The organism is Actinotalea caeni (assembly GCF_009733795.1).
Lineage (GTDB): Bacteria > Actinomycetota > Actinomycetes > Actinomycetales > Beutenbergiaceae > Pseudactinotalea > Pseudactinotalea caeni.
Window position 1 is genome coordinate 112738 of the sequence record NZ_WNXX01000009.1, and the last position, 53337, is coordinate 166074.

The 53337-nt window shown below is 73.1% G+C and carries 41 protein-coding genes (1 of these 41 only partly in view); 22 read left to right on the forward strand and 19 right to left on the reverse strand.

What is annotated here, in order from left to right:
* The 5 genes from GPA02_RS09925 to GPA02_RS09945 form a co-directional block, all read right to left on the reverse strand.
* A protein-coding gene (locus GPA02_RS09925) for an amino acid ABC transporter ATP-binding protein (protein WP_204986566.1) crosses the window boundary here: on the reverse strand, positions 1 to 618 show its 5' portion. 156 nt of this gene lie to the left of the window's left edge; 618 of the gene's 774 nt are visible here — the first part of the coding sequence; the start codon lies at positions 616 to 618; its stop codon lies off the left edge, out of view.
* 11 nt (positions 619 to 629) lie between these two features.
* Positions 630 to 1415, reverse strand: a complete 786-nt coding sequence (locus GPA02_RS09930; protein WP_193567857.1) for an amino acid ABC transporter permease — start codon at positions 1413 to 1415, stop codon at positions 630 to 632.
* 46 nt (positions 1416 to 1461) lie between these two features.
* Positions 1462 to 2307, reverse strand: a complete 846-nt coding sequence (locus tag GPA02_RS09935) for a transporter substrate-binding domain-containing protein (RefSeq protein WP_156199764.1) — start codon at positions 2305 to 2307, stop codon at positions 1462 to 1464.
* 163 nt (positions 2308 to 2470) lie between these two features.
* Positions 2471 to 3049 (reverse strand): glycosyltransferase, encoded by a 579-nt coding sequence (locus GPA02_RS09940; RefSeq protein WP_156199765.1) that lies wholly within the window; start codon positions 3047 to 3049, stop codon positions 2471 to 2473.
* Positions 3050 to 3749: 700 nt separating this feature from the next.
* Positions 3750 to 4424: a TetR/AcrR family transcriptional regulator gene (locus tag GPA02_RS09945; protein WP_162457743.1), complete on the reverse strand. Its 675-nt coding sequence runs from the start codon at positions 4422 to 4424 to the stop codon at positions 3750 to 3752.
* Between the two features lie 171 nt (positions 4425 to 4595).
* Here GPA02_RS09945 and GPA02_RS09950 point away from each other — a divergent pair, with 171 nt between their 5' ends.
* Positions 4596 to 6290 (forward strand): cation:proton antiporter, encoded by a 1695-nt coding sequence (locus GPA02_RS09950; protein ID WP_156199767.1) that lies wholly within the window; start codon positions 4596 to 4598, stop codon positions 6288 to 6290.
* 71 nt (positions 6291 to 6361) lie between these two features.
* Here GPA02_RS09950 and GPA02_RS09955 read toward each other — a convergent pair whose 3' ends face one another.
* From GPA02_RS09955 to GPA02_RS09970, 4 genes are read right to left on the reverse strand one after another with little or no spacing between them, the layout of a single operon-like run.
* Complete coding sequence (locus GPA02_RS09955; protein ID WP_156199768.1) at positions 6362 to 6685, reverse strand: L-rhamnose mutarotase; 324 nt, start codon at positions 6683 to 6685, stop codon at positions 6362 to 6364.
* Positions 6682 to 7440, reverse strand: coding sequence for an SDR family NAD(P)-dependent oxidoreductase (locus tag GPA02_RS09960; RefSeq protein ID WP_156199769.1), 759 nt, complete (start codon positions 7438 to 7440; stop codon positions 6682 to 6684). The genes GPA02_RS09955 and GPA02_RS09960 overlap by 4 nt, the downstream gene beginning before the upstream one ends.
* Positions 7437 to 8759 (reverse strand): enolase C-terminal domain-like protein, encoded by a 1323-nt coding sequence (locus GPA02_RS09965; protein WP_156199770.1) that lies wholly within the window; start codon positions 8757 to 8759, stop codon positions 7437 to 7439. The genes GPA02_RS09960 and GPA02_RS09965 overlap by 4 nt, the downstream gene beginning before the upstream one ends.
* Positions 8756 to 9478, reverse strand: a complete 723-nt coding sequence (locus GPA02_RS09970; RefSeq protein ID WP_156199771.1) for a GntR family transcriptional regulator — start codon at positions 9476 to 9478, stop codon at positions 8756 to 8758. Before GPA02_RS09970 ends, GPA02_RS09965 begins: the two co-directional genes overlap by 4 nt.
* Before the next feature lie 50 nt (positions 9479 to 9528).
* Here GPA02_RS09970 and GPA02_RS09975 point away from each other — a divergent pair, with 50 nt between their 5' ends.
* The 5 genes from GPA02_RS09975 to GPA02_RS09995 all read left to right on the forward strand — a co-directional run bounded on the left by GPA02_RS09975 (position 9529) and on the right by GPA02_RS09995 (position 14786).
* Complete coding sequence (locus GPA02_RS09975; protein WP_156199772.1) at positions 9529 to 10302, forward strand: SDR family NAD(P)-dependent oxidoreductase; 774 nt, start codon at positions 9529 to 9531, stop codon at positions 10300 to 10302.
* A gap of 197 nt (positions 10303 to 10499) precedes the next feature.
* A complete protein-coding gene (locus GPA02_RS09980; RefSeq protein WP_156199773.1) occupies positions 10500 to 11939 on the forward strand; it encodes a protealysin inhibitor emfourin in 1440 nt (479 codons plus the stop codon).
* Positions 11940 to 12085: 146 nt separating this feature from the next.
* Entirely contained in the window at positions 12086 to 13576 is a 1491-nt protein-coding gene (locus tag GPA02_RS09985; protein ID WP_162457744.1) for an MFS transporter, read from the forward strand.
* A gap of 108 nt (positions 13577 to 13684) precedes the next feature.
* The gene (locus GPA02_RS09990; RefSeq protein WP_240133978.1) at positions 13685 to 14347 is read left to right on the forward strand and encodes an endonuclease III domain-containing protein; all 663 of its coding nucleotides are present in this window, start codon (positions 13685 to 13687) and stop codon (positions 14345 to 14347) included.
* Positions 14348 to 14423: 76 nt separating this feature from the next.
* A complete protein-coding gene (locus GPA02_RS09995) occupies positions 14424 to 14786 on the forward strand; it encodes a VOC family protein (protein WP_156199776.1) in 363 nt (120 codons plus the stop codon).
* A 96-nt stretch (positions 14787 to 14882) separates the two neighbouring features.
* Here the strand turns inward: GPA02_RS09995 and GPA02_RS10000 are convergent, their stop codons facing one another.
* On the reverse strand, positions 14883 to 21254 hold the full coding sequence (locus GPA02_RS10000; protein WP_156199777.1) for an isopeptide-forming domain-containing fimbrial protein: 6372 nt from the start codon (positions 21252 to 21254) through the stop codon (positions 14883 to 14885).
* Positions 21255 to 21507: 253 nt separating this feature from the next.
* Positions 21508 to 22374 (reverse strand): class I SAM-dependent methyltransferase, encoded by an 867-nt coding sequence (locus tag GPA02_RS10005; protein WP_156199778.1) that lies wholly within the window; start codon positions 22372 to 22374, stop codon positions 21508 to 21510.
* Positions 22375 to 22510: 136 nt separating this feature from the next.
* Here GPA02_RS10005 and GPA02_RS10010 point away from each other — a divergent pair, with 136 nt between their 5' ends.
* Positions 22511 to 22990: a cupin domain-containing protein gene (locus tag GPA02_RS10010; protein ID WP_156199779.1), complete on the forward strand. Its 480-nt coding sequence runs from the start codon at positions 22511 to 22513 to the stop codon at positions 22988 to 22990.
* A 314-nt stretch (positions 22991 to 23304) separates the two neighbouring features.
* On the opposite strand, the gene GPA02_RS10015 is transcribed toward GPA02_RS10010, so the two are convergent.
* Positions 23305 to 25749, reverse strand: a complete 2445-nt coding sequence (locus GPA02_RS10015; RefSeq protein ID WP_156199780.1) for an MMPL family transporter — start codon at positions 25747 to 25749, stop codon at positions 23305 to 23307.
* A gap of 111 nt (positions 25750 to 25860) precedes the next feature.
* Here GPA02_RS10015 and GPA02_RS10020 point away from each other — a divergent pair, with 111 nt between their 5' ends.
* Positions 25861 to 26421, forward strand: a complete 561-nt coding sequence (locus GPA02_RS10020) for a TetR/AcrR family transcriptional regulator (protein WP_162457745.1) — start codon at positions 25861 to 25863, stop codon at positions 26419 to 26421.
* A gap of 18 nt (positions 26422 to 26439) precedes the next feature.
* On the opposite strand, the gene GPA02_RS10025 is transcribed toward GPA02_RS10020, so the two are convergent.
* A complete protein-coding gene (locus GPA02_RS10025; protein WP_156199782.1) occupies positions 26440 to 27819 on the reverse strand; it encodes a DHA2 family efflux MFS transporter permease subunit in 1380 nt (459 codons plus the stop codon).
* A gap of 61 nt (positions 27820 to 27880) precedes the next feature.
* Between GPA02_RS10025 and GPA02_RS10030 the strand changes: the two genes are divergently transcribed.
* Positions 27881 to 28498, forward strand: coding sequence for a TetR/AcrR family transcriptional regulator (locus GPA02_RS10030; RefSeq protein WP_156199783.1), 618 nt, complete (start codon positions 27881 to 27883; stop codon positions 28496 to 28498).
* A 33-nt stretch (positions 28499 to 28531) separates the two neighbouring features.
* Here GPA02_RS10030 and GPA02_RS10035 read toward each other — a convergent pair whose 3' ends face one another.
* Positions 28532 to 29503, reverse strand: coding sequence for a PfkB family carbohydrate kinase (locus GPA02_RS10035; RefSeq protein WP_156199784.1), 972 nt, complete (start codon positions 29501 to 29503; stop codon positions 28532 to 28534).
* Positions 29504 to 29553: 50 nt separating this feature from the next.
* Between GPA02_RS10035 and GPA02_RS10040 the strand changes: the two genes are divergently transcribed.
* The 4 genes from GPA02_RS10040 to GPA02_RS10055 all read left to right on the forward strand — a co-directional run bounded on the left by GPA02_RS10040 (position 29554) and on the right by GPA02_RS10055 (position 35853).
* On the forward strand, positions 29554 to 30258 hold the full coding sequence (locus GPA02_RS10040; protein ID WP_156199785.1) for a hypothetical protein: 705 nt from the start codon (positions 29554 to 29556) through the stop codon (positions 30256 to 30258).
* Between the two features lie 99 nt (positions 30259 to 30357).
* Positions 30358 to 34077 carry a methionine synthase gene (metH, locus tag GPA02_RS10045; RefSeq protein ID WP_460361602.1) on the forward strand — a complete coding sequence of 1240 codons (3720 nt, stop codon included), beginning with the start codon at positions 30358 to 30360 and terminating at the stop codon, positions 34075 to 34077.
* A 154-nt stretch (positions 34078 to 34231) separates the two neighbouring features.
* Positions 34232 to 34621 (forward strand): YciI family protein, encoded by a 390-nt coding sequence (locus GPA02_RS10050; protein WP_156199787.1) that lies wholly within the window; start codon positions 34232 to 34234, stop codon positions 34619 to 34621.
* Positions 34618 to 35853 (forward strand): RNA polymerase sigma factor, encoded by a 1236-nt coding sequence (locus GPA02_RS10055; RefSeq protein ID WP_156199788.1) that lies wholly within the window; start codon positions 34618 to 34620, stop codon positions 35851 to 35853. The genes GPA02_RS10050 and GPA02_RS10055 overlap by 4 nt, the downstream gene beginning before the upstream one ends.
* 64 nt (positions 35854 to 35917) lie before the next feature.
* On the opposite strand, the gene GPA02_RS10060 is transcribed toward GPA02_RS10055, so the two are convergent.
* Both GPA02_RS10060 and GPA02_RS10065 read right to left on the reverse strand, forming a co-directional pair.
* On the reverse strand, positions 35918 to 37381 hold the full coding sequence (locus tag GPA02_RS10060; protein WP_156199789.1) for a catalase: 1464 nt from the start codon (positions 37379 to 37381) through the stop codon (positions 35918 to 35920).
* A gap of 64 nt (positions 37382 to 37445) precedes the next feature.
* Positions 37446 to 37892: a Fur family transcriptional regulator gene (locus GPA02_RS10065; RefSeq protein WP_156199790.1), complete on the reverse strand. Its 447-nt coding sequence runs from the start codon at positions 37890 to 37892 to the stop codon at positions 37446 to 37448.
* 147 nt (positions 37893 to 38039) lie between these two features.
* On the opposite strand from GPA02_RS10065, the gene GPA02_RS10070 reads away from it, so the two are divergent.
* Together GPA02_RS10070 and GPA02_RS10075 are read left to right on the forward strand one after the other, a co-directional pair.
* Entirely contained in the window at positions 38040 to 38375 is a 336-nt protein-coding gene (locus GPA02_RS10070) for a YnfA family protein (protein WP_156199791.1), read from the forward strand.
* A gap of 74 nt (positions 38376 to 38449) precedes the next feature.
* Positions 38450 to 39298 (forward strand): SDR family oxidoreductase, encoded by an 849-nt coding sequence (locus GPA02_RS10075; RefSeq protein WP_156199792.1) that lies wholly within the window; start codon positions 38450 to 38452, stop codon positions 39296 to 39298.
* Between the two features lie 55 nt (positions 39299 to 39353).
* Here the strand turns inward: GPA02_RS10075 and GPA02_RS10080 are convergent, their stop codons facing one another.
* Positions 39354 to 40184, reverse strand: coding sequence for an MBL fold metallo-hydrolase (locus tag GPA02_RS10080; protein ID WP_156199793.1), 831 nt, complete (start codon positions 40182 to 40184; stop codon positions 39354 to 39356).
* A gap of 203 nt (positions 40185 to 40387) precedes the next feature.
* Here GPA02_RS10080 and GPA02_RS10085 point away from each other — a divergent pair, with 203 nt between their 5' ends.
* The gene (locus GPA02_RS10085; RefSeq protein ID WP_156199794.1) at positions 40388 to 41632 is read left to right on the forward strand and encodes an arginine deiminase; all 1245 of its coding nucleotides are present in this window, start codon (positions 40388 to 40390) and stop codon (positions 41630 to 41632) included.
* Between the two features lies 1 nt (position 41633).
* Here GPA02_RS10085 and GPA02_RS10090 read toward each other — a convergent pair whose 3' ends face one another.
* A complete protein-coding gene (locus GPA02_RS10090) occupies positions 41634 to 44426 on the reverse strand; it encodes an HAD-IC family P-type ATPase (RefSeq protein WP_156199795.1) in 2793 nt (930 codons plus the stop codon).
* Positions 44427 to 44478: 52 nt separating this feature from the next.
* Here GPA02_RS10090 and GPA02_RS10095 point away from each other — a divergent pair, with 52 nt between their 5' ends.
* Positions 44479 to 45084 (forward strand): class I SAM-dependent methyltransferase, encoded by a 606-nt coding sequence (locus GPA02_RS10095; protein ID WP_156199796.1) that lies wholly within the window; start codon positions 44479 to 44481, stop codon positions 45082 to 45084.
* On the opposite strand, the gene GPA02_RS10100 is transcribed toward GPA02_RS10095, so the two are convergent.
* Positions 45071 to 45271 carry a PLDc N-terminal domain-containing protein gene (locus tag GPA02_RS10100; protein ID WP_162457746.1) on the reverse strand — a complete coding sequence of 67 codons (201 nt, stop codon included), beginning with the start codon at positions 45269 to 45271 and terminating at the stop codon, positions 45071 to 45073. The genes GPA02_RS10095 and GPA02_RS10100 overlap by 14 nt on opposite strands.
* A 183-nt stretch (positions 45272 to 45454) precedes the next feature.
* Here GPA02_RS10100 and GPA02_RS10105 point away from each other — a divergent pair, with 183 nt between their 5' ends.
* The 5 genes from GPA02_RS10105 to GPA02_RS10125 form a co-directional block, all read left to right on the forward strand.
* Positions 45455 to 45754, forward strand: a complete 300-nt coding sequence (locus GPA02_RS10105) for a hypothetical protein (RefSeq protein ID WP_156199798.1) — start codon at positions 45455 to 45457, stop codon at positions 45752 to 45754.
* An 83-nt stretch (positions 45755 to 45837) separates the two neighbouring features.
* Positions 45838 to 46794, forward strand: coding sequence for an aldo/keto reductase (locus tag GPA02_RS10110; protein ID WP_156199799.1), 957 nt, complete (start codon positions 45838 to 45840; stop codon positions 46792 to 46794).
* Positions 46794 to 47156: a MerR family transcriptional regulator gene (locus tag GPA02_RS10115; protein ID WP_156199800.1), complete on the forward strand. Its 363-nt coding sequence runs from the start codon at positions 46794 to 46796 to the stop codon at positions 47154 to 47156. The genes GPA02_RS10110 and GPA02_RS10115 overlap by 1 nt, the downstream gene beginning before the upstream one ends.
* Before the next feature lie 143 nt (positions 47157 to 47299).
* Positions 47300 to 50335 (forward strand): right-handed parallel beta-helix repeat-containing protein, encoded by a 3036-nt coding sequence (locus GPA02_RS10120; protein WP_156199801.1) that lies wholly within the window; start codon positions 47300 to 47302, stop codon positions 50333 to 50335.
* A gap of 128 nt (positions 50336 to 50463) precedes the next feature.
* Positions 50464 to 53337, forward strand: a 2874-nt coding sequence (locus GPA02_RS10125; RefSeq protein ID WP_156199802.1) for a right-handed parallel beta-helix repeat-containing protein, incomplete at its 3' end; no start/stop codon positions are given.

Sequence of the window (53337 nt, forward strand, 5' to 3'; positions counted from 1 at the left end):
CATCGTCATGCCCTCGTTCGCGAGGGTGCGCATGACCTCGAGGACGTCGCCGACGAGCTCGGGGTCCAGCGCCGAGGTCGGCTCGTCGAACAGCATCATGTCCGGGTTCATCGACAGCGAGCGCGCGATCGCGACCCGCTGCTGCTGACCGCCCGAGAGGTGCGCCGGGTAGGCGCCCTCGCGGTCGGCGAGCCCGACCTTGGCGAGGTTCTCGCGCGCCACCTGCTCGGCCTCCTTGCGCCCGCGGCCCAGCACCCGCTGCTGCGCGAGGCACAGGTTGCCCAGCACCGTCATGTGCGGGAACAGGTTGAACTGCTGGAACACCATGCCGATCCGGGTGCGGATGCGGTCGACGTCGACCTCGGGATCGAGGATGTCGACGCCCTCGACGAGGATCGTGCCGCTGGTCGGCTCCTCGAGCAGGTTGACCGAGCGCAGCAGCGTCGACTTGCCCGAGCCGGACGGCCCGATCACGCACACGACCTCGCCGGTCTGCACGGTCAGCGAGATGCCCTTGAGGACCTCGTGGTCGCCGAAGGACTTGTGCAGGTCGATGATCTCGATCGCCGGCGCGTCCGCGCGCGGCTCGATGCCCGACGGCGTGGGGTCCCCTGTCATCCGAGCCTCCGTCATCGCGACCTCGCCATCCGTCGCTCGAGATAGGCGACGACCCGGGTGAGCGGGATCGTCACCAGCAGGTAGAGCATCGCCGCCATCACGAGCACGGTCCCGTTGCTGGTCGTCGTCGTCGCGTCGCGCGCGAACGTCGTGAGCTCCTTGGTGATGATCGTCGAGCCGGCGATGAACAGCAGCGAGGTGTCCTTGAGCAGCAGCACGAACTCGTTGGTCAGCGGCGGGATGATGATCCGCAGCCCCTGCGGCAGCACGACGAAGAACATCGTCTTCATCGGCGACATCCCCAGCGACCGGGACGCCTCCGTCTGCCCCTTCGGCACCGCCTGGATGCCCGCGCGGATCACCTCCGCCATGTAGGCGCCCGCCACGACGACCAGACCGAGCAGACCCGCGCCGACTGGCGCGAACGGGAGCCGCACCCCGAAGGCGATCGGGAGCATGTACGCGAACGCGAAGATCGTCAGCAGCGCCGGCAGGCCGCGGAACAGCTCGATGTAGGCGGTCGCGAACCAGCGGTAGGGCCCGATGCTCGACAGCTTCATGAGCGCCATCACGGTGCCGACGACCAGGCCGCCGACGAACGACACCACGGTGAACACCAAGGTGTTCCGCAGTGCGACCGTGATGATCTGCGGGAACTGCTCGCGTGCGATGTCCCACCGCAGGAAGTACTGCGCGAACCGGTCCCAGTCCGCCGACAGCACCACCACGGCGAGCACCGCGACGAACAGCACGTACATCGCGACGCGCCCGAGCTTGCGGCGCGTGGTCCGACGCATCGCCACGCTGCGACCTCCTCCTCCGGCCGGTGCGGGCCGGGTCGTGTCAGCCCTCGGCGGAGAAGTAGCCGTCGTAGATCTCGTCGTAGGTGCCGTCGTCGCGCATCGCCTGGAGCTGCTCGTTCACGGCGGCGAGCAGGTTCGGCTTCTCGCCCTTGGCGAAGGCGAAGCCGTAGCTCTCCTCGGTGTCGTACTCCTCGACGATCACGTAGCTCGAGTCGGCCTTGGCGTGCTCGACGTTGACCGGGAGGTCCTGGAGGATGCCCTGGATCGTGCCGCCCTGCAGCGCCGGCCACAGCTCGCCGTCGGAGGGGAACTCGATCAGCTCGGCGCCCTCGGGCGCGTGCTCCTCGGCGTAGGACTGGCCCGTGGTGCCCTGCTGCACACCGAGGCTGCCGCTGAAGTTGTCGAGGCTGGTGACGCCGCTGTCGGCCGGCACCAGCAGCGACTGCAGCGAGTCGTAGTACGGGTCGGAGAAGTCGAGGTTCTGCGCCCTCTCCTCGGTGATCGTCATCGCCGAGGCGCCGACGTCGCACTGACCGGCGCCGAGCACCGCACCGGACTGCAGCGCGTCGAACGAGACGTCCTGCACCGAGAGCGTGAGGTCGAGCCGGGTCGCGATCTCCTGCATGACGTCCATGTCGAAGCCGCTGTAGCCGCTCTCGGCGGCGGCGTCCTCGACCTCGAACGGCGGGTAGGGGATGTCGGAGCACACGGTCAGCGTGCCGTCGGCGACGAGCTCGAGGCCGCTCGCGTCGCCCCCGCCGTCACCGCCGCTCTCGCCGCCGTCGCCGCCGCCACCGCAGGCGGCGAGTGCGAGCGCAGCGACCGCGGCGAACGCCCCGGTGGTCGCGAGTCGTGCTGTGCGTCGGGTTCGGGACGTGACGGTCATGCATCTCCTCCGGTGAGGGGGGTGGTGGTGCGTGGCGGCTCGTGGCTGCCGCACCCGGCGATCTGGCGATACTAGGTCACCTGGTGTGACGCGGGCGTTTCGCAGGCCGATCCGAGACCGGGTCGTGACCTGCGCACGACCCGGGCGGACACCCCCGACCGGCTCAGCCGTCCCGCGCGGGACCCGGTCGACGCGCCGCCTCCTCCAGCAACGGCACCAGCGGTGACTGCGCGATCTCCGCCCGGATGCGGCCGCCGAGGTCCTGGGCTGCCGTCGCGAACGTCGGCTCGACGAGCAGCCGCTCGACGGCGGCGGCGATCTGCGGCACCGAGGCGGAGGGGCGCAGGCGGAGCCCGGCACCGCGCTCGGTGAGCCGCACCGCGTTGTCCTTCTGGTGGCGGAACGAGGGGATGCACAGGACGGGGATGCCGTGCGCGAGCGGCTTGAGCACCGAGCCGTGGCCGCCGTGGGTGACGACGACGGAAGCGCGGGCGAGCACGGCCTCGTGCGGCACCGCCCGGTGGACGCGGACGCGATCGGTGCCGGGGACGTCGGCTGGATCGACGGCGGGACCGAGCCCGACGACGCCGGTCACCGGCAGCGAGTCCATGGCGGCCACGACGCGTCGCAGCACGTCGACCTGCTCGGTGACGAACGTCGACGAGAACGCGGCGAGGACCACCGGCCGGTCCGTCGGGAGGTCCGGCACCGGCGCCGATGCGGCCCAGGTCGGGTCCACCATGATCGGACCCACGTAGCGGACGTTGTCGGGCAGCTGGCCGGGAAGTCGAACGCCGCTGCCGTCGTCACGAGCACGGCGGCGCAGCTGCGGAGCTGGTCGAACGGGTCGGCCAGCGGTTCCAGCCCGACCTCCGCCCGAGCGGAGTTGAGCCTCGGGAGCCCGCTGCGCCAGGCCTGCCTGACGGCGCCGTTGACGAGGTCGTAGGCCGTGCGGCCCAGCGCGGTGCGGGCCGGCCGCAGGCCCAGCCCGAACGGCGGGCCGCCCGGCGTGGGCAGGATGTAGCAGCCGGGCACGATCGCGACCGTGGGAAGACCCGCGGCCTCGGCGGCGACATCGGTCCGAGGATCGCCGCGTCGACGAGCACGACGTCGGGCCGGCGACGGCCGATCTCGGCGTCGGTCTCGCGTGCGAACGCCGCTGCGGGCCCGGTGAGGAGCCTGTCGGACACGCGCCGCAGCAGGGCGATCGGCCGGCGGCGCACCGCCCAGTCCTTGAGGATGTCGTCCTCGGGCGCCGTGGAGCGGCGGTGCGGCGCCTCGCGCCAGGGCACGAACGCGGCGCCGGCGGCGACGACCTCGGCCGCCATGGTCGGGTCCGCGAGCGCCGTGACGGTGTGACCACGGTCGACGAGCGCTCGCGCGATGCCGAGGTCGATGGGGACGGGCCACCGCCGTCCCAGGTTGCGAGCAGGTAGTGCACGTCAGCCTCCTTCCGGTGGCCCCTTCGTGTCGCACGAGAGGGCGGCGGGTTCGCCGTCCTCGACGTCGAACGGGGCACCGTGCCGGTGGAGCGTGGCGTCGACGAGGTCGCGCATGACGGCAGCGGTCATCTCGCGCGAGTGCCCGAGGTCGTGGCGGAGCAGCCGCCACGTGCCGACGTCGGTCGCCGCGTAGAGCGCGGCGAGGCACCTCTCACGTGCAGGGGGGGCGTCCGCCCCGCTGGGGAGACGGTCGCCGAAGACCTCCTCCAGCCACGCCCGGTGCTCCTCGCGGCCACGCGCGACCATGGCGGCGAGCGCCTCCGAGTGCTCGGCCGCGACGAGCAGGCCGGCCGCCGCGAGGCCGTAGTCCTCGTACTCGTCCAGGAGCTTCCCGACGGCGGCCGCGGTGCTCGCCGCCGGCGCGGCTCGGCGCGACGTCCCCAGGTCCTCGGACAGCGCGTCCGCCAGGGCGCGGAGCAAGTCGTCCTTGGCGCCGAAGTGGTCGCGCACGGTCTGCGTCGTCACGCCCGCGTCGCGGGCGACGCGGGACAGCGTGAACTCGGCGAACGGAGCGCCCAGCAGGGCGGACCTGGCCACGCTCAGGATGCGCTGCCGCGTGGCGGCGGCGGTCCGCTCCCGGACCGGCGAGCGGTAGGGACGGCGAGCGCGTGCCATGGCTGACCGTAACATTCGCTTTAGTGTTCGTAAAGCGAAATCTGCTCTTCGACCCCACAGGCGCCTCCCACCAGTGCACCAAGCCCTTGATCGGGTTTCCAAACGGCCCTCCACGGCCAGACGGCACCGGCCGGCGGCAGGCCGGGCGTAGGTTGAGTCGCCGTGGAGCCGATGACCATCGCCATCGCCGCCCTGCTGGCCGTTGTCGTTGCCGCGGTGCTGTCGCGACGCACCGGGGTGGCCACACCGCTCGTGCTGCTCGTCATCGGGATCGTGGTGAGCCTCACACCGTGGGGGCCCGAGTTCGAGCTCGATCCGGAGTGGATCCTCGCCGGCGTGCTGCCGCCGCTGCTCTACGCCTCCGCCGTGCGCGTGCCGGTCATCGACCTGCGGCGCAACTTCGCGATGATCGGCTGGCTCTCGGTCACCCTGGTGATCGTCTCCGCCCTCGTCATCGGTGCGGTGGTGCACTGGCTGGTGCCCGAGATCCCGTTCGCCGCCGGGGTGGCGCTCGGCGCCGTCATCAGCCCGACCGACGCCGTCGCCGCGACCTCGATCGGCAAGCGGCTGGGGCTGCCGCCGCGGCTGATGACCGTGCTCGAGGGTGAGAGCCTGCTCAACGACGCCTCCGCGCTCGTGCTGCTGCGCACCGCGGTGGTCGCGGTGACCGCGGCCTCGTTCAGCCTGGGCGACGCGGTCTGGGAGTTCGCGCGCGCGGTGGTGATCGCCGTCGTCATCGGGCTGCTGGTCGGCCACGCCACCGTCCGCTTCCGCGCCCGGCTCGCCGACCCCGTGCTCACCACCGCGACGAGCTTCATCGTGCCGTTCCTGGCGTTCCTGCCCGCCGAGCACTTCGAGGCCTCCGGCGTCGTCGCTGTCGTGGTGGCTGGGCTCGTGACGGGGCACGAGGGCGCCCGCCGGTTCTCGGCGCGCGAGCGCTCGACCGAGCACACGAACTGGAACACGCTGCAGTTCCTGCTCGAGAACGGCGTCTTCCTGCTCATGGGGCTGGAGCTGCGCACGCTCGTCGACGAGCTGAACGACTCCGCCGACCGCTGGGAGACCGCGCTGCTGCTCGTCGGCGTCGCGGTCGTCGTGCTGCTGGTGCTGCGGACGGTGTTCGTCGCGGTGCAGGTGATCGTCGAGCGTCGCCGGCGGCCCCGGCGCGCCGAGCGCCGCGAGCGCATCGACACCCTCGCCGACCGCATCGAGAACTTGCCGGTCGAGGACGCTCGCGTGCAGCGCCGGGTCTCGATGTTCCGACGGCGCATCGCGCGCGGCCGCGCCGACCTCGACTTCTTCGAGCGCGAGCCGTTGACGGCGCGCGGCGGCGTGGTCATCGCCTGGGCGGGGATGCGCGGCGTGGTCACGCTCGCCGCGGCGCTGAGCATCAGCACCGTCGTCGAGCAGCGGACGCTGCTGGTGACCGTGGCGTTCGGGGTCGCGGTGGTGTCGCTGCTGCTCTACGGCGGCACGCTGCCGCTCGTCATCCGGTGGCTGAAGGTCCCGATGGCCGACCCGGGCGAGGTGCGCGACGAGCTGCGCGAGCTCATGCACGACCTGAGCGACGCCGCGTCGGCCGAGGTCGGCGCGCCGGAGGAGCTCGTCGTCGACGGCCAGGCGATCGACCCCGAGGTCGTCGCCGAGGCCAAGGAGCGCGCCCGGCAGCTGCGCGAGGCCCGCACCGAGCCGCGCACACCCGGGTCGCTCACCCGCAACCAGCAGCTCGCCCTCGTGCGCCGGGTCTACCTCGACGCGATGCGCGAGGCGCTCCACGAGGAGCGCGCGATCGGCGCCTACAGCACCGCCGCGCTCACCCGGGCCGAGCAGCTGCTCGACGCCGAGGAGCTCCGCCTCGACCGCTGACGCCCCCACCCGGTTTCAACCCGGTCTACGCCCCCGTAACCTTCGGGGGCGTAGACCGGGTTGAAACCGGGTCAGTCGAGGTGGAAGACCTCGGGCAGCATGTGCCACCACTCGCCCTCGGCCGCCTCGGGCACCGGCTCCTGCATCGGGTCGGTGACCTGCCACCAGCGCTGCGTCTCCGGGTCGGCGGCGATCGCGGCCATGTCGGCCTCGTAGTCGTCGCCGGTGTGCTCGAGGTAGGAGAAGAGCAGGTCGCCGTGCCGGAAGATCGAGTAGTTCCTCACGTGGTGCCGGCGCAGGGTCGCCAGCACCGTCGGCCACACCTCGGCGTGCACCCGCTCGTACTCGGCGGCGTGCTCCGGCCGCAGCCGGATCACCTGCGCGACGCGCCTCACGACGAGACCGGACGCACCCGCAGACCCTGCATGCCGCCGTCGACCGCGACCGAGGTGCCCACGACGGCGCGCGAGCGCGGCGAGACGAGGTTGGCGATCGCGTAGGCGACCTCGTCCGGCTCCACGAGGCGACCGGTCGGCTGGCGGGCCTCGAGCGCGGCGCGCTCACCCTCGGGGTCGGGCGCCTTCGCGAGCAGCCGACCGATCCAGGGCGTGTTGACGGTGCCCGGGTTGACGCAGTTGACCCGGATCCCCTCGCGCACGTGGTCGGCCGCCATCGCCTGCGTCAGCGAGAGCACGGCGCCCTTGCTCGCCGAGTACAGCGCCCGCTGCGGCAGCCCCGCCGTCGCGGCGATCGAGCAGGTGTTGGTGATGCTGGCGTTGTCGGAGCGGCGCAGGTGCGGCAGCGCGGCGCGCGCCACTCGCACCATCCCGACGACGTTGAGGTCGAGCACCCGGTGCCACTCCTCGTCGTCGTTGTCCTCGATCGTGCCCTGCGCACCGATACCGGCGTTGTTGACGACGGCGTCCAGCCCGCCCAGCTGCTCGACGGCGGCGCTCACCGCCGCCTCGACGCTGGCCGTGTCGGTGACGTCGCAGCGGATGCCGACCAGCGGCTCGGCCACGTCGGGGTTGACGTCCAGCACGGCGACGCGCGCGCCGCGCCGGACCAGCTCGTTCGCTGTGGCCAGCCCGATCCCGCTGGCGCCGCCCGTGACGACGGCGCGCACGCCCTCCAGCTCCGGTGTGCTCATCGGTCCTCGTCCTCCTCGGTGTCGGCAGCGGCCCAGACGGAGCCGTGCGGGTAGGTGTGGTCGGCGACGGAGGCGGCGTGCATCTGCGCACCGCCTCCCGGCGCCGTGGGCGCGGCGTAGGCGCCGTCGGTCACGCGGACCGGGTCCACGAAGTGCTCGTGCAGGTGGTCCACGAACTCCAGCCGGCGGCCCTCGGTGGTGCCGGCGAAGGACGCGGCGTCGACGAGCGCGAGGTGCTGCACCATCTCGCACAGCCCGACGCCGCCCGCGTGCGGGCACACCGGCACGCCGAAGCGGGCGGCGAGCAGCAGCACCGCGAGCAGCTCGTTGACCCCGCCCATGCGGGTGGCGTCGAGCTGGAACACGTCGACGGCGCCCGCAGCCATCAGCTGCTTGGCGACCACCCGGTTCTGGCAGTGCTCGCCGGTGGCGACCTTGATCGCGGTGCCGGCCTCGCGCAGCCCGGTGCGGATCTGCGCGTGCCCGAGCACGTCGTCGGGCGAGGTGGGCTCCTCGATCCAGTACGGGTCGAAGGGCGCGAGCGCCGTCATCCAGGCGATCGCGTCGGCGACGTCCCAGCGCTGGTTGGCGTCGACGGCCACCAGCACGTCCGGCCCGACGGCCTCCCGGGCCAGCCGCAGCCGACGCACATCCTCGTCGAGGTCGGCCCCGACCTTGAGCTTGATCATGTCGAAGCCGTCGGCGACCGCCTCGCGCGAGAGCCGCACGAGCTTCTCGTCGTCGTAGCCGAGCCAGCCCGGGGTGGTCGTGTAGGCCGGGAAGCCGTGCTCGCGCAGGTGCGCGATGCGCTCGGCCTTCCCCTCGGCGCGCTCGGTCAGCAGCGCCAGCGCCTGCTCGGGGGTGATCGCGTCGGTGAGGTAGCGGAAGTCGATGCACGAGACCAGCTGCTCGGGCGTCAGCTCGGCCAGCAGCAGCCACAGCGGCTTGCCCTCGCGACGCGCGAGCAGGTCCCAGGCCGCGTCGACGACGCCGCCGATCGCCATGTGCATGACGCCCTTCTCGGGGCCGAGCCAGCGCAGCTGCGAGTCGCCGACGAGGTCGCGCGAGAGCGCGTTGACGTCGTCCACCGTGCGCACCTCGCGGCCCACGACGTGGTGGCGCAGCGCGTCGAGCGCCGCCACCACGACGTCGTTGCCGCGCCCGATCGTGAACACGAGCGAGACGCCGTCGGGGCCGTCGTCGTCGCGCAGCGTGAGGTAGGCCGCCGAGTAGTCGGGGTCGGGGTTCATCGCGTCGGAGCCGTCGAGGTGGAGCGACGTCGGGAAGCGCACGTCGACGGCGGCGAGCTCGGTGATCATCGGGTGTCCCTGCTGTCGGAGGTCTGGGAGCGGACGATGCGGTCGCGGGCCGCGCGCAGGTGCGCGGTCATCGCGGACCGGGCGGCCTCGGGGTCGCCGGCGACGACCGCCTCGGCGATCGCACGGTGCTCGGCGACCGAGGCCGGGGCCATGGAGGCGGCGAAGGCGTACCGGAACTGGTGCAGGTGGAAGCGGGTGCGCTCGAACGCCTCGCGCACGACGTCGTTGCCGGCGATGCGCAGCAGCAGCACGTGGAAGCGGTGGTCGTGCGCCGCGAGCGCGGCGTAGTCGGCGTACCCGGCGCCTGCGGAGGAGGCGGGCGCGGTGGCGAGCTCCGCCGTCAGCTCCTCGACGTCGGCCGCGGTGCGGCGGCGCGCGGCCTCGGCCGCGCCCCAGGGCTCGACAAGGCTGCGGAACTCGTACATCTGGTCCAGCTCGGCCGCGGTGAGCACGGGCGTGGTGCGGTAGCCGCGCAACGGCTCCTTCGCGACGAGGCCGTCGGACTCCAGGCGCGCCAGGGCCTCGCGGACCGGGGTCGGCGAGACGCCCAGCTCGCGCGCGATCTCCTCGATGTTGAGCCGGGTGTCCGGCGCGATCGCATGATCCATGATCGACGCCGTCAGCGCCGCGTAGACCTCGTCGGCGAGCGCGCGGCGCGCGGCCACGGGCGCCAGCCCCAGCCCGGCCGCCTGCTGCGCCGTCGCCGCTGCCTCGATCATCGCCACGCACCCTATAGGATCTTCGATCCTGGCGCTGCCACACTGGTCCCATGACCAGCTCTCTCGCGGGCCGCACCGCGCTCGTCACGGGTGCCAGCCGCGGCATCGGCGCCGCGATCGCCCGGGCCCTCGATGCCGCCGGAGCCCGCGTGCTGCTCGCTGCCCGGTCCGCCGACGCGCTGACCGAGGTCGCCGGCACGCTGCGGCACGACCCCGTGCCGCTCGCGGTCGACCTCGCCGACGCCGACGCCGTCACCGACCTCGCGCACCGTGCCCTCGACGCCACCGGCGGCCGCCTGGACGTGCTGGTCAACAACGCCGCGCTCGCCCGCCGCGTCACGCTCGCGGAGACCGACGCTGCGCTGATCGACGCGGTGCTCGCGGTCAACGTGCGCGCACCGCTGCTGCTCGCGCGCGACCTCGAGGAGGCGCTCGCCGCCTCCGGGCACGGCAGCATCGTCAACATCACCTCGGTCTCGGGCGTCGTCGGGACGCCGCGGCGCGCGGTCTACGGCGCGAGCAAGGCGGCGCTGGACTCGATCACCCGCTCGCTGGCGATCGACCTGGGGCCGCGCGGCATCCGGGTCAACGCCGTCGCCCCGGGTGTGGTCGACACCGACCTGTGGGCGCGCAACAAGACCATCCCCGAGGCGGTCGCCTCCACGACCGCGCTCACGCCGCTGGGACGGTGGGCGAGCCCGGAGGACGTGGCCGACGTCGTCGCGTGGCTCGCGAGCGACGCCGCTCGCTTCGTCACCGCGCAGACGGTCTCGGCCGACGGCGGCATGGCGCACACGACCGATCTGTACGGCGGGGACGTCTAGCGGCTGGGCGCGAGCCGCACCGCGGCGCGCACTCCTCGCTCGATGCCGTCGCGACGGCGCGCCCGAGGCGTCGAGAGCACGGAGAGCACGGAGAGCACCGACCTCGTCGAGCTCACACGTGACGACTGTGCGCCGCCTGGCACCGGCGGCTCGCTCCCGCCGGTGCGGCTGTCGGACCTGCTGGCTACTGTCGACGGATGGAGCCAGGGACGCGGGTCGACCCGACCGAGGCGCAGCCGCACGAGCACGGGGCCCTCTGCCACATCGTGCCGCCGTACCTGCTGCAGCGGCTCGAGCAGCACCCCGACCCCGCCGTGCAGGCCTGCGCGCGAGCCACGCTCGCGGCGGACGCCGCGCTGCGCGAGGCCGGGCGGCAGCCGCCGTCGGTCGCGGGCAGTCCCCGCACCTCGGTGACCGTGGCCGCGCCGGCACCGGACCGCACGATCTCCGACGCGCGCCACGAGCGGCAGCTGCCCGGCGAGCGGGTACGCGCGGAGGGCGATCCCGCGGTCGCCGACGAGTCGGTCAACCAGGCCTACGACGGGCTCGGCCACACCTGGGCGCTGCTGCTGGAGGAGTTCGGCCGCGACTCGCTCGACGGTGCCGGGATGCCGCTGCACGCGACGGTCCACTACGGGCGCGACTACGCCAACGCGTTCTGGGACGGCGAGCGGATGGTGTTCGGCGACGGCGACGGCGAGGTGTTCACCGGCTTCACCGGCGCCGTCGACGTCATCGGGCACGAGCTGGCGCACGGCGTCACCGAGCTGACCGCCGGGCTCGTCTACCGCGGGCAGCCGGGCGCGCTCAACGAGAGCGTCTCCGACGTCCTCGGCTCCCTGGTGAAGCAGCGGCTCGCCGGTCAGACCGCCGAGGAGGCGGACTGGCTGATCGGGGCAGGGCTGTTCACCTCCGCCGTCCAGGGCGAGGCGCTGCGATCGCTGCGCGCCCCCGGCACCGCCTACGACGACGACGTGCTCGGCAGGGACCCGCAGCCGGCCACGATGGCCGACTACGTCGACACCTCCGACGACAACGGCGGCGTGCACATCAACTCCGGCATCCCCAACCACGCCTTCTACCTCGCCGCGACCGCGATCGGAGGGCACGCGTGGGAGCGGGCCGGACAGGTCTGGTTCGACGTGCTGACCGGCGGCACGCTGGCGCGCGACGCGGACTTCGTCGCCTTCGCCGAGGCGACGGTCGCCACCGCGGCGGCCCGCTTCGGGGAGGGCGCGCCCGAGACCGATGCGATCACCGGCGCGTGGCGGCAGGTCGGCGTGCTCGACGTCGCGCCGGCCGATGGCCCGGTCCCGCCGGCGGGCGCCGATACCGGACCCGACGCCGAGCCGCCGCCCGCCGAGACGCCCGTCTACCTGTGCCGCACGGGCGGCTTCGCCGGGGTCACCCGCGAGTCACGGTTCCGCCCTGCCGAGCTCCCCGACCCGGACGCCGAGCGGTGGACGATGCTGCTCGTCAGCGACGCGCTGATGCAGCTCGCGCGCGAGGAGCCCGCACCCGACCGGTTCGTGTACCGCGTCGTCGCCGAGCAGCGGCACGTCGATGTGACGATCGCCGAGCAGGCCGTCTCCGACGACGTCCGCGACCTGTTCGACCGCACGTTGCGGCTCACGTGAGCACGCCCAGTCCGGGTCGGCCGCGACGCCACCGCCGCGCTCCGCCCGCGACGACGACGGCGCCGAGCACGCCGCGAGGCGCACACATCACGACTCGCTATCGCCGTGTCGTAACGTTTCGAGCGCGGGCCTTATCCTCGTCGGTCGTGACCATCTCGCTCCGTCGCCGCCGGACCCTGCGGACCGGCGCCGGCCGCTGGACCGCGCGGCAGTGGGCCGCGCTCGTCTGCGTGCTCGCCGGCTACGTCGTCGGCACCCTCACGACCTCCGGCACCGCGATCGCGCTGCCGACGATCGCCACCGAGCTGCACGCGAGCCCCGCGGGCATGCAGTGGTTCATGACCGGCTACCTGCTCGCCGCCACCTGCCTCGTGCTGGTGGCCGGTGCGCTGGGCGACAGGTTCGGTCGCCGGCTCGTGCTGCGGATCTCCTCGGTCCTGTACACGCTGGGCATGGCGGCGGCCGCCGTCGCGCCGTCGATCGGCGTCCTCGACGCCGCCCGTGTCCTCGCCGGCGTCGGCTCCGCGGGGCTGATGGCCTGCGGCGCCGCGGTGCTCGCGAGCTCCTTCGACGGTGCCGACCGCGTGCGCGCGTTCGCGCTGTGCGGCGCGGCGGGCGGCATCGGGATGGCGTTCGGCCCGACGGCGGCCGGCTGGATCGTCGCCGAGACGGGCTGGCGCGGCACGTTCGCGGTGCTCGCGGGCGTCTCGGCGCTCATGGTGGTCAGCACCTACCTCATCGAGGAGAGCCGCGCCTCGCAGCCGCGCCGCCTCGACGTCGCCGGCGCCGTGCTGCTCGCCGCCGGGCTCAGCCTGCTGCTGCTCGGCATCTCGAGCGGCACGACGGCGGGGCCGACCTTCGTCGTCGTCGGCGAGCTGGTCGGGGCGGGACTCGTGCTCGCCGCCTTCGTCGTGCGCTGCCTGCGCGCGCCGGACCCGCTGCTCGACCTCGGGCTGCTCAAGGACCGGCGGATCGCCGCCTGGCTGCTCGCGAGCGTGCTGGGCGGTGCCGGCCTCGCCGGGTTCACGGTCTATCTCCCCACGTACCTGCTCGTCGTGCGCGGTGTCGAGGCGGGGCCGGCGGGGACCTGGATGCTCGCGTTCACCGTGCCGATCTTCGTCACCCCTGTGCTCGCCTCCCGCTGGGTGACGCGTGGCGGCTCGCCCGCGCGCGCCGTCGCGCTCGGGCTGGGCCTGATGGCGGTGGCGCTGCTCGGGCTGGCGGCGCTGGCCACGCACCCGGCGCCGTGGGCGGTACTCGTGCCGACCGGGCTGCTCGGCGTCGCCTCCGGCATCCTCACCGGGCTCTGCGACGCCCAGCTCATGAGCCGAGCCGGCGGCGAGCACGTCGGCATGATGTCCGGCCTGCTCAACACCGTCCGCAGCGGCGTCACCTCGGTCGTGATGGCGGTCTTCGGCGCAGGTCTGGTCGTGGCGATCGCCCGTCTCGTGGGACCCGGGGCGACCGCGGACCGGATCGCCACCGGCGACGTCGCGGGCCTCGACCCGGCGTTCGCGGCCAGCGGCTTCGGGGGCGGCTGGGCCGCCGTCATCGGCGTCAACGCGGTGGTCATCGCGCTCGCGGGCGCGGCGTTCGTGGGGCTGCTGCGGGCACGCCGTCGGAGCGCGCGCGACTGAGCGGGCGGACCGCCGGTCACGACGCCGCCCGGCGCCGGGAGGACGCCGCCGTCACGGGCGGGTGTCGGAGGCTCCGGCTACGGTGAGCCCGTGCGACGTGCGGAGAAGGTGGACCGAATCGGCCAGATCCTCGACGACCTCTACCCGGAGCCGCCGATCCCTCTCGACCACGTCAACCCGTACACGCTGCTCGTCGCGGTCGCGCTGTCGGCGCAGACCACCGACAAGAAGGTCAACGAGGTCACGCCCGCGCTGTTCGCCGAGGCGTCGACGCCCGCGGAGATGTACGCACTCGGGCCCGAGCGCATCCTCGAGCTGATCCGCGAGGTCGGGCTCGCGCCGACGAAGGCCCGCAACGTCTGGACGGCGGCGGGCCAGATCGTCGAGGCCGGTGGTGAGCTGGTGCCGGACTGGGAGTTCCTCGAGGGCCTCGCCGGCGTCGGCCACAAGACCGCGAGCGTCGTGATGGCGCAGGCGTTCGACGTGCCCGCGTTCCCGGTGGACACCCACATCTTCCGGCTCGCACGCCGCTGGGGCCTCTCGCGCGGCACGACCGTGGAGAAGGTCGAGGCCGACCTCAAGAAGGCGTTCCCGCGGGCCACCTGGAACCGGCGCCACCTGCAGATCATCTACTTCGGCCGCGAGTACTGCCCCGCCCAGCGGCACGTCTTCGCGACCTGCCCGATCTGCTCCTTCGCCGCCACCAAGGCGCAGGAGGCCGCCGAGCTCAAGGCCCGCAGCAAGCCCAAGCGCGTGCGCACCACCGCCTGACGCACCACGCCGCACCCCGACGCCGCCTCGCCAACCCGGAACCGGTCCGTCCGGGTCCTCGCCTAACGTCGCCGTCATGCGAGTGACGAGCATGATCCCCGTCCTGGACGCGGCGAACATCGACGAGGTCAGCGCCTTCTGGGCCGGCCTGCTGGGCGGCACCGTCGAGGTCGAGGAGGACTGGCACACGATCTCGGTCGACGGCGAGCACGTCATGGACGTGCAGCTGGCGCCCGACCACGTCCGGCCCGAGTGGCCCGACGGGCAGCCCCAGCAGGTGCACCTCGACATCACGGTCGACGACATCGCCGCCGCGCACGAGGAGGCGGTCGCCCTGGGTGCAGTCCCGCTCGAGCACAAGGACCTCACCGCGCCGTCGGGGTTCCAGGTCTACGCCGACCCCGCGGGCCACCCGTTCTGCCTCTGCTGGGGCGAGTAGGCAGCGACCGCCGGTCGGCTCACGCGCACCGGCGCCGTCGAGCAGAAGGCCCTGCCCGCGCGGGGGGAGCGGGCAGGGCCTTCTGGTCCGGTGGCGTCAGCGAGCGGCGCGACGTCGAGCGGCGAGCGCGACGGCACCGAGCAGCAGCAGCAGGGCCGCCACCGCCACCAACCCGATCGTCACACCCGTGCTGGGCAGCGAGGGGGGCCGGTTGGTCCCCTGACCGGCGCCGCCCGCACCGGTGTCGGGGTCGTCGCCCGTCGGCGGGGCCGGCGGAGCGGTCGGGGTCTCGGGTGCGGCGCAGGTGTCGGCGGAGTCGCCGAGCCCGTTGTGCGCCACACCCGCGGTGTTGGCGAACCCGCCGGGCTCACCCGATCCCGGCTCGGGGCAGCTGAACGTGGTGTCGTCCGCGGCGTCGGTGTCGACCGCGGCCCGCACCTGCACCGTGTAGGTGTGCGTCGCCCCTGCGGGCAGCGTCGCACCGGCAACGATGACGTTCTCAGCCGCGTCGGCGGCGCCCTGGCCGGTCCAGCTGCTGGAGGCAGCCACACCGGACGGGGTGCTGGTCACCGTGGCGGAGGTGACCGTGATGCCTGCGCCGTAACGGAGCCGGTCGGTGAGGTCGTAGAGACCGTCCGCACCGCCGTCGTTGCTGACCGTGATGGTGTAGAGCACCAGCCAGGAGCCGTCCGGCTGCTGCACGAGGGCGCCGTCGAGCGACTTCACGATGTCGATCGAGGGCACCGGCGCGCAGTCGGTGTCGACCTGCGTCCCGCCCAGCTCGTCCGTCAGGACCGCGGCGTTGTTGAACGCCTGGTCGAGCTGGTTGCTCCCGGGAGCCTCGGTGCAGGACGGCGAACCGGTGCCGTCCTCCTCGACGTCGCCGAGGCGCAGCGGCACGCTCGCCAGCACCCTCACCTCGTAGACGTGCGGGGCGTACCCGTCGTCGTCGAGGCCGCCGATCGTGGCGCCGGTGGTGATGCGCTGATCGCCGTCACCGTCGAAAGCGGGGTTGACGTCGACGCCCTCGGGCCCCGTGACGCTCACCGAGTCGACGGTGATCGCCGGGGCGAACCGGAGCTCGTCGTCGAGGTCGTAGGTGGTGGCCTCGCCGCCGACGTTGCCGACGGTCAGCTCGTAGACCACCTCCCACTGGCCGCTGCCGACCGGGGTGGCGGAGACCAGCGCCTTGTCGAGGGTCGGCTTGCCGGGTCGGACGCACGCGTCGTCCTCCCCGACGAAGCCGTTCCAGGTGGTGGCCGCGACGTTGCTGAGCGCCCCGGGGACGGTGCCGGCGCCGGTCGTGCAGGCGTCGGTGTCGGGCACGTCGACGCCGGACAGGTCGACCCCGTAGCGGACCGTGACCACGTAGGTGTGCACCTCCGGCCCGCCGGCGGCGCCGGCGATCGGCTGGTCGGTGACGACCCGCGGGTCGCTCAGTCCGTCGAAGCCGTCGTTGAGGACGGCGTCGGGGGCGTCGGTGGTGACGTCCTGGACACCGAGGACCGTCACGCCCTCACCGGGGGCGAGGGTGTCGTCGAGGTCGTAGGCGCCAGCGCCGGGGCCGGCGTTGGTCACCGTGATCTCGTACGTCGCGTCGTAGACACCGGGCTGCCCGTCGACCGGGACCACGGCCCCGGACAGCGACTTGGCGATCGAGATCAGCGGCAGCGACGCGCAGACCTCGTCGTCGCGGGACTCCCCGTTGTGGGTCGTCGCGGCGGTGTTGGCCAGGCCACCGGGCTCGCCCGAACCGGGCTCGGGGCACTCGAGCGCGCCCGCGGAGACGGCGGCCTCGTCCAGCGACACCACGACCTGCACCTCGTAGGTGTGGGTCTCGCCCGCCGGGAGCGTCACCGCAGCGGCGATGACGTTCTCGGCGGCGCCGGCGGCACCCTGGCCGGTCCAGTCGCCGTTGGTCTCGACGCCGTCCGGCGCGGCGACGACCTCGGTCGACTCGACGAGGACTCCCTGGCCGTACCGCAGCTGGTCGGTCAGGTCGTAGTCACCTGCGGCCTGCCCGGCATTGGTCACCGTCAGCGCGTAGGTGATCGTCCAGGTGCCGTCGCCGTTGGCTGCCGGACCGTCGGCGATCGTCTTGTCGACATCGATCAGCGGCAGGCTCGCGCACACCTCGTCGCGAGAGACGATGCCGTTGCTGTCGAGGCTGACGGAGTTCGCCAGGCCGCCGTTGCCACCGGCACCCGGGGGCGGGCACTGCAGCGCCGCCGGGTCGATGGTGTCCTCGTCCATCTCGACGACGACCTCGACCTGGTAGGTGTGGGCGTCACCCGCAGCGAGCCCGACGCCGGAGGCGATGACGTTCTCCGCAGCGCCCTCGGCACCGAGACCGGTCCACGCGGGGTTGCTCGTCACGCCGCCGGGGACGGTCGTCAGCTCGGCGCTGACGATCTCGATCCCGTCGCCGTAGCGCAGCCGGTCGCTGAGGTCGTAGTCCGCCTCGGCGCTGCCGACGTTGGTGGCGACGAGGTCGTAGACGATGGTCCAGGTCCCGTCGCCGTTCGGTGTCGGACCGGAGGAGATCGTCTTGTCGACGACGACGACGCCCACCGTGATGCAGGCCTCGGCGCTGTCGCTCAGGTCGTTGTGCGTGACGTCGGCGCTGTTGGACACACCGCCCGGCTCGTCGCCGCTGAGGTCGTCGCACCCGGTGATCACCGGGGCACCCTCGGTCCCCGGCGTCAGCCCGATGACGACCTCGACCAGGTAGGTGTGCGTGCCGCCGGCCGGGAGCACGACATCGGACGCGATGACGTTCTCCGGGGCGCCCTCGGCACCGAGACCGGTCCAGGAGCCGTTGGGCACGACACCGTCCGGGGCGGAGGTGACCTCGCCGGAGACGACCTCGAGGTCGCCCTCGGCGCTCATGCGGTCGGTCACGTCGTAGGTGCCGGCGCCGGCGCCGGCGTTGCTGGCTGTGATCGTGTAGGTCACCGTCCAGGTGCCGTCACCGTTGGGCACCGGCCCGCCCGTCACCGCCTTCGCGATGTCGATCGAGGGGATGGGCGCGCACGCCTGGTCGGTCTCGGTCCCGCCCGTGCTGTCGGTCAGCTGGGAGGTGTTGTTGAAGCCCTGCTCGGCGTCCGACCCGGCTGCGGGGCAGTCGGTCGGGTCCGAGGCGGTGCCGGCGCCGTCGAGCTGCAGCGGCACCTCAGCGACGACGGTCACCTCGTACACGTGCGGCTCGTAGTCGGTCTCGTCGTTGCCGGCCAGCGTCACGGCCGAGGCGATCGCGAGGTTCGTCCGGCCGTCCCAGGCAGGGTCGGCGAGCGTGACTCCGTCCGGTGCGCTCGTCACCTCGGCCGAGACGATCGTCGCCTGGTCGGTGAAGCGCAGCTCGTCGGCCAGCCAGTAGGTGGTGGCGAACGGGTCGGCGTTGTCCACCGTGATCCGGTAGAGCAGCTCCCACTGGCCGGAGCCGGTCGGGATCGCGCTCACCAGCTCCTTGGAGTGCGTGGGGGTGCCGTCGACCACGACCCCTGCGGGGTCGCAGTTGACGGTCGGCGCCACGGCGGAGTCCTCGGGGATGTCGGCCTCACCGCAGGCGGTGTTGACGACCTGGTCGTCCGCGTCCTCGCCGATGGTGACCGAGAACTCGTGGCTCTCGGTCTCACCGGGTGCGAGCTCCTCGACCGTGAACGAACCCTCCGGGAACAGGTCGTCGGTGATGACGAGCCCGGTCACGGTCCCCTGACCGGTGTTCTCCACCACGATGCGGTAGCGAACCGTGTCACCCAGCTTGTACACGGGGTAGTCGAGCGGGTCGTTGGCGTCGCGCCACTCGCCGTCGGCGTCCTGCACGTACTTCTTGAGGTTCACCGAGTAGTAGTTCGCGATCTGCGTCTCGGCCGAGGTGCGCATCACCAGCCGCGTGTGCTCGGCGCGACCCTGGGCACGGTTGACCAGCACGTCGCCGCCCACCATGCCGTCGGTGACGATCGGGATCGTGAACGCGTGGGTCTCGAACGGCGCGAGGGCACCGGTGATGACCCGCACCGCGGTGGCACCCGGGGTGAACTCGTCGGTCCAGTCGACGGTGCTGCCCGTGGGGTCACCGGCGCTGCCGTGCATCGGGTCGGCGGGGTCGTCGGTCAACGTGGTCGGGTCGGCGGTGGTGTAGTACACCGTCCCCGAGCCGGACAGGGTCACCGGGCCGGCGAGCACGTAGGTGCCGGTGATGCTCGTCCCGCGGCCATCCCCGTCGTAGGGAAGGATGTCGATGGTGTCGGTGAAGTCCTGCGACGAGGGGTCGCGGGAGATGATCTGCACGGTCCAGGACCCCTCACCCACACCGTCACCGGCGAGGTTCGGGATGAACGCCTGGTCGGCGGTCTTGATCACCTGGGTCGTCCCGGCGTCGTTGATGGTGACGCTCGCCGTCGCGACCGAGCTGCTCTGGCCGTCCACGCTGGACCGCACCTCGTTGGGCAGCACCGACCCGCCGGCGATGTCGCTGTCGAACTCGACCTGGTAGCTCAGCGTGTGCTGCGCGTTCGTCTCGACGCCGTCCAGCGTCCAGGTGAGCACCTGGCGTCCGCCGACCGTCGACAGCGCGGGCTCGGGCGTCGCCGAGCCGGCGACGTAGGTCGCGCCCTCCGGGAGCGTGTCGACGATCTCGTAGTCGTCCACCGTCGGCTCGACGGCACCGACGCCGTCGGCGGAGTACGTCAGCGTGTACGTGGCCGTGCCACCCGGGTCCACCACGGTCGGGCTGACCTGCTTGCTGATGCTGGGCTCCAGCCCGATGACCCGCATGATGTCGCGGCCGGCGTAGGAGAACGGGTAGCGCGCGTCCGGAGTCGGTGTGGCTGCGGCCGGCGCCGTCCCGGTCGTCGCCCGGTTCGGGTACGTCCACTCGGAGGTGGAGCCCGCCGGGGGGATGAAGGCCGAGAACATCCACACGTCCTGGCCGACCTCGACGTCCTCGCGGATGGTGACGCCTGCGCGCAGGTACACCCGGGAGGCGCTCAGCGGCTGCGGGTTGTACGTCGTCCGGATCGCCCAGACCGTGCTCGGGTCGTCCGGCATCGTCGAGGTCCAGTTGGCCGTGGACCCGCACGGCGTCGCGAGGTTCGGGTCGTAGGTCGGGCTGGTGGGGTCCAGACGCGGTGCGCCGCTGTTGGCGACGTAGTACTGGACGGGCAGGTTCAGGTCGGCCCAGCCGTTGAGGCTGTCGACGGTCTCGACCTGGCCGTTGAAGACCACGTACCGGGTGTCCAGGATCAGGCAGCTCCCTGCCTGCGTGCCCAGGGGCGTTGCGTTGGGCAGCGTGAGCGAGGTGTCGACCCACCAGTCGGTGCCACGCGCGAGCCGCAGGGTGTCCCCCCAGTTGTTGCTGCCTCGCCAGCCGCCGTAGTGGACACCGCTCGTCCACGCCTGCGTCGAGGTGTTGTTGGAGCCGTTGTCGGTGATCGTGCTGCCGTCGACCGCCTCGTAGGTGGGGGTGCTGGCGGTCACCGACATCTGCCCGCTGTTGGCGGAGGTGTTGAGGCGGATCCGGATGATGCCGGAGGCCACCGCCTGCCGGTCGGTCGGCAGCGCACGGCCGGTGGAGTCCAGCGTCGGGACCTGCGCCTTGCTGTAGTCGATGCCCTCGATCGTCAGCGTGAAGCTCGTGTTGGAGTTCCTGGTGAGCGTGCAGGAACCCACGAACGGTGCCGTCTGCTCGGCCGGGCGCGAGGGGTCCGACCACGGGTGCCCGGACGCCGTGCCGGTGCCGAACGCCTGGCAGGGGTCGGTCGGCAGCTGGGTGGTCCCGCTGACCGTGTTGGTGACGTTGAGCTCATAGGTCACCGAGCTCGGTCCGGCCGGGGACCCGGTGCCGTGGAAGATCGTCCAGTTGAACTCGAAGATCCGGAAACCGGAGCCCGAGGTGCGCTGGTTGGCGTTGGTCTCCCAGTAGATGTCCTGCAGGAAGGCGTTCTGGACCGTCAGCGGCGCGAGGTCGACGGTCTGGCCGCCGATCTCGGCCGACGCGGTGACCTGCTCGCCGGTGGCCGCGGTGACCCGCATGCCGGTGCTCAGCGTCACGGCCGTGCCCTGCTGCTCGGTGCCGACGTTGCACAGCAGCGTCGCGCCGTCGTCGAGGATCTGCGAGACGGGATCCACGCCCTCGACCGCGCACGCCGGCGGGATGGCGTCGAAGACCGCCCCGACAGCCGAGACTGTCAAGACGTTCGGCTCGACCGGTTCGTTGCCGGGCGCCGGTGCGTCGTCGTTGAGGTTGAAGTACCACCGCGCCGAGACGGCGCCGCCGGTCTGGACGACCGACGGCGTGTCCGCCTCCCAGTGGCCCTCGAGCTCGTAGACGGTGTCGGCCCACGCGGGCGCAGCACCGATGGACGTCGAGGCCAGCAGCGCGGTGAGCGCGGCCCATGCCGCAGCGAACCGAGCCCGACGTCCCCTACCTGCGCGACGGCGCGCAGCATCAACCCCCATGATCGCCATGTCCCCTCAGCGATACGGTCTGCAGACAGTGCAGACTTCAACGACGTGATGGGCCGAACGATACACGTATTGACAAACCGTCAAGACACGTCTCAATCACGAATCGATAACGAGCAGGCCGCAACACCCGCGCTGCTGGCGCTGCTCCGTGCGCTCAGCCGGCGGACGAGGCCTCGACGAGGCGTGCAGGACACCACCAGCCGCACCAGCGATGCCGATGCATGTCGACGTGCGCGACGGCCCCGTGGCGGGCTCAGCCCGCGGAGCGAGCGACCACGGTGAGCGTGCACGGGATCAGGTCGGGCTCGTCGCCCGGCCAGGCCCACTGGCCGTCGCCGACGTCGACCATCCGCGGGCTGTACCGCCACGGCAGGGTGCGGCCCTCGTCGAGGCGGACGACGTGCAGCCCGGCGCCGAGGAGCGCGTTGACGATCTCCGAGACCGGGTGCGGCCACTCGTAGGTGCGCGTGCTCTGCATCCGGGTGTCGCCGGTGTAGGTGAACTCGCTCTCCCACCGCTGCGCGAGCCCGTTGGCGAAGTAGCGGTCGCGGACGAGGAGCCCGTCGGCGTCGGGGTCGATCGTCAGCAGCGTCGGGTGGGCGTCGCGGAAGTAGAAGACACCGCCCGGGCGCAGCAGCCCGGCGATCTGCGCGGCCCACCGGTCGAGGTCGGCCAGCCAGCTGATCGTCCCGATGCTGGTGTAGACGACGTCGAACCAGCCCTCGACGGCGCTCGCCGCCTCGAGCACGTCGCTCTCGACCCATGTGGCCCGCAGCCCCAGCTCGTCGGCCAGCCGCGCCGCCGTCGCGAGCGCCGACGGCGAGAAGTCCACGCCCGTGACACGAGCGCCGGCACGTGCGAACGACAGCGTGTCGGTGCCGATGTGGCACTGCAGGTGGCAGAGGTCGAGCCCCGCCACGGTGCCGGCGGGCAGCAAGGGCGCGAGCGCGGCGAGGTCGTGCCGCACCACCGGGCTCAGGTGGTCCGGGTCGGCGCGGTACTCCTCGAGGCCGTAGTCGCGCTCGTGGATCGGGACCCGCTCCTCCCAGTTCTCCAGGTTGGTGGCGCGTCCCTGCTCCCACGCGATCGCGACGTCGTCCGCCTTCTCCTCCTCAGCCATCCGGCGATCCTCCCGGACGGGGCTCCCCTGCGCACGGGCATTCCTGCGTCGGTACGGCTCGCGGGGCCCGCGCCGGCCGCCTGGGGTGGATGATGCTGTGACCCGGACGCCGACGTCCGGCACGAGAGGAGCAGCCATGACGATCGAGGACATCGGGCCTCGCCCGCACGCGTTCGACATCGAGACCGCCACCCGGGAGAACACGACCTACCGGACCGTGGCCTGGACCGGGAGGTACCTCCAGGTCACCCTGATGTCGATCCCGGTCGGGGAGTCGATCGGCCTGGAGGTCCACCACGGCACCGACCAGTTCCTGCGCGTCGACGCCGGGCGCGGGCGGGCGGTCATGGGCCCGGCCGAGGACCAGCTCGACTTCGAGCAGGAGGTCGCCGACGGGTGGTCGATCCAGGTCCCGGCCGGCACCTGGCACGACGTGGTCAACATCGGCGACGAGCCGCTGCGCCTCTACGCGATCTACGCGCCCGTGCACCACGCGCCCGGCATCGTCCAGGAGACCAGCGACAAGGCCGAGGAGGACGAGGAGAGCGGGAAGGACGAGCCGCCGTCCTGGACCGTCCAGCCCGAGGAGAGCGCGCCCGACGAGCACGCCGACTGACCGGTCTCACCGAGAGACCTCACCGGGCCGGGAACAACCCCAGGGGTGCCCGCGTTGGACCAGTCGTGCCGGCGAGGTGCATGTCCCCCGGGCTTCACCCTCAGCCGCTACGAGCGGCCTCGCGCCGAGAGGCGACTGCCTCGTCCGGTACACGTCGACGGCGGCCCTTCCTTCGGGAGGGCCGCCGTCGTGCGTCCGGGGTCCTCACCGCGTCGCGGCGCCGACGCGCCGCCGCTCGGCCCACCCCTCGACAGGGGTGAGCCCGCACCCCCGGGGGGTGGGGCGCGGGCTCACGATCGTGACGGTCACCGGTGTCAGGCCGGGACCGAGGCCTCCGCATCGGCAGGCGGCCGCTCGTCGTCCGCGGCGGGCACCGGGTGCTCGCGCTCGAGCGCGGCGCCCTCGACGTCGACGTTCGGCAGGATCCGGTCGAGCCAGCGCGGCAGCCACCAGACCTTGTCCCCGACGAGGTGCATGACGGCGCTGACCAGCAGTAGCCGCACCACGAACGCGTCGACGAGCACGCCCACCGCGAGCCCGAAGCCCAGCGGCCGGATCATCGTGAGGTGGGAGAAGGTGAAGCCGCCGAAGACCGCGATCATGATCGACGCGGCGGCGATGACGACGGCGCGGCTCTGGTGCCGGCCGGCCGTCACGGCGGCGCGGGCCGGCGTGCCGTGGGCGTACGCCTCGCGCATGCCCGAGCCCAGGAACAGCTGGTAGTCCATCGCGAGCCCGAACAGCACGCCGGTGATGATCAGCGGCGCGAAGGAGAGCAGCGGGCCCGGCTCGTTGGCGCCGAACACCGAGCCCAGCCAGCCCCACTGGAAGATCGCGGTGGTGGCGCCCAGCGCCGCGACCAGCGAGAGCACGAACCCGGCGGTGGCCAGCAGCGGCAGCACCAGCGAACGAAACACGACGACGAGGATGACGAGCGAGAGCCCGACGACCACCAGCAGGTAGAGCGGCAGCGTCTCCCCCAGCCGCTCGCTGACGTCGATGTTGCCCGACGCGAAGCCCGCGACGCCGAGGGTGGCGTCGCCGTCGAGCACCTCGAGGTCGCGCAGCGTGTGCACGAGCTCCTCGGTGGACTCGCTCGACGGACCGTCGGTCGGCACGACCTGGAAGGCGATGAAGTCCGCGTCGTCGGAGATCCCGACCGGCGCGACGGCGACGACGTCGTCCTGCTCCATGAGCGCCCCGGCGATCGCGACCTGGGTGGGGAGCTGGTCGAGCTCCGACATCGGCTCGGCGAGCGACGCGGTGACCAGCAGCGGGCCGTTCTGACCCGCGCCGAACTGCTCGGCGGTGATCGAGTACGCCTGGTACTGGGTGCTGTCGGCGGCCTCGGTCGACCCGTCGGGCAGACCGAGCCGCATGTCGAGCGCGGGCAGCGCCACGACGCCCAGCGCGACGGCGCCGGCGACGATCGCGAGCACCGCGTGCGAGGTCTTCATCGGCCCGGGGACCACCGCACGCACCGGCGCGGCACCGCGCGCCGACCGGCGCAGCACCCGCTCCCCGATCAGGCCGAGCAGCGCGGGCGTGAAGGTGACGGCGACCAGCACCGCGACCAGCACGCAGCCGGCGGCCACCGTGCCCATGAGGCCGAGGAACCCGATCCCGGAGACGTTGAGGGCCAGCAGCGCCACGAACACGGTGGCCCCGGCGAACACGACCGCGTTGCCCGCGGTGCCGTTGGCCAGCCCGATCGACTCGCGCACCGGCATCCCGCCGCGCACCTGGGTGCGGTGCCGGTTGAGGATGAACAGCGAGTAGTCGATCCCGACCGCCAGGCCCAGCATGAGGCCGAGCACCGGCGTCACCGACGTCATCTCGACGGCGTCGGAGAACGCCATCGCGGCCGCGACGCCCACACCGACACCCACCAGCGACGACAGCACGGGCGTGACGGCGGGCAGCACGGCGCGGAACATGACCAGCAGCACGATCGCGGCGAGCAGCAGACCGGCGATCTCGCCGACGCCGACGATGCCCTCGACCGAGGTCGCGATCTGGCTGGAGAAGCTCGCGGTGACGCCGTCGGGCGTCGCGGCCTCGACGGTCGCGATGACGGCGTCCTTGACCTCCTGCGCGACACCGATGCTGTCGCCCTCGAACATGACGACGCCGATCGCGGTGCTGCCGTCGTCGGAGACCGTGCGGATCTCGGAGGCGAACGACATCAGCTGCTGGCCGAGCTCGAGCTGCTCCTTCTGCACCTGCAGGCCGCCGAGCTGCGTCTGCAGCTCCTCGACCTGCGCGGCGAGCTCGTCGACCTGCGCCTGCGGGGCGCCGCCGGCCTGGGCCTGGGCGAGCCCGGCCTCCAGCTCGGCGAGGTTCTCGGTGAGCAGCGTCGTGCTGGCCGCGTTCTCGTCGAGCTGCGCCTGCAGGTCGGTGGCCTGCTGCTGCATCTGCGCGACGGTCGCGAACGGGTCGACGGTGCTCGCGACGCCGTCGAGCGCGGAGACCTCCGCGAGGGTGTCGGCGATCCCCTGCTGCTGGTCGGCGTCGAGCGCGGCGCCGTCGTCGGACCGGAACACGACGCTGGCGCTGGAGCCGCTGGTGCCGAGCTCGGACTCGAGCAGCTGGTTGACGCGGTCGGTCTCGGTGCCGGGGATCGAGAACGAGCTGACCAGGGTGCCGCCGAAGGCGAGGAAGGCCCCCGCGGCGACGCCGAGCAGGACGACCCACGACACGATGACGAGCCACGCGCGTCGCGCGGCCCCCACACCGATCCGGTAGAGCAGGTTGGCCACTGAGGTGCCTTTCACAAGCCTGGACGGGAACGAGCCGTCCTCCAGTCAACCACTTCTGTCGGATAACCGACAGTTGTTGTGTTGAGCGTCACGGTGTGGGACCATGCGGGCGTGGACCCTCGCATCGCCCGGACGCGGCGCAGCCTGCGCGAGGCCCTCTTCGCACTCGCCCGCGAGCGCCCGCTGGACGAGATCTCGGTGTCTGACATCGCCGAGCGCGCGGGCGTCAACCGCAGCACCTACTACCAGCACTACTCCGACAAGAACACCCTCCTCGCCGACGCGCTGGACGCCGTCATCGACGAGGCGATCGGTGCCGACGAGGCGGCGATCACCGAGGCGGAGGGCGCGCGGATCCTGCTCGAGTACCTGCGTCACGTCGAGGCCAACGCCGACCTCTACCGGATGCTGCTGGGCGAGAACGGCTCCGCCGCGATCCAGGTGCGGATGTCGCGGCGGCTGCAGTCGATCATCGTCGCCGCGGTCGAGCGCGGCGGCCCGCACGACCTCGTCGGGGTGCCGACCGAGCTCGCGGCGGCCGCGATCTCGGGCGCAGCGCTCGCCACGATCCGCGCCTGGCTCGACATCTCCCCGCTCCCGACGGCGGACGTCGCCGCCGGCTGGGTCTGGATCGTCATCAAGGGGTCGGGGCTGATCAGCGAGGACGGCTGACGCCACGCAGACCGGCGCTCACGCCGTCGGCCGGCCCGGGAGCAACCGCGACAGCGCGACCGCGACCACGGCCAGCGCCGCGACGACCACGTACGCGACGCCACCGGGATCGCTCGCGGTCGCGGTGAGGAACCCGACGATCGTGACGCCGGCCGACGCGAACAGCTGGACCACGATGAACAGGGCCGCCGTGCCCTGGGCGATCGAGGCCTCCGGCAGCACGCGGTACACGCTCGCGAACGACGGCGCGGCGACGCACCCGAAGCCCAGACCGAGGACGAGCAGCACCGCCAGCACGGCCGGCACCGGCCAGACCTGCCGCACCAGCACGACCGTCACCGCGGCGACCGCGGTGACCGAGGCCCCGCCCACGACCAGCACCCGGGTGCCGAGCGCGTCGCTCGCCCGGCCGCCCAGCGTCATCGACACCATCAGCCCCACGCCGAGCACCGCGACCGGGAGCCCCGCCCACGCGGCGCCGAGCCCGAGGTCGCGCACCGCCACCACGGGCAGCACCGTGAGCTGGGTGTACATCGTCAGCCCCACGGTGCTCATGACCGCGAGCGCGGCCGCGAACGCACGGATCCTCAGCAGGCCGACGTCGAGCAACGGACGGGCGTGCCGACGGGCGTGGGCGACGTAGGCGGTGAGGAGCGCGGCGCCGAGGGCGACGAGCACGGCCACGAGGCCCGGGGGTGCGCCGACGCCCCAGCGGTTGAGGCCGAGCAGCACCAGCACGAACCCCGGCGGGAGCAGCAGCAGCCCGACGACGTCGACGCCCGCACCGGCTGCCGTCCCGCGCACACGCGGCAGCAGCCGCCACGCGACGACACCGGTGACCAGCCCGAGCGGGACGTTCACCCAGAAGATCCAGCGCCACTGCTCCGCCGCCACCAGCGCACTCCCGACGAGCGGCCCGACCACGGGACCGGCGTTGATGACCAGCGACATCAGTCCCATCACGCGCCCGAGGCGCGGCTTCGGGGCGATCGCGCCGACGATCGCGAGCGACGCAGGCTCGAGCATGCCGCCGGCCAGGCCCTGGACGAAGCGGAAGACGACCATGCTCGGCAGGTCCCATGCGAAGCCCGACAGCACCGACCCGGCCACGAAGCCCACCAGGCCCACCTGCAGCACACGCGTCGATCCCCACCGGTCGGTGAGCCAGCCGACCAGCGGCACCGACACCGAGGCGGCGACGAGGTAGACGGTCGTCACCCACACGACGCCCGAGATCGAGGTGCCCAGCTCGGGCGCGAGCGCCTCGAGCGCGGCGGTCACGGTCGTGCCGTTGAGCACCGCCATGAGAGCGGCGAGCGACATCGCCGCCAGCACGAGCCTCTGCTGCGTTCCCCAGACCTCGACGGGACGGGGCTCCGTCGTCGTTCTAACTGTCACGGTCGCCAACTTAACTGTACGGTGTAGTCAAGTGTCAAGACCCGTCGGGTAGGCTCGGGTCATGGTGGAGACGGCGTTGCGCACCGACAAGCGCCGGGCGATCCTCGACGCCGCCGGACCGGTGTTCGGCGACGTCGGGTACGAGCGCGCGAGCGTGGACGCGATCGCCGCCGCCGCCGGCGTCTCCAAGCCGACGATCTACGCCTACTTCGGCAGCAAGGAGCAGCTGTTCCGCGACACCCTGGCCGACATCGCGCGACAGCTCTACGAGGCGTCCTACGACGCCGTCCGCGACCTCGACCTCGGGGCCGATCGCTGGCGTGCCGCCCTGCACGACCTCGCCTACGCCCTGGCGGCGCCCCACCGCTCCGGGTGCACCGCCTCGCTGTCGCGGCTCGCCCTCGCCGAGAGCCGGCGCGACCCCGAGGTCGTCACGCTCGTGCAGAGAGCGGGCTACGAGCCCGTCCTCGAGGCCCTCGCCGGACGCCTCGCGATGCTCGCGAACACCGGGGCGCTGCGCATCCCGGACGCCTCGCTCGCCGCGCGCCACCTGCTCGCGCTCACGCAGGCGACGCTCGCCGACCTGACCGGATGCGGCGCGCACGCCGGCGACGACGGTGCCGTCCGCGCGGCGACCGACGCGGGCGTCGACGTCTTCCTGCGGGCGTACGAGGCCTGACCTGCTCGACGCCGCCCGGCGGACCTGCGGCGGTCAGATCGCGGCGAGGAACGCGTCGATCTCCGCCGCCGTCGGTGCCGTGGCGGGACCCCGCCGGGTCACCTTGATGGCGCCCGCGGCGTTCGCGCGGGTCGCGGCGACCTCCCAGGCCGTGCCGCGCGCGACCTCCGCGACCAGCACCCCGGTGTGGGTGTCGCCCGCACCGTTGGTGTCGACCGGCGTCTGCGGGAAGCCGTGGAACGTCGTCGTCCGGCCGTCGGCGTGCACCACGCACCCCGCGGGGCCGTCGCGCACGACGACGACGGCGCCGTCGGGCAGCGCGGCCGCGACCGCGGGTGCCGCGTCGGCGATCGGCATCGCCTCGGTGCCGGGCGCCCGGAGCGGGTCGCCCGCGGCCCGGCGCGCGAGGTCGTCGGCCTCGTCGGCGTTGCCGGTCCACACGCCGGTGCGCCGGAGGCAGGCGTCGAGCGTCGCGTCGTCGAGCTCGGCGAACGGCGCACCCGGGTCGACGACGACCAGCGCGTCGACCGGCAGCTGCCCGAGCCAGGCGACCAGCGGGTCGCGGGTCGCCCCGAACATGCTGTAGCCGCTCACGCACACGACGTCGCCCGGCGCCGGCCGGGCCGTCGCCAGGCTGGCCACGGTGATGCGCCGCTCGGCGCCCTGCACCGTGATGAACGTGCGCTCGGCGCTCGGCTCCAGCAGCACCAGGCAGGTGCCGGTGTCGGCGTCCGGCACCGGGGGCGAGCTCACCGCCACGCCCTCGGCCGCGAGCGTCTCGCGCACCAGGTCGCCGTTCGGGCCGGTGCCGACGCTGCCCGCGTGCACGCAGGCCGCGCCCGAGCGGGCCGCGGCCAGCAGCACGTTGACCGCCGACGCCGCGTACCGGGTCCTGCTCATCGCGACGGCGTTGGCTCCGCGCTCGGGAAGACCCGGGATCTCGACGACCTCGTCGACCAGCGCCTGGGCCGTGTGGATCACGCGCGGCGCGGCAGTGCCCGTCATGACGCCTACCGTAGGGGAGCCACCGCGCACACCGGCCACCGGAGGAACCGATGCCAGCCCCGCTCGTCGCGCTCGCGGTCGTGGCCGCGGCTGCGGGCGTCGTGGGCGGGCTGCGCGCCCGCGGCTCGATGCGCCGGCACGCCCAAGCCCACGGGTGGCTGTACTCCGAGCAGGACGACGCGCTGGCGGCCGCGTGGACGCTGCCACCGTTCGCCCACCCGCCGGCGCCGGGCGACCTGGACACCGGTCCGGTCCGCCGCAACGCCCGGATGCGGCAGGTCGCGCGGTTCGTCGTCGAGGGGTCCGAGGCCGCGGCCCTCACCTTCGAGCACACGCACGGCGACGTCGTCAACCGCTACCAGGTGGCGGCGCTGCGCACCGGGCAGGGCCTGCCCCGCACGATGCTGCGCGCGGGCATCGACGCCTTCGTGCTGCCCGGCTACGCGGGGTTGCACCGGGTGCGCGAGCCCCGCGTCCAGGTGCGCAACGGCGTCCTCGCGGTGCTCAGCGAGGACCCGCGCGCCGTCGAGACGCTGCCGGTGCGCTCCGTCGCCGGCGACCTCGCCGTCGACCGGCAGCTCACCGTCGTCGCCGACGGCGACTGGCTCTACGCCTACCGCCCCACCCCGGGGCCGCCGTGGCGGGCGGAGGCGATGATCGACGTGCTGCGGCGGTTCGCGCGCGCCGTCGGCGAGCCGCGCTGGCCGCGGGAGGACCCGGGCGCGCCGTCCACATACGTGTACGGCGCGGCCTGAGCCCGCGACGACGCGGCCGCCGTGCCTAGACTGCCGAGGTCCCTCGGGCGGCCGGCCCGAGCCGCCCGGCACCCACGCCACCGCCCCGAAGGCATGCCCGTGACCGACACCGCCCTCGTCCGCCCGGACGCCACCGATGCGCTCACCGCGCTGCTGCGCGAGCGCGTCCTGGTCCTCGACGGCGCGATGGGCACGATGATCCAGCGGCACGGCCTGTCCGAGGCCGACTACCGCGGCGACCGGTTCGCCGACTGGCCCAGCGACCTCAAGGGCAACAACGACCTGCTGGTGCTCACCCAGCCGGTGCTCGTGCGCGACATCCACGCCGCCTACCTCGACGCGGGCGCGGACCTCGTGGAGACCAACACCTTCAACGCGCAGCGCATCTCGCTCGCCGACTACGGCATGGAGGCCCTCGCCCGCGAGATGAACCTCGCCGCCGCGAGGCTCGCGCGCGAGGCGTGCGACGCCGCCGAGGCCACCGACGGCCGCCCGCGCTTCGTCGCGGGCGCGCTCGGCCCCACCAACCGGACGGCGTCGATCTCCCCCGACGTCAACGACCCCGCCGCCCGCAACGTCACGTTCGGCGAGCTGGTGGACGCCTACCTCGAGCAGGCGGAAGGGCTCGTCGACGGCGGCGCCGACCTGCTGCTCGTCGAGACCATCTTCGACACCCTCAACGCCAAGGCGGCGATCTTCGCGCTCGAGACCCTGTTCGAGCAGCGTGGCCGCCGCTGGCCGGTCATCGTCTCCGGGACGATCACCGACGCCTCGGGCCGCACCCTCTCGGGCCAGGTGACGGAAGCGTTCTGGAACTCGGTGCGGCACGCCCGCCCGCTCGCCGTCGGGCTCAACTGCGCCCTCGGCGTCGAGGAGATGCGGCCCTACCTGGCCGAGCTCTCGCGGGTCGCCGACACCTTCGTCTCCTGCTACCCCAACGCCGGTCTGCCCAACGCGTTCGGCGAGTACGACGACACCCCGGAGTCGATGGCGGCCGTCGTCGCCGAGCTCGGCCGCTCCGGCCTCCTCAACGTCGTCGGCGGCTGCTGCGGCACGACGCCCGACCACATCGCGGCGTTCGCGGAGGCCGTGCGCGACGCCGTGCCGCGTCGCCCCGCCGAGCCCTCCCCCGCGCTGCGGCTCGCCGGGCTGGAGCCGCTCACGATCGACGCCGACTCGCTGTTCGTCAACGTCGGCGAGCGCACGAACATCACCGGCTCCGCCCGGTTCCGCCGGCTGATCCGCGACGGCGACTACGCCGCCGCGCTCGCCGTCGCCCGTCAGCAGGTCGAGGCCGGCGCCCAGGTCATCGACGTCAACATGGACGAGGGCATGATCGACGGCGTCGCGGCCATGGACCGGTTCCTGCGCCTGGTCGCCTCCGAGCCCGACATCAGCCGCGTCCCGGTGATGGTCGACTCCTCGAAGTGGGAGGTCATCGAGGCCGGGCTGCGCTGCGTGCAGGGCAAGCCGATCGTCAACTCGATCTCCCTCAAGGAGGGCGAGGAGTCGTTCGTCGCGCAGGCGCGGCTGTGCCGGCGGTACGGGGCCGCCGTCGTCGTCATGGCGTTCGACGAGAACGGCCAGGCGGACGACCTGGAGCGGCGCAAGGAGATCTGCTCGCGGGCCTACCGGATCCTCGTCGAGGAGGTCGGGTTCCCGCCCGAGGACATCATCTTCGACCCCAACGTGTTCGCGATCGCGACCGGCATCGAGGAGCACGCCCGGTACGGGCTCGACTTCATCGAGGCCACCCGCTGGATCAAGGAGAACCTGCCGGGTGCGCTCGTCAGCGGCGGCGTCTCGAACGTCTCGTTCTCCTTCCGCGGCAACAACGCGGTGCGCGAGGCGATCCACGCCGTCTTCCTCTTCCACGCGATCCGCGCCGGCATGGACATGGGGATCGTCAACGCGGGTGCGCTCGCCGTCTACGACGAGATCGACCCCGAGCTGCGCGAGCGCATCGAGGACGCGGTGCTCGACCGCCGCCCCGACGCCGCCGAGCGGCTGCTGGAGATCGCCGGCGAGTACGCCGACAGCGGCGCGGCGGCCGAGGCCACGCTCGAGCAGTGGCGCTCGCTGCCGGTGCGGGAGCGGATCACGCACGCGCTGGTCAAGGGCATCGACGACCACGTCGTCGACGACACCGAGGAGCTGCGCCAGGAGATCGCGGCCGCCGGCGGGCGACCGCTCGAGGTCATCGAGGGCCCGCTCATGGACGGCATGGGCGTCGTGGGCGACCTGTTCGGCGCCGGGAAGATGTTCCTGCCGCAGGTCGTGAAGTCCGCGCGCGTCATGAAGAAGGCGGTCGCCCACCTCGTGCCCTACATCGAGGCCGAGAAGTCCGACGACGCACCGGCCCGCGGCACGATCGTCATGGCGACGGTCAAGGGCGACGTGCACGACATCGGCAAGAACATCGTGGGCGTCGTGCTGCAGTGCAACAACTACGAGGTCGTCGACCTCGGGGTGATGGTGCCGGCGCAGAAGATCCTCGACACCGCGCGCGAGGTCGGCGCCGACGCCATCGGGCTGTCGGGGCTCATCACGCCGTCGCTGGACGAGATGGTCCACGTCGCCTCCGAGATGCAGCGGCAGGGCTTCACGATCCCGCTGCTCATCGGTGGCGCGACGACGTCGCGAGCGCACACCGCCGTCAAGATCTCGCCGCGCTACGAGCACCCGGTGGTGTGGGTGAAGGACGCCTCGCGCGCCGTCCCGGTGGTGGCGGCGCTGCTGTCCGACGACCGCCGCGACGCGCTCGTGGCCGATGTCGCGCGCGACTACGACGCGCTGCGCGCGCGCCACGCGGCGAAGAAGGACGACCGCCCGATCGTGCCGCTGGAGGTCGCCCGCGAGCGCCGCACCCCGATCGTCTGGGAGGGCTACACGCCGCCCGCCCCGCGGCAGCCCGGCGTGCACACGTTCACCGACTACCCGCTCGCGGAGCTGCGCTCCTACATCGACTGGAGCCCGTTCTTCGCCTCCTGGGAGCTGCGCGGCCGGTTCCCCGACATCCTCCACAACCCGGCGACGTCGGAGGCGGCGCGCAGGCTGTGGGACGACGCGCAGCGGATGCTCGACACGATCGTCGAGGAGGGGTGGCTGCGGGCGTCCGGCACCGTCGGGCTGTTCCCGGCCAACGCCGTCGGGGACGACGTGGTGGTGTGGACCGACGAGGAGCGCACCGAGCCGCTGACGACGCTGCACCACCTGCGCCAGCAGGGCGAGCACCGCGAGGGCGTCCCCAACCGCTGCCTGTCCGACTACGTCGCCCCGGTCGAGACCGGGCTCCCCGACCACGTCGGGGCGTTCGCGGTGACGGCGGGGCTCGGGGCCGCCGAGAAGGTCGCCGAGCTGCGCGCGGCGCTCGACGACTACTCCGCGATCCTGCTCGAGTCGCTCGCCGACCGGCTCGCGGAGGCCTTCGCCGAGCGGATGCACCAGCGCGTCCGTACCGAGCTCTGGGGCTACGCACCCGAGGAGACGCTCGACAACGACGCCCTCATCGCCGAGAGCTACCGCGGCATCCGGCCCGCCCCCGGCTACCCGGCGTGCCCCGAGCACACCGAGAAGCGCACGATCTGGGAGCTGCTGGACGTGCGCGCGAGCACCGGCATCGAGCTGACCGAGTCGATGGCGATGTGGCCCGGGGCGTCGGTGAGCGGGTTCTACTTCTCGCACCCGGAGTCGCGCTACTTCGTCGTCGGCCGGCTCGGCCGCGACCAGGTGGCCGACTACGCCGCCCGCAAGGGGTGGACCCTCGCCGAGGCGGAGCGGTGGCTCGCCCCCAACCTCGGCTACGACCCGGAGGACTGAGCCGGTCCGCGACGCGGATCGGTCGCTCGACGGCGTGACAAACGGTTGCACCGGGGTCGCGAGCGCATCGAGCGACGGGTTCGGGCCGCGTGTCTGTCGGGCGTGGTCTCGATCGTCACTTCCGTGCACGGACCGAGACGAGGAGGATGACGACATGCGGTACGCACTGCTGCTGCACTACCCGGAGATGAGCGCCGAGGAGCTGGGCGAGGAGGCCCTCGCCGAGGGGATGGCGGCGTTCGACGCCTACGCCAAGGCGCTCGACGCCGCCGGGGTGCTCAGGTCGGCCGAGGTGCTCACACCCAGCTCGACCACGACGACGATCACGCGCGCGACCGGCGAGCTGCTCGTCCAGGACGGCCCGTTCGCCGACACCAAGGAGCAGCTCGGCGGGATCGTCGTCATCGACGTGCCGGACCTCGACGCCGCGCTCGCCTGGGCGGAGAAGGCGCCGGTCGCCGAGTACGGCCACGTCGAGATCAGGCCGAGCGCCACGAGGTTCCTCGACGGCGCCTGGACCCCGTGGACGTACCCGGGGGCGTGACGGCGACGCCGTCGCCGCAGGTGCGGGCGGCCGAGGTCGCCCGCACCTCCTACGGCCGTCTGCTGGCGCTGGTGGCTGCCGGCACCCGTGACCTCGCGCTCGCCGAGGACGTGCTGGCCGACGCGTTCGAGCGGGCCCTGCGGACCTGGCCCGAGACCGGCGTCCCGGACAACCCGGTCGGGTGGCTGCTCACCGTGGCGCAGAACCGGCACCGCGACGTGCTCGGCTCGGCCGCGGTGCGCACCGCGGCGCCGCTCGCACAGGCACCCGAGCACGCCGTGCCGGCCGACCTCGACCCCGACCGGATCCCCGACAAGCGGCTCGAGCTGCTGTTCGTGTGCGCGCACCCCGCGATCGACCGGGCGATCCGCACGCCGTTGATGCTCAGCACGGTGCTCGGCATCGAGGCGACGCGGATCGCGGCCGCCTTCGCGCTGCCGACCACCACCGTCTCGCAGCGGCTGGTACGTGCGAAGCGCCGGATCCGCGACGCGGGCATCCCCTTCGTCGTGCCGAGCCTGGGCGACGTGCCGGCTCGACGCGACGCCGTGCTCGAGGCGGTCTACGGCGCCTACGCGATCGAGTGGCAGGTCGCGGGCGCGCAGGAGCGCACGTCGCTCGCCGACGAGGCCCGCTACCTCGCGGTGCTGCTGGCGTCGCTGCTCGACGACGCCGAGGCCTGCGGGCTCGCGTCGCTGATCTCGTTCGCGGCCTCGCGCGCCCGGGCTCGCGAGGTCGACGGCCGGTTCGTGCCGCTCGAGGAGCAGGACCCGGCAGCGTGGGACGACGGCCTGGTCGCCGACGGCGAGCGGCTGCTCGCGCGGGCCACCCTGCTCCGCGAGCGCTCGGGCGAGCCGATCGGCCGGTTCCAGCTCGAGGCCGCGCTGCAGGCGGCCCACGCCGCGCGGCGGCGCACCGGGAGGGTCGACCGGGACGGCGTGCTGCGGCTGACGGAGGCGCTGGTGACCCTGGCCCCCACCGCCGGTGCGCGGGTGGCGCTCGCCGCGGCCAGCGCCCGGGTGCACGGGCCCGAGGCGGGTCTCGCGCTGCTCGACGGCGACCCCGACCCGCGGCTGCCGAGGTTCCAGCCGGCATGGGCGACCCGGGCGCGGCTGCTGGCCGACGCCGGGCGCGTCGCGCACGCACGCGACGCCTACGACCGCGCGATCTCGCTGACGACCGAGCCCGCGGTGCGGGTCTTCCTCGAGGAACGTCGCCGGGCGCTCGGCTGACGCACGCGCGAGGGCCCCCGGGGTGTGTCCCCGGGGGCCCTCGACGCTCAGGTGCCGGACCGGCTCAGGCGGAGGCCCCGGCGGCGCCGACACGCTGCCGCAGCGTGGCGCCGAGGCCGGCGTCGACGGCGGTCCAGTAGCCGAAGAAGTTCTCCAGCACGACGTCGTGCGCGATCGCGCGACCCTGCCCGGTGAGGGTGTCGACGAAACGGCTCCGCGCGCCGTCGTCGAACACCTCACGGTAGAGCGTGCCCGCCTGACCGAAGTCGTCGTCCTCGGCGTGCAGCGTGTACGCCGAGCGGACGAGCTCGCCGTCGGACTCCCACGAGGAGTCCACCGGGCCGGTCTCGTCCGACCAGGACTCGCCGAAGGAGTTCGGGGCGTAGACCGGGGCGGCGCCGCGGTGCTCGTAGGTCATCGCGCCCTCGAAGTTGTACGACTTCACCTCGTTGATCGGCTTGTTGACCGGGAGCTGCTGGAAGTTGGTGCCGATCCGGTAGCGCTGGGCGTCGGCGTAGGCGAACGTCCGGCCCAGCAGCATCTTGTCCGGGCTCAGCCCGGTGCCCGGCACCATGTTCGCCGGCGAGAACGCGGCCTGCTCGATCTGGGCGAAGAAGTTCGTCGGGTTCTCGTTCAGGGTCAGCGTGCCGACCTTGATGCGGGGGTAGTCCTTCTTCGAGATCGTCTTGGTGAGGTCGAAGATGTTGAAGCGGTAGTCGCGCGCCTCGGCGTAGGGCACCACCTGCACGTACAGGTCCCAGCGCGGCAGCTCGCCCCGCTCGATGCTCTCGAAGAGGTCGCGGCGGTGGTGGTCGGCGTCGAGACCGGCCATCCGCTCGGCGTCCTCGGCCGTGAAGCTCTCGACGCCCTGCTGGGAGACGAAGTGGTACTTCACCCAGAACTTCTCGCCCGCCGCGTTGACCCACATGTAGGTGTGCGACCCGTAGCCGTTCATGTGCCGCCACGTCTTCGGCAGGCCGCGGTCGCCCATGAGGTAGGTGACCTGGTGGGCGCTCTCGGGGTTGCGGGTCCAGAAGTCCCACTGCATCGTCGCGTCCCGCAGGCCGGAGTCCGGCAGCCGCTTCTGCGACCGGATGAAGTGCGGGAACTTCATGGGGTCGCGCACGAAGAAGATCGGGGTGTTGTTGCCGACGATGTCGAGGTTGCCCTCCTCCGTGTAGAGCTTGAGGGCGAAGCCGCGCACGTCGCGCCACGTGTCGGGCGACCCGAGCTCGCCGGCGACGGTCGAGAAGCGCAGCAGAACGCGCGTCCTCGCCCCGGACTGGAACAGCGCGGCCTTCGTGAAGGCCGAGACGTCCTCGGTGACGACGAACTCGCCGAAGGCACCGGCACCCTTCGCGTGCGGGCGCCGCTCCGGCACGTTCATCCGGTTGAAGTGCTGCAGGGTCTCGACCAGCTGGTGGTCGTGCAGCACGATCGGCCCGTCGGGCCCGACGGTCAGGGAGTTGCGGTCGCTGACGGCGGGGATGCCTGCCTGGGTGGTGGAACCGGTGCCGTGGTCGGACACAGATGCTCGCTCTCTACTCGGATGGGCGTCGGCCGGCGGCCGACGCAGGGCTGCGGGCGCGGCGTCAGAGCGCCGAGCGCTGCCGGCAGTCGCGGCACAGGCCGCGGAACAGGACGTCGGCGACGGCGATGTCCATGTCGTGGGTGTCACTGGGGTGCAGGCACGGGGCCGCACCGACGGCGCACGGGACGTCCTCGACGCGACCGCACCCCGTGCACATGACGTGGTGGTGGTTGTCGCGTCGCTCCAGCTCGTACCGGCTCGCCTGCCCGGGCAGGTCGAGCCGTGACACCAGACCGGCGGCCAGCAGGTCGGCCACCACGAGGTAGACGGCCTGGAAGCTGACCTTGGGCAGCTCGTCCCTCAGCGAGGTGACGATGTCGTCGACGGTGGCGTGCCGGTGGACGGCCAGCGCCCGCAACGTCGCGACCCGCTGCCGCGTCACCCGCAGACCCGCGCCCCGGAGCAGGCCGGTGGCCTCCTCAGAGGTCAGGACGGCGGTGACGGGCATGCCGCCACCGTAGCCCGTTTTCTTGATCTATTCAAAACAAAGGTCCGGTTGCGGGACGCGTGGCATGCTCCCGTGGCACCAGCGGCTCCCGTCGCGCACCGGACGCGCCCGTGCCCGAGAGCCGGCCCGCCGACCCTGGAGGTAGCGATGCCCCTCGCCCGCTCGATCGTCCTGTTCGCCGCGGCGGCGCTGCTCGAGATCGGGGGTGCCTGGCTCGTGTGGCAGGGAGTGCGCGAGCACCGGGGCTGGGCCTGGATCGGCGCGGGCGTGATCGCGCTCGGGCTCTACGGCTTCGTCGCCACGCTGCAGCCGGACGCGCACTTCGGTCGGATCCTCGCCGCGTACGGAGGCGTGTTCGTCGTCGGGTCGCTGCTGTGGGGCGTCGTCGCCGACGGGTTCGAGCCCGACCGGTGGGACGTCACGGGCGCGCTGCTCTGCCTGGCGGGCGTCGCCGTGATCATGTACGCACCCCGGCCGGTGTGAGACGCGCCTCGTCGGGAAGCAGGTGCGGCGCGACGTCGTTGCACAGGGCGTCGTCGTCACCTGGAGGAGACCTCATGACCGTTCTCGTCACCGGCGCCACCGGGCACCTGGGCCCGCTCGTCGTGCAGCGCCTGCTGGCGCGCGGGGCCGCGCCGTCGGACGTCGTGGGCGCCGCCCGCCGACCCGAGCGCGCACAGCTGCCCGACGGCGTCGCCGTCGTCGAGCTCGACTACGACCGCCCCGAGACGCTCGGGCCCGCGCTCGCAGGGGTCGACACCCTCGTGCTCGTCTCCGCGTCCGAGCCCGGCCGGCGCGCGCAGCAGCACGGCGCGGTGATCGAGGCGGCCGAGGCCGCGGGCGTGCGCCGCCTCGTCTACACCAGCCTCCTGCGCGCGGACACCTCGCCGCTGCCGCTCGCGCCCGAGCACGTGGCCACCGAGCAGCGGCTGGCGGCCTCGGGCCTCGCGGTCACCGTGCTGCGCAACTCCTGGTACCACGAGAACTACGGGCCCGACCTCGCCCGGGCCCGCGAGACCGGCGTCGTCACGTCGGGCACCGGCACGGGCCGGGTCGCGAGCGCGAGCCGGGAGGACTACGCCGACGCGGCCGCCGTCGTCGCGCTCGACGACGCCCACGCGGGAGCCACCTACGAGCTGGCCGGCGATCACGCGTGGGACTACGCCGAGCTCGCCGCGACGATCGGCGAGATCCTCGGTCGCGAGGTCACCTACCAGGCGCTCACCCAGGCCGAGCAGGTCGAGGCGCTGCGTGCCGCCGGTCTCGACGAGACGAGCGCCGGGTTCGTGGCCGCGCTGGACGCCGGCATCGCGGCCGGTGCGCTCGACACCGACGACCGCACGCTGTCCCGGCTGATCGGGCGCCCGACCACGCCGCTGGCGCAGACGCTGCGCAGCCTCGCCTGACGGGGCGGCCGGGCGGCCGCCCGCTCGACGACGGCCGCCCGGACCGTCGGTGACCTCAGCCAGCGGCCGCGTGCAGGCGTCGCGGGCCGAAGCGCGCGGCCTGCCCGGCGTGGATGTCGGCCACCCACTCCCAGCCGGGGTCGGGTGCGCCGAGCCGGCGGTCCTCGGGCACGCGCCCGTCGCGGAGCGCGAGCACGTAGGCGCGGTCGGCGGCGACCCGCTCGCGCAGCGCGGCGCCGGTGCCGACCGACCCGTGACCGGGCACGACGACGTCCACCCGGTCCGCGACGGTCGCGAGCGCGTCCAGCCCTGCCAGGTACTCGGCCACCGGGTCCTCGGAGACGTCGGGGTCGTCCAGCATCGGGACGAAGAGGTCGGAGAGCATGTCGCCGGCGACCAGCGTGCGACTGCCCGGCACGAGCAGCGCCGCGTGCCCCGGCGCGTGGGCGAGGTGCTCGACGATCTCCACGCGCGGACCGTCCCACGGGATCGTCGTCGCACCGGCGGGCAGCGGGTCGATCAGCCCGAAGAGGTCGAGCGGCACGTCGCCGGCGATCTCCTCGGGCAGGCTCTCGGCGGCACGCGCCCGCCAGCGCGGGTCGGCCCGCAGGTCGCCCATGACCTGCCGGCACAGCCGGGTGCCGTAGCGCGGGACGTCGCCGAGATCGGGGTGCCAGAGCACGTGGTCCCAGTCGGGGTGGGTCGCGAACCCCGCGACGACCGGCAGCCCGCGCTCGGCGAGGTCGCGCACGAGGCAGGTGAGCTCGGCCTCCGTGAGCCCGGGGTCGACGACCAGCGCACCGGACGGCGCGACGACGACGACCGTGTTGTTGCGCAGCAGCGCGCTGCTGTGCACGAGCACGCCGTCCGCGACCTCCCTCAGCATCCGGGCCGCCTCCTTCCGCCGTCGCGCCGGCCCTCGGCGCGACCTCAGTGTGCGGGTGCGACCGGTTCGGCCGACAGGGCCAGTCGCGCACCCGCGAACCGGACCAGCCGGGCGTGCTGCGCCGGCCGGCCGAGGGGTCCACGCGCCGCCTCGACCGCCGCCCGCGTGGCAGGCTGGGGGTCGGCAGCGGGAGGAGACGGACGATGACGACGGCGCCGACGACCCTGGGCGTGCACTCCGAGGTGGGCAGGCTGCGCAAGGTGCTGGTGTGCGCCCCCGGCCTGGCGCACGAGCGGCTCACCCCGACGAGCTCGAAGGAGCTGCTGTTCGACGACGTCATGTGGGTCGAGACCGCGCAGCGCGACCACGCGGACTTCGTCGCCCAGCTGCGCGAGCGCGACGTCGAGGTCGTCGAGCTGCACGAGCTGCTGGCCGAGACGCTCGCGATCCCCGAGGCGCGCACCTGGGTGCTCGACCGGCGGGTCGTCGCGAACAGGGTCGGGCTCGGGCTCGTCGAGGGCACGCGCGCCTACCTGGACTCGCTGTCGCCCGCGGCGCTCGCGCGGTTCCTCGTCGGCGGTCTCACCACCACCGACCTGCCACCGGACTTCCGCACCGGCGAGGTCGCGCTGGCGGAGCAGTCGCACGGCGACCGGGACTACCTGATCCCGCCGCTGCCGAACACGCTCTACACGCGCGACACGACGTGCTGGATCTACGGGGGCGTCACCCTCAACCCGCTGTACTGGCCCGCGCGCCACGACGAGACCCTGCTCATGCAGGCGGTGTACACGTTCCACCCGGACTACGCCGGTTCGCGCGTGTGGTGGGGCGACGCCGAGGCCGACTGGGGGCAGGCGAGCCTCGAGGGCGGCGACGTGATGCCGGTGGGCGACGGCGTCGTGCTGATCGGGATGAGCGAGCGCACCTCGCGGCAGGCGATCACGCAGCTGGCGAGGGCCTTGTTCGACGCCGGGGCGGCGCACCACGTCGTCGTCGCGGGGATGCCGCGGCTGCGGGCCGCGATGCACCTCGACACCGTGTTCACGTTCGCCGACCGCGACCTGGCGGTGGTGCACCCCGCGATCGTCGACCACATCAACCCGTTCTCGCTGCGCCCCTCCGACCGCGCGCCGGGTGTGGAGGTCGTCGACGAGCGCGGCTCGTCGTTCGTCGACGTCGTCGCGCGCGCCATGGGGCTGCCGCGGCTGCGGGTGGTCGCGACCCCGGGCGACGACTACGCCTCGGAGCGGCAGCAGTGGGACAGCGCGAACAACGCGGTCGCCGTCGAGCCGGGCGTGGTGTTCACCTACGACCGCAACACCCTGACCAACGCGGCGCTGCGGCAGGCGGGTGTCGAGGTGGTGACGATCGTCGGGGCCGAGCTCGGGCGCGGGCGCGGCGGTGGCCACTGCATGACGTGCCCCCTGGTGCGCGACCCGGTCTGAGTCAGCCGCGGCGCGCGGGGCCGCGGCGGTGCGCCGTGCCCGGGTGCCGCCGGGTGAGCGCCTTGACGGCCTCGACCGCCAGCAGCACCAGCACCGCGAGACCCGCCGTCACGGCCCACTCCAGCGCCCCGATCGGCGCCGACCCGAACCAGGTGTGCATGAACGGCGCGTACGTGAACAGCACCTGCAGCACCAGCAGCGCGCCAGCCGACACCCAGATCGCGCGGTTGCCCACGAGCACCCGTGGCGTGAGTGCGGAGCCGTACAGGAACCGGCAGCTGAGCAGGAACGCGAGCTGGCCGAGCGCCAGCATGAGCACCGCCGTCGTCTGCGCGGCGGCGAGGTCGCCGAAGGTCCACCGGTGCCACAGGAACGCCGCGAGCGCGGCGCCGCCGATCGCGGCCGAGCCGGCGAGGACCACCACGAGCGCACGGGGCGAGAGCACGTGCTCGGCGCGCGAGCGCGGGGGCCGCCGCATGATGCCGGGCTCGGCCGGCTCGCCGGCGAGCGCCAGGGAGAGCGTCAGCGAGGTGACGAGGTTGACCCACAGGATCTGCACCGGCGACAGCGGCAGCGTGAACCCCAGCAGCACCGCCGTGAGCACGACGAGCGACTGCGCGCCGTTGGTCGGCAGCAGGAACACGACCGACTTGCGGATGTTGTCGTAGATCCGCCGCCCCTCCTCGACCGCGCGCACGATGGTGGCGAAGTTGTCGTCGGCAAGGACGATGTCGGCGGCCTCCTTGGTGGCCTCGGTGCCCTTGACGCCCATCGCGACGCCGACGTCGGCGCGTGTGATCGAGGGGGCGTCGTTGACGCCGTCGCCGGTCATCGCGGCGACCTCGCCATGGCTCTGCAGGGCGCGCACGATGCGCAGCTTGTGCTCGGGCGAGGTGCGCGCGAACACGTCGACGTCGCGCACGACCCGGCGCAGCTCGTCCTGGGTCATCGCCTCGAGCTCGGGGCCGGTGAGCGCGGGTGGCGCGTCGTCGGGCGCGACGATCCCGAGGCGGCGCGCGATCGCGACGGCGGTGCCCTTGTGGTCGCCCGTGATCATCTTCACCGCGATGCCGGCCTCGTGGGCCTCGGCGACGGCGACCGCCGCCTCGGGCCGCGGCGGGTCGACGATGCCGACGAGACCGAGGAAGGTGAGGCCGGCCAGGTCGTCCAGGCCGAGGGTGCTCAGGTCGTCGGCCGGCCGGTGGGCGACGCCGACCACGCGCAGCCCGTCGGCGGACAGCGCGTCGATGCGGCGGGACCACGCGGCGCGGTCCAGCGGCACCGGCCCGTCGGGGCCGAGCTCGTGACGCGAGCGGTCGAGCAGCGGGCCGGGGGCGCCGAGCAGGTGCACGCGCCGCGTCGGGGTGCCGGCACCGGCCGCGGCGCCGAGGTCGTCGAGCGTCGCCGAGATCTTGTGCGAGGACTCGAACGGCACCTGTGCGAGCCGGGTGACGTCGTCGAGCGGGGCGCCCGCCTTGAGCGCGAGCACGTCGACGGCGCCCTCCGTCGGCTGGCCGACGACGCGCCAGCCGTCCTCGCCGCGCTCGACGCGCGCGTCGTTGCAGGAGCCGCCCGCCACGACGAGCGCGGCGAGGTCAGGGTGATCGGCGAGCGACGGCGTCGCGCCGTCGTGCACGACCCGACCGGTGGGTGCGTACCCGGTGCCCTCGACCTCGTACCGGGCGACGGCGGTGACCACGACGGTGGCGGTCATCTCGTTCTGGGTGAGCGTGCCGGTCTTGTCGGAGCAGATCGTCGTGACCGACCCCAGCGTCTCGACCGCGGCCATGCGGCGGGTGATCGCGCGGCGGGCGGCCATCTGCTGCACCCCGAGCGCGAGCGTGATCGTCACGAGCGCGGGCAGACCCTCGGGGACGGCGGCGACCGCGAACCCGATCGCCGCGGAGATCAGCTCCTCGACCGTGAAGTCGTGCACGAGCCGCCCGACCAGGAGCATCGCGAGCGCCAGCAGGCCGATGCCGACGGAGAGCTGCTTGCCGAGGTGCGCGAGCTGGCGGGCGAGCGGGGTGTCGAGCTGTTCCTGCTGCGACACCAGCGCCGAGATGTGCCCGATCTCCGTGGCCGGCCCGGTGCCGACGACGACGCCGGTGGCGGCCCCGGAGGCGACGATCGTGCCCGAGAACAGCATGCTGGCGCGGTCGCCGACCCCGCTGTCCTCGGCGACCGGGGCGACCTGCTTGGTCGCGGGCTCGGACTCGCCGGTGAGGGCGGACTCGTCGACCTGCACGTCGGTCTGGTGGAGCAGCCGGAGGTCGGCGGGGACGCGGTCGCCGCTGCGGACGCGGACGACGTCGCCCCGCACGAGCGTCGCGGCGTCGACGACGTGCCACGCCCCGTCGCGCAGCACCTGCGCGTCGAGGGACTGCATGCGCCGCAGCCCGGCGAGCGCGCTCGCGGCCCGGCCCTCCTGCACGAAGCCGATCACGGCGGTCGCGACGACGACCGCGGCGATGACCGCGAAGTCGATCCACTCGGCGGTGATCGCCTTGAGCGCGGCGGCGGCGAGCAGGATGTAGACGAGCACGTCGTCCAGGTGGGCGAGCAGCCGCCGCCACCAGGGCCGGGGCGGGGTCTCCGGCAGCTCGTTGCGGCCGTCGCGGGCGAGCCGCGCCTCGGCCTCGACGGTGCTCAGCCCGCCGCGGTCGGCGTCGAGGGCTGCGAGCACGGCGGCAGGCTCGGCAGCCCAGGGCGTCGTGGTCGCCGCGGTGGCGTCGGTGGTCGTCGGGCACCTCCCGCTCGGTGGCCACCATCCTGGCGCATCACCGGCGCCCACGGGCGGGACCTAGAGCCCGAGGGCCCGCCGTCGAGCGCGTCAGAATGGGAGCGTGGTCGAGAAGAGCCTGTGGACGCGTCGTGTCGAGGAGAACCCGGAGCACTCGCACTGGTACGTGCAGCGGTTCCGGACGATGGCGGCCGCGGGTGAGGACCTGCACGGCGAGGCGAGGCTGGTCGACGCGATGGTGCCGCGGGGCGCGCGGGTCCTCGACGCCGGCTGCGGTCCCGGCCGGGTGGGTGGCGAGCTCGCGCGGCGCGGCCACACGGTGGTGGGGGTCGACGTCGACCCTGTGCTGATCGAGGGGGCCGAGGCCGACCACCCCGGGCCGACGTGGCTCGTGCAGGACCTGGCGACGCTCGACCTCGCGGCCGCGGGCGTCACCGAGCCGTTCGACGTCGTCGTCTCGGCCGGGAACGTCATGGCCTTCCTGGCACCGAGCACGCGCGGCACGGTGCTGCGCAACCTCGCTGCGCACCTCGCCCCGGAGGGCCGGCTCGTCGTCGGCTTCGGCGCCGGGCGCGGCTACCCGTTCGAGGAGTTCTTCGCCGACGCCGAGGCCGCCGGCCTGCGCCGCGACGTGACGCTGGCGACGTGGGACCTGCGGCCGTGGACGCCCGACGCCGACTTCCTCGTCGCGGTGCTCAGCCGGGGGTAGCGCGGGGGCGAACCGCGAACCAGGTGAGCGCGCCGAGCACTGGCAGCGCGAGCACGACGAGCGTCCATGCGAGCTGCGCCAGCGTGGACAGACGGGGCGTGCGGTTGATCTGCACGACCGCGACGACGGCGGCGACCAGCACGCCGAGGACCGCTGCCGACCAGACCCAGTCGTAGACGGGGGGCACGAAGAGCTCCACCTCCCCAGGCTCTCACCCATGGGCCGGATGTGACCGCTGCTTGACCGCTTCTCGCGGCACGCATGGCACACCCATGTCGTGGACCAGGTCTTTTCTCGACCGTCGCGTGACCACCAAGGTCGCAAGGACTCGCGGGCGCGACGGCTCGGGAGCACCACGGTCGGGGGCTGCATGCGCGGGCGCGCGGCTGTCGTCGAAGGGCGCGCAGGCCGCGCCCAGGTCGCTGCACGAGGGCGCGTCGGCGCAGCCGTCGCGGTCGCTGCCGCGCTCGGCGTCGCCGGCCTGGCGGCGCCCGCTGCCGCCGTGGACGTCACCTGGTTCGTCGACGCCGGCGCCGGGGTGGACGTCGAGGGCTGCGGCGAGGCTCCCGGTCCCGCCGCCTGCGCGACCATCGGCGCCGCGCTCGAGCGCGTGACCGCCGGTGACGTCGTCGAGATCGCCGCCGGCTGGGAGGCGCCACGCTGCTGGTGACCCGACGCCGCCGGTCCTGAGCCTGACACCTCGGCACAGCACCTCTTGACCTGGAGCGCGCTCCAGGTCGGAAGGTGCTGTGCATGACACCACCCACGACACAGGACCTGGGCCCGCAGATCGTGCTGGGCACGATGAACTTCGGCACCCGGACACCCGAGGCGACGTCGCGCGAGATCCTCGACGCGTTCGCCGATCTCGGCGGCGTCTGGCTCGACACCGCGAACTGCTACGCGTTCTGGGAGGACCCCAGCGGGTACGGCGGCGCGAGCGAGCGGGTGCTGGGTCGCTGGCTCGCCGACCACCCCGACCACCGCGGCCAGGTGCGCGTCGCGACCAAGGTGCGCTGGCAGCCCACCGTGGCGCACCAGTGGCCCGAGAACGCGGAGGGGCTGTCCGCGGAGGCGATCCGCAACGGCCTCGACGCCAGCCTCGAGCGGCTCGGGCTGGACGCCGTCGACATGCTCTGGACGCACGGTGAGGACCACGACGTCCCCCTCGAGGAGACCGTGACGGCGCTGGGCGAGGAGGTCGCCTGCGGCCGCGTGGGTCTGCTCGGCGCCTCCAACCACCGCGCGTGGCGCGTGGAGCGGGCGCGGACCCTCGCCCGCGACCAGGGTGTCGCCGGCTACGAGGCGCTGCAGCTGCGGCGCAGCTACGTCTCACCCCGTCCCGACGCCCCGGTGCCCGACGAGGGTCACATGTTCACCGACGAGGACTCGCTCGACATGGTGGCGAGCGAGGGACTCCCGCTGTGGGTCTACTCGCCGCTGCTGCAGGGCGCGTTCGTGCGCCCCGACCGGCTGCAGGAGGCCTACGACCACCCGGGCACGGCGCGCCGGACGGCACGGCTCGCCGAGATCGCGGCCGAGACGGGTGCGACGGCCAACCAGGTCGTGCTCTCATGGCTGATGTCGAGCACGGTGCCGGCAAGCCCGATCGTCGGCGTCAGCTCGCTCGCCCAGCTCACCGAGGCGATGGCGGCGCGGGACCTCGTGCTCGACGCCGACCAGCTGCGACGACTGGACGAGGTCTCCTGATGACGACGCAGACGCTCACCCCCGGCGAGGCCGCCGAGGCCACCGGTCTGAGTCTCGACACCCTGCGCTACTACGAGCGCGAGGGTCTCATCGGCCCGATCGACCGGACGACGAGCGGGCGCCGGACGTACTCCGACGGCGACGTCGCCTGGATCGAGACCGTCACCTGCATGCGTGCCGCGGGCCTCGGCATCGACCACCTGCGCGAGTTCACGAGGCTGCTGCGGGAGGAGGCGACCGTCGAGGAGCGGGTGCGCTTCCTCCACGAACGCCGCGTCGAGCTGCTGGCGCAGATCGAGGCGATCCGCAACGCCGTCGTCGTCCTCGACGACAAGATCGCCCACTTCTCGCAGCCTGGCTGAGATCCCGCACGCGGCGTCGGCGCCGCGCTGGGGGCGACCCGCTCCCCGGGCCGTTCACCGGCCTGGGGGTTCCCTTGACCACCCGTTGACCGCTACCGTCCTCGGAAGGTAGGTGACAACACATCTTTCGGTCGGGGGCTGTCATGCGCGCGCGCAGATCTGTCATCGCGCGGCGCTCGCGCGGCGCCCGTGCCCTCCGTCGACGGCGAGGCGCCTCGGCCTCGGCTGTCGCCGTCGTCGCGACGCTCGGCATCGCGAGTCTGACGACGCCGGCTGCCGCCGCCGGTGCCACCTGGTACGTCGACCAGACCTCGACGCACCCCGACGACGACTGCGGCGCCACCGTGGAGACCGCGTGCGCCACGATCACCGCCGCGCTCGCCCACGCCGAGGCCACCGACACCGTCGTCGTCGCGGCAGGCACCTATACCGAGTCGCTCGTGATCGACGTGCCGATCACGCTCGAGGGTGCGGGTGTCGACGCGGTCACGCTCACCACCGCGGACGGGTCCCAGCCGGTCGTGACCGTGGCTGCCGACGACGTCGTCCTGACCGGCCTGACGGTGCTCGAGCCAAGTGGCGACGAGGGCGTCATGCAGGTGCTGGTCAGGGTCGAGGAGGGACGTGCCGCGACCCTCGACGGGGTGGCGCTGCGCGGTGACCCGGGAACCCCCCTCAGCTCCGTCGGCGTCGTCGCGGCCGACGGCAGCTCGCTCGCGTTCACAAACTCCGAGGCCACCGACCTGTTCCTGGGCGTCGGCGTCGGCACCGACCTCTCGTCCGACCTCGGGTCGGCGACCCTGTCGATGACGGGGAGCACCATCGCGGACAACGGCGCGGGCGTCATGCTCCTCGCCGGGTCGGCGACGATCCAGGACAGCGAGATCCGCGACAACGCCTACACGGGCCTGCGGTCCGAGGGACCGGACGCCTCGTTCGACGTCACCTCGACCGTGATCAGCGGCAACGCGACGACGGAGAGTGCGGGCACGTTCCGCGGCGGCGTCCTCCTCTACGGCGGCTCGTTCACCGGTTACGACGTCACGATCACCGACAACCACTACGGCCTGATGGCCGACAGCGGCGACATCGAGCTGTACGACAGCACCGTCGCCGACAACGGCTGGACGTCCGAGGAGAGGTTCGCCGGGGCCGGCATCTGGGGCCGCTCGTCGACTCCGTCCGACGACGGGGGCGAGGCCCCGTTCACCCTGCTGCTGGAGAACACCACCGTCAGCGGCAACACCGTCGGCGTCGCCGCCATCCAGCAGGCCGAGGTCGCGATCCACGGCAGCGCGATCACCGACAACGCCATCGTGGGCCTCACCACCGAGGGTGAGGGCGTCGGGGTCGTCGAGCTGGAGCTGACCGACAGCCAGGTCGCTCGCAACGGGCTCGCCAACGACGACCCGCATGCGCCCAGGGGCGGGGTCATGCTCATGAGGACGTCAGCGGTCATCAGCGACAGCGACATCACGGAGAACGACCACGGCCTGGGCGCCTACGAGTCGGAGGTCACCCTCGTCGGCGGGTCGGTCTCCGACCAGTCGAGCGTCGGGATCATCTTCGGCGGGTCCAACGGCGAGACGCTGGTCATCAGCGACACCACGATCGCCGACAACGGCATGGACCCCTCTCTCAGCGAGGTCGGTCACATCGGTGGCGGCGTCTTCATCCAGGCCGGGACGGTGACCGGTTCCGGGCTCGTCGTCGACGGCAACGCCTTCGGGTTCTACGTCGTCGGCGCCCTGACGCTCACCGACAGCGTCGTGAGCCACAGTCGGCCGTCCGACAGCGGCGGGAGCGTCCTCGACGATGTTCTGGGTTCCGGTGTGCTGGCCGTCTCCGGTCCCGTCACGATCGTCCGCTCGGAGATCTCCGACAACGAGTACCACGGCGTGATCCTGGGCAGCCGCCTGTCGTCGGTCGCGCTCGACAGCAGCACCGTGGCCGGCAACAACGGCTTCGGTGTCAGCGGGAACGAGCTCGACGATCCGGCGCAGCTGGTGCTCGCCGGGAGCACGGTCGCCGACAACACGCTGGGCGGGATCGACCTGGCGCATCTCGAGGCGACGTTCGCCGGATCGGTCGTCACCGGCGGCGACGGGCCGGCCTGCGTGGCGGGCGACGCGGCGCCGACGGACGCCGGCTTCAACGTCGTCTCCGACACCTCGTGCAGCCTCGGCGGCAGCAGCCTCACCGGTGCCGACCCGCTGCTGCAGCCGTTGGGCGACAACGGCGGCCCGACGCAGACGATGCTGCTGCTCGCCGGCAGCCCGGCTGTCGACCTGGTCCCCGAAGGCACCTCGGTGCCGTGGGACGGCGGCACGATCGAGGTCTGCGGCGACGGGACCGACCAGCGCGGCCCCGGCTACCCGCGGCTGTCGGGCGCGGCATGCGACGCCGGCGCGGCCGAAGGGCCCGCTGATCGCATCCCGGTGACGGTGACCGCCTCGGACGCGACCTGGTACGAGGGTGCGTTCGACCCCGAGGTCACGCCCAGCTACTCCGGGTTCCGTGACGGTGACTCCGAGGCCGACGTCGACACCCCGCCCACCTGCGGGTTCGACGTCGACACCGCCACCACCTTCTGCTCCGGCGCCGAGGACGACGTCTACGACTTCGTCTACGTCGACGGCACCCTGGACGTGCTCGAGCCGCTGGTCATCCTGACGGAGTCGCTGCCGGAGGCGACCGTCGGTGAGCCGTACTCGGCGACGCTGGAGGCCACCGGCGGCGACGGCGGCCCCTACACCTGGGGCATCCACGACGGCGCCCTGCCCGCAGGCCTGGAGATCGACACCACCACCGGTGAGATCTTCGGCGTCCCCGAGGCCGCCGGCGACGTCACGTTCACGGTGTTCGTGGGCGACCCGATCACCCGCGAGCTCACGCTCACCGTGCTGCCCGCCGCCGAGGAGCCCGAGCCCCCGGTCGACGACCCCACCGAGGACCCCACGGACGACCCCACCGAGAACCCGACGGGCGACGCGACGACGCCGCCTCCGGCCGCCGGTCCCCCGGCCGGCGCCGGCGGTGACACCGGCACGGGCGGTGGCGCGCTGCCGAGCACGGGCGCCGACACCCTCGTCGGCGTGGTCGCATCTGCACTGGCGACGCTGCTCGGCAGCACGCTGACCCTGGCCGTCAGGCAGCGCCGCCGACACGGGCTCGGCTGACGAGCGGGCGAGACCCTGCAGACACGCATGACCTGCTCACGATGCGGGCATGGGTCTTCCGGCGACGAATGCGTGACCGCTAGGGTCGACAGGCCGTTGACAACACAACTCTCGGTCGGGGGGCCGCCATGCGCGGGTACACGTTGAGCCGTCATGCCAGGACGGGCACCACACGGACCCGCAGGACGCGGCGTCTCGCCGGCGGTCTCGTCGCCGTCGCCGCCGTCGCGCTGGGCACCGCCGCACTGCCCGCGCCGGCGATCGCAGCCGACACCACCTGGTTCGTCGACCAGACCTCGACCCACCCCGACGAGGACTGCGGGGCCACCGCGGAGACCGCGTGCTCCACGATCACCGCGGCGCTCGCGCGCGCTGAGGCCACCGACACCATCAGCGTCGCACCCGGCACCTACTCCGAGTCGGTCGAGATCACCCAGGCGATCACCCTGCAGGGACCCTCGGCGGACGACGTCACGATCGTCGGCGCCGGCCCCACCGATCCTGTCGTCACGGTCGGCGCCAGCGGGGTCGCGATCACCAACCTGACGATCGGCCTTCCCGCCGCCGACGAGCCCGGCGGGGAGGAGGCTGCGGTCGGCGTGCGCGTGCTCGAGGGCAACGGGGTCGACCTCGAGGGTGTCGTCGTCGAGGGACCGTATGTCAGCGGGGACCTCTCCGGTTACGGGATCGTCGCGGAGCAGGGGAGCACCGTCGCCATCGACCAGTCCACGCTGAGCGGGCTCGGGATGAGCGTGCTCGTCGGTGGGGACCTGATCGGGGACCTGCCCGCGACCGCAGCCACCCTCTCCATGACAGCGACCACGATCCGCGATGGCCTCGTCGGGATCTACGTGCTCCTCGGCGACGTCACGGTGAGCGACAGCGAGATCTCCGACCAGGGGATGTCGGCGATCATCGGCGGCCTGCCCGGTACGACGATCGACGTCACCGACACGGAGCTCCTGCGCAACGCCGACTGGGACCAGGACAGCTTTCGGTCGGCGGTCCTCCTCCGCGGGCCCGTCCCGTTCACGGGAACCCGGCTGACCATCGCCGACAACGAGCGCGGCCTCCTGGCGGAAGCTGGTGGCCAGGTGACGCTCATCGACAGCACGCTCGACAACAACGGCAAGCAGGAGAGCGGGACCGGCGGTTACGCGATCGCCGGCCGCACCGAGGGCGATCACGCGGAGCCGTTGCTCCTCAGGCTGGAGAACACTCAGGTCACCAACAACTGGTTGGGGGTCGTCGTCGGCGGCGAGGCCACCGTCGAGATCATCGGCTCCACCGTGGCCGACAGCTCCTACGAGGGCCTCCGCGACGTCCCGGAGGACGACTCCGCGATCGACCTGACGATCACCGACAGCACCTTCAGCCGCAACGGGCTCGCCCCGGACGACGAGTTCGGTGCCGTCGGCCCGTCGGTGTCGGTCACGGACGGCACGGTGACGGTGTCCGGGTCGACGATCTCCGAGGGCGGGTACGGCCTCAGGATGGGCGCCGGCACCCTCACGGTCGACGACAGCGAGATCTCCGGCAACGAGCTGGCCGGCATCCATCTGTGGGGCAACCCGGAGAACGGGCCGCTGACGGCGACGCTCACCGGCACGACCATCAGCGGCAACGGGTTCGGCAACCTGGGCCTCGTCCCGCAGACGCCGTTCCTCGCGGGCATCGTGGCGAGGAGCGCGACCGTCGAGGGCGACGGGGTCACCCTGGCCGAGAACGCGTGGGGTGTGATGCTGCAGGCCGGCGAGCTCACGCTCACGGAGAGCACCGTGGTCGACAGTGCTGCTCGGACCACCGGCGACGAGCTCGACCTGATGACCGGCGTCGGGATCCTGTCGCTGCCCGACGAGGACGAGACGGTCAACGACATCACGCTGGTCCGTTCCGAGGTCAGCGGGAACGAGCGGCACGGTATCTGGCTGCCGACGGCCGATGAGCTCCTCGTCGACCGCAGCACGATCGCCGACAACGGCGAGGTCGGCCTGCTCGTCGGGGGCCTGCCGGGCGTCCAGGGCCGGCCGGTACCGATGCTGCTGGCCGGGAGCACCGTCGCGGGGAACGGCATCAGCGGCATCGACCTGATGGCCGGCCCGACGCTGACCGTGGCCGGTTCGGTCATCGACGGCGGCGACGGTGCGGCGTGTGTCGTGGCCGATCCCGAGGGGGTGGTCGACGGCGGCGCGAACGTGATCTCCGACGACACCTGCGAGCTGGTCGACGGCGTGGTGGCCGATCCGCAGCTCGGCGCCCTGACCGACAACGGCGGGCCGACGATGACCGCACTGCCGGCGGCCACCAGCCCGGCGATCGACCTGGTCCCGACCGGCACGTCCGCCACGTTCGGCGGGACCGAGCTCGAGCTGTGCCCGGGCGACGTCGACCAGCGCGGCGAGGGCTTCCTGCGGCTCGCCGGCGACGGCTGCGACGCCGGCGCGGTCGAGCGCGAGCGCGGACTGGTCACCGTGACCGCATCCGACGCGACCTGGTACGAGGGTGCGTTCGACCCCGAGGTCACGCCCAGCTACTCCGGGTTCCGTGACGGTGACTCCGAGGCCGACGTCGACACCCCGCCCACCTGCGGGTTCGACGTCGACACCGCCACCACCTTCTGCTCCGGCGCCGAGGACGACGTCTACGACTTCGTCTACGTCGACGGCACCCTGGACGTGCTCGAGCCGCTGGTCATCCTGACGGAGTCGCTGCCGGAGGCGACCGTCGGTGAGCCGTACTCGGCGACGCTGGAGGCCACCGGCGGCGACGGCGGCCCCTACACCTGGGGCATCCACGACGGCGCCCTGCCCGCAGGCCTGGAGATCGACACCACCACCGGTGAGATCTTCGGCGTCCCCGAGGCCGCCGGCGACGTCACGTTCACGGTGTTCGTGGGCGACCCGATCACCCGCGAGCTCACGCTCACCGTGCTGCCCGCCGCCGAGGAGCCCGAGCCCCCGGTCGACGACCCCACCGAGGACCCCACGGACGACCCCACCGAG

Bases quoted from the DNA above. Each gene is read 5' to 3' on its own strand.
- GPA02_RS09950 (WP_156199767.1), top strand. From the start codon at position 4,596: ATGACCATCGCCATCGCCGCCCTGCTGGCCGTTGTCGTTGCCGCGGTG.
- GPA02_RS10075 (WP_156199792.1), top strand. From the start codon at position 38,450: ATGACCGTTCTCGTCACCGGCGCCACCGGGCACCTGGGCCCGCTCGTC.
- GPA02_RS10040 (WP_156199785.1), top strand. From the start codon at position 29,554: ATGCCAGCCCCGCTCGTCGCGCTCGCGGTCGTGGCCGCGGCTGCGGGC.
- GPA02_RS09975 (WP_156199772.1), top strand. From the start codon at position 9,529: ATGACCAGCTCTCTCGCGGGCCGCACCGCGCTCGTCACGGGTGCCAGC.
- GPA02_RS10050 (WP_156199787.1), top strand. From the start codon at position 34,232: ATGCGGTACGCACTGCTGCTGCACTACCCGGAGATGAGCGCCGAGGAG.
- GPA02_RS09995 (WP_156199776.1), top strand. From the start codon at position 14,424: ATGCGAGTGACGAGCATGATCCCCGTCCTGGACGCGGCGAACATCGAC.
- GPA02_RS10005 (WP_156199778.1), bottom strand. From the start codon at position 22,374: ATGGCTGAGGAGGAGAAGGCGGACGACGTCGCGATCGCGTGGGAGCAG.
- GPA02_RS10120 (WP_156199801.1), top strand. From the start codon at position 47,300: ATGCGCGCGCGCAGATCTGTCATCGCGCGGCGCTCGCGCGGCGCCCGT.
- GPA02_RS09960 (WP_156199769.1), bottom strand. From the start codon at position 7,440: ATGAGCACACCGGAGCTGGAGGGCGTGCGCGCCGTCGTCACGGGCGGC.
- GPA02_RS09930 (WP_193567857.1), bottom strand. From the start codon at position 1,415: ATGCGTCGGACCACGCGCCGCAAGCTCGGGCGCGTCGCGATGTACGTG.
- GPA02_RS10030 (WP_156199783.1), top strand. From the start codon at position 27,881: ATGGTGGAGACGGCGTTGCGCACCGACAAGCGCCGGGCGATCCTCGAC.
- GPA02_RS09965 (WP_156199770.1), bottom strand. From the start codon at position 8,759: ATGATCACCGAGCTCGCCGCCGTCGACGTGCGCTTCCCGACGTCGCTC.
- GPA02_RS09945 (WP_162457743.1), bottom strand. From the start codon at position 4,424: ATGGCACGCGCTCGCCGTCCCTACCGCTCGCCGGTCCGGGAGCGGACC.
- GPA02_RS10085 (WP_156199794.1), top strand. From the start codon at position 40,388: ATGACGACGGCGCCGACGACCCTGGGCGTGCACTCCGAGGTGGGCAGG.
- GPA02_RS09980 (WP_156199773.1), top strand. From the start codon at position 10,500: ATGGAGCCAGGGACGCGGGTCGACCCGACCGAGGCGCAGCCGCACGAG.
- GPA02_RS10110 (WP_156199799.1), top strand. From the start codon at position 45,838: ATGACACCACCCACGACACAGGACCTGGGCCCGCAGATCGTGCTGGGC.
- GPA02_RS10010 (WP_156199779.1), top strand. From the start codon at position 22,511: ATGACGATCGAGGACATCGGGCCTCGCCCGCACGCGTTCGACATCGAG.
- GPA02_RS10035 (WP_156199784.1), bottom strand. From the start codon at position 29,503: ATGACGGGCACTGCCGCGCCGCGCGTGATCCACACGGCCCAGGCGCTG.
- GPA02_RS10080 (WP_156199793.1), bottom strand. From the start codon at position 40,184: ATGCTGAGGGAGGTCGCGGACGGCGTGCTCGTGCACAGCAGCGCGCTG.
- GPA02_RS10000 (WP_156199777.1), bottom strand. From the start codon at position 21,254: ATGGCGATCATGGGGGTTGATGCTGCGCGCCGTCGCGCAGGTAGGGGA.
- GPA02_RS10105 (WP_156199798.1), top strand. From the start codon at position 45,455: ATGCGCGGGCGCGCGGCTGTCGTCGAAGGGCGCGCAGGCCGCGCCCAG.
- GPA02_RS09935 (WP_156199764.1), bottom strand. From the start codon at position 2,307: ATGACCGTCACGTCCCGAACCCGACGCACAGCACGACTCGCGACCACC.
- GPA02_RS10065 (WP_156199790.1), bottom strand. From the start codon at position 37,892: ATGCCCGTCACCGCCGTCCTGACCTCTGAGGAGGCCACCGGCCTGCTC.
- GPA02_RS09970 (WP_156199771.1), bottom strand. From the start codon at position 9,478: ATGATCGAGGCAGCGGCGACGGCGCAGCAGGCGGCCGGGCTGGGGCTG.
- GPA02_RS09940 (WP_156199765.1), bottom strand. From the start codon at position 3,049: ATGGTGGACCCGACCTGGGCCGCATCGGCGCCGGTGCCGGACCTCCCG.
- GPA02_RS10070 (WP_156199791.1), top strand. From the start codon at position 38,040: ATGCCCCTCGCCCGCTCGATCGTCCTGTTCGCCGCGGCGGCGCTGCTC.
- GPA02_RS10115 (WP_156199800.1), top strand. From the start codon at position 46,794: ATGACGACGCAGACGCTCACCCCCGGCGAGGCCGCCGAGGCCACCGGT.